This is a genomic window from Arthrobacter sp. NPDC057259, assembly GCF_042668995.1.
In the GTDB taxonomy this organism is placed as follows: domain Bacteria; phylum Actinomycetota; class Actinomycetes; order Actinomycetales; family Micrococcaceae; genus Arthrobacter.
In genome coordinates, this window is record NZ_JBHUYA010000008.1 from 111110 (window position 1) to 167775 (window position 56666).

At 69.0% G+C, this 56666-nt stretch carries 49 protein-coding genes (2 of these 49 running past the window's edge); 29 read left to right on the forward strand and 20 right to left on the reverse strand.

The window, feature by feature from the left end; translation table 11 throughout:
• Positions 1 to 367, forward strand: partial view of a hypothetical protein gene (locus ACFUCU_RS13805; RefSeq protein ID WP_290258683.1) — the 3' portion only. Its footprint begins 44 nt before the window's first position; only the last 367 of its 411 coding nucleotides appear in the window; the start codon falls outside the window, past its left edge; its stop codon occupies positions 365 to 367.
• Entirely contained in the window at positions 364 to 1896 is a 1533-nt protein-coding gene (locus tag ACFUCU_RS13810; protein WP_377973107.1) for a putative bifunctional diguanylate cyclase/phosphodiesterase, read from the forward strand. Before ACFUCU_RS13805 ends, ACFUCU_RS13810 begins: the two co-directional genes overlap by 4 nt.
• 100 nt (positions 1897 to 1996) lie before the next feature.
• Here ACFUCU_RS13810 and ACFUCU_RS13815 read toward each other — a convergent pair whose 3' ends face one another.
• Positions 1997 to 2140, reverse strand: coding sequence for a hypothetical protein (locus tag ACFUCU_RS13815; protein ID WP_290258680.1), 144 nt, complete (start codon positions 2138 to 2140; stop codon positions 1997 to 1999).
• 196 nt (positions 2141 to 2336) lie between these two features.
• Between ACFUCU_RS13815 and ACFUCU_RS13820 the strand changes: the two genes are divergently transcribed.
• Positions 2337 to 3404: a tol-pal system YbgF family protein gene (locus ACFUCU_RS13820; RefSeq protein WP_290258679.1), complete on the forward strand. Its 1068-nt coding sequence runs from the start codon at positions 2337 to 2339 to the stop codon at positions 3402 to 3404.
• On the opposite strand, the gene ACFUCU_RS13825 is transcribed toward ACFUCU_RS13820, so the two are convergent.
• The gene (locus ACFUCU_RS13825) at positions 3401 to 4042 is read right to left on the reverse strand and encodes a hypothetical protein (RefSeq protein WP_377973108.1); all 642 of its coding nucleotides are present in this window, start codon (positions 4040 to 4042) and stop codon (positions 3401 to 3403) included. The two genes, ACFUCU_RS13820 and ACFUCU_RS13825, sit on opposite strands and share 4 nt — an antisense overlap.
• A 57-nt stretch (positions 4043 to 4099) precedes the next feature.
• Here ACFUCU_RS13825 and ACFUCU_RS13830 point away from each other — a divergent pair, with 57 nt between their 5' ends.
• The 5 genes from ACFUCU_RS13830 to sucD all read left to right on the forward strand — a co-directional run bounded on the left by ACFUCU_RS13830 (position 4100) and on the right by sucD (position 10607).
• The gene (locus tag ACFUCU_RS13830) at positions 4100 to 4984 is read left to right on the forward strand and encodes an inositol monophosphatase family protein (protein WP_377973109.1); all 885 of its coding nucleotides are present in this window, start codon (positions 4100 to 4102) and stop codon (positions 4982 to 4984) included.
• 45 nt (positions 4985 to 5029) lie between these two features.
• Positions 5030 to 7537, forward strand: a complete 2508-nt coding sequence (gene pcrA / locus ACFUCU_RS13835) for a DNA helicase PcrA (protein ID WP_377973110.1) — start codon at positions 5030 to 5032, stop codon at positions 7535 to 7537.
• Between the two features lie 55 nt (positions 7538 to 7592).
• The gene (locus ACFUCU_RS13840; RefSeq protein ID WP_377973111.1) at positions 7593 to 8300 is read left to right on the forward strand and encodes a hypothetical protein; all 708 of its coding nucleotides are present in this window, start codon (positions 7593 to 7595) and stop codon (positions 8298 to 8300) included.
• Between the two features lie 224 nt (positions 8301 to 8524).
• Positions 8525 to 9694, forward strand: a complete 1170-nt coding sequence (gene sucC, locus ACFUCU_RS13845) for an ADP-forming succinate--CoA ligase subunit beta (RefSeq protein WP_290258673.1) — start codon at positions 8525 to 8527, stop codon at positions 9692 to 9694.
• Between the two features lie 10 nt (positions 9695 to 9704).
• Entirely contained in the window at positions 9705 to 10607 is a 903-nt protein-coding gene (gene sucD / locus ACFUCU_RS13850; RefSeq protein ID WP_377973112.1) for a succinate--CoA ligase subunit alpha, read from the forward strand.
• Positions 10608 to 10727: 120 nt separating this feature from the next.
• Here the strand turns inward: sucD and ACFUCU_RS13855 are convergent, their stop codons facing one another.
• From ACFUCU_RS13855 to ACFUCU_RS13865, 3 genes are all read right to left on the reverse strand, one after another.
• On the reverse strand, positions 10728 to 11210 hold the full coding sequence (locus ACFUCU_RS13855) for an SRPBCC family protein (RefSeq protein WP_377973113.1): 483 nt from the start codon (positions 11208 to 11210) through the stop codon (positions 10728 to 10730).
• Positions 11207 to 11566: an ArsR/SmtB family transcription factor gene (locus ACFUCU_RS13860; RefSeq protein ID WP_377973114.1), complete on the reverse strand. Its 360-nt coding sequence runs from the start codon at positions 11564 to 11566 to the stop codon at positions 11207 to 11209. Before ACFUCU_RS13860 ends, ACFUCU_RS13855 begins: the two co-directional genes overlap by 4 nt.
• Positions 11567 to 11762: 196 nt before the next feature.
• Positions 11763 to 12212, reverse strand: a complete 450-nt coding sequence (locus ACFUCU_RS13865; RefSeq protein WP_290258669.1) for a MarR family winged helix-turn-helix transcriptional regulator — start codon at positions 12210 to 12212, stop codon at positions 11763 to 11765.
• Between the two features lie 168 nt (positions 12213 to 12380).
• On the opposite strand from ACFUCU_RS13865, the gene ACFUCU_RS13870 reads away from it, so the two are divergent.
• Positions 12381 to 13667 carry an MFS transporter gene (locus ACFUCU_RS13870; protein ID WP_377973115.1) on the forward strand — a complete coding sequence of 429 codons (1287 nt, stop codon included), beginning with the start codon at positions 12381 to 12383 and terminating at the stop codon, positions 13665 to 13667.
• On the opposite strand, the gene ACFUCU_RS13875 is transcribed toward ACFUCU_RS13870, so the two are convergent.
• A complete protein-coding gene (locus ACFUCU_RS13875) occupies positions 13664 to 14440 on the reverse strand; it encodes a gamma-glutamyl-gamma-aminobutyrate hydrolase family protein (protein WP_377973116.1) in 777 nt (258 codons plus the stop codon). The genes ACFUCU_RS13870 and ACFUCU_RS13875 overlap by 4 nt on opposite strands.
• 74 nt (positions 14441 to 14514) lie before the next feature.
• Between ACFUCU_RS13875 and ACFUCU_RS13880 the strand changes: the two genes are divergently transcribed.
• A complete protein-coding gene (locus tag ACFUCU_RS13880) occupies positions 14515 to 15033 on the forward strand; it encodes an SRPBCC family protein (RefSeq protein ID WP_377973117.1) in 519 nt (172 codons plus the stop codon).
• A 6-nt stretch (positions 15034 to 15039) separates the two neighbouring features.
• Positions 15040 to 16173: an LOG family protein gene (locus ACFUCU_RS13885; protein ID WP_377973118.1), complete on the forward strand. Its 1134-nt coding sequence runs from the start codon at positions 15040 to 15042 to the stop codon at positions 16171 to 16173.
• 3 nt (positions 16174 to 16176) lie between these two features.
• On the opposite strand, the gene ACFUCU_RS13890 is transcribed toward ACFUCU_RS13885, so the two are convergent.
• The 8 genes from ACFUCU_RS13890 to ACFUCU_RS13925 all read right to left on the reverse strand — a co-directional run bounded on the left by ACFUCU_RS13890 (position 16177) and on the right by ACFUCU_RS13925 (position 24939).
• The gene (locus ACFUCU_RS13890) at positions 16177 to 17136 is read right to left on the reverse strand and encodes a matrixin family metalloprotease (RefSeq protein ID WP_377973119.1); all 960 of its coding nucleotides are present in this window, start codon (positions 17134 to 17136) and stop codon (positions 16177 to 16179) included.
• Positions 17136 to 18221, reverse strand: a complete 1086-nt coding sequence (locus tag ACFUCU_RS13895; RefSeq protein ID WP_377973180.1) for a VIT1/CCC1 transporter family protein — start codon at positions 18219 to 18221, stop codon at positions 17136 to 17138. The genes ACFUCU_RS13890 and ACFUCU_RS13895 overlap by 1 nt, the downstream gene beginning before the upstream one ends.
• Positions 18222 to 18454: 233 nt before the next feature.
• Positions 18455 to 19306: an HpcH/HpaI aldolase/citrate lyase family protein gene (locus tag ACFUCU_RS13900; RefSeq protein WP_377973120.1), complete on the reverse strand. Its 852-nt coding sequence runs from the start codon at positions 19304 to 19306 to the stop codon at positions 18455 to 18457.
• Positions 19291 to 20076, reverse strand: coding sequence for a 2-oxo-hept-4-ene-1,7-dioate hydratase (hpaH, locus tag ACFUCU_RS13905; RefSeq protein ID WP_377973121.1), 786 nt, complete (start codon positions 20074 to 20076; stop codon positions 19291 to 19293). Before hpaH ends, ACFUCU_RS13900 begins: the two co-directional genes overlap by 16 nt.
• A 2-nt stretch (positions 20077 to 20078) precedes the next feature.
• Positions 20079 to 21164, reverse strand: a complete 1086-nt coding sequence (gene hpaD / locus ACFUCU_RS13910; protein ID WP_377973122.1) for a 3,4-dihydroxyphenylacetate 2,3-dioxygenase — start codon at positions 21162 to 21164, stop codon at positions 20079 to 20081.
• Positions 21165 to 21216: 52 nt separating this feature from the next.
• On the reverse strand, positions 21217 to 22743 hold the full coding sequence (gene hpaE, locus ACFUCU_RS13915) for a 5-carboxymethyl-2-hydroxymuconate semialdehyde dehydrogenase (protein ID WP_377973123.1): 1527 nt from the start codon (positions 22741 to 22743) through the stop codon (positions 21217 to 21219).
• Between the two features lie 44 nt (positions 22744 to 22787).
• Complete coding sequence (locus tag ACFUCU_RS13920; protein ID WP_377973124.1) at positions 22788 to 23468, reverse strand: GntR family transcriptional regulator; 681 nt, start codon at positions 23466 to 23468, stop codon at positions 22788 to 22790.
• A complete protein-coding gene (locus ACFUCU_RS13925; protein WP_377973125.1) occupies positions 23461 to 24939 on the reverse strand; it encodes a fumarylacetoacetate hydrolase family protein in 1479 nt (492 codons plus the stop codon). The genes ACFUCU_RS13920 and ACFUCU_RS13925 overlap by 8 nt, the downstream gene beginning before the upstream one ends.
• A gap of 251 nt (positions 24940 to 25190) precedes the next feature.
• Here ACFUCU_RS13925 and ACFUCU_RS13930 point away from each other — a divergent pair, with 251 nt between their 5' ends.
• A complete protein-coding gene (locus tag ACFUCU_RS13930) occupies positions 25191 to 27092 on the forward strand; it encodes an FAD-binding monooxygenase (protein WP_364138657.1) in 1902 nt (633 codons plus the stop codon).
• Positions 27093 to 27290: 198 nt separating this feature from the next.
• On the forward strand, positions 27291 to 27524 hold the full coding sequence (locus ACFUCU_RS13935; RefSeq protein ID WP_364138655.1) for a hypothetical protein: 234 nt from the start codon (positions 27291 to 27293) through the stop codon (positions 27522 to 27524).
• Between the two features lie 86 nt (positions 27525 to 27610).
• Here ACFUCU_RS13935 and ACFUCU_RS13940 read toward each other — a convergent pair whose 3' ends face one another.
• On the reverse strand, positions 27611 to 29137 hold the full coding sequence (locus ACFUCU_RS13940) for a sodium:solute symporter (protein WP_377973126.1): 1527 nt from the start codon (positions 29135 to 29137) through the stop codon (positions 27611 to 27613).
• Between the two features lie 270 nt (positions 29138 to 29407).
• Between ACFUCU_RS13940 and ACFUCU_RS13945 the strand changes: the two genes are divergently transcribed.
• Complete coding sequence (locus tag ACFUCU_RS13945) at positions 29408 to 29983, forward strand: helix-turn-helix domain-containing protein (RefSeq protein WP_377973127.1); 576 nt, start codon at positions 29408 to 29410, stop codon at positions 29981 to 29983.
• A gap of 127 nt (positions 29984 to 30110) precedes the next feature.
• On the opposite strand, the gene ACFUCU_RS13950 is transcribed toward ACFUCU_RS13945, so the two are convergent.
• Entirely contained in the window at positions 30111 to 30923 is an 813-nt protein-coding gene (locus ACFUCU_RS13950) for a DUF559 domain-containing protein (protein ID WP_377973128.1), read from the reverse strand.
• A 329-nt stretch (positions 30924 to 31252) separates the two neighbouring features.
• Between ACFUCU_RS13950 and speB the strand changes: the two genes are divergently transcribed.
• The 10 genes from speB (at position 31253) to ACFUCU_RS14000 (ending at position 45362) form a co-directional block, all read left to right on the forward strand.
• Positions 31253 to 32344, forward strand: a complete 1092-nt coding sequence (gene speB, locus ACFUCU_RS13955; protein ID WP_377973129.1) for an agmatinase — start codon at positions 31253 to 31255, stop codon at positions 32342 to 32344.
• A complete protein-coding gene (locus ACFUCU_RS13960; protein WP_364138645.1) occupies positions 32341 to 34005 on the forward strand; it encodes a thiamine pyrophosphate-binding protein in 1665 nt (554 codons plus the stop codon). Before speB ends, ACFUCU_RS13960 begins: the two co-directional genes overlap by 4 nt.
• Positions 34006 to 34183: 178 nt before the next feature.
• On the forward strand, positions 34184 to 34669 hold the full coding sequence (locus tag ACFUCU_RS13965) for a MarR family winged helix-turn-helix transcriptional regulator (RefSeq protein ID WP_377973130.1): 486 nt from the start codon (positions 34184 to 34186) through the stop codon (positions 34667 to 34669).
• Between the two features lie 4 nt (positions 34670 to 34673).
• Positions 34674 to 36824, forward strand: coding sequence for an MFS transporter (locus tag ACFUCU_RS13970; RefSeq protein WP_377973131.1), 2151 nt, complete (start codon positions 34674 to 34676; stop codon positions 36822 to 36824).
• A 209-nt stretch (positions 36825 to 37033) separates the two neighbouring features.
• Positions 37034 to 38767, forward strand: coding sequence for an ABC transporter ATP-binding protein (locus ACFUCU_RS13975; protein ID WP_377973132.1), 1734 nt, complete (start codon positions 37034 to 37036; stop codon positions 38765 to 38767).
• A gap of 134 nt (positions 38768 to 38901) precedes the next feature.
• The gene (locus tag ACFUCU_RS13980) at positions 38902 to 40842 is read left to right on the forward strand and encodes an ABC transporter ATP-binding protein (RefSeq protein ID WP_377973181.1); all 1941 of its coding nucleotides are present in this window, start codon (positions 38902 to 38904) and stop codon (positions 40840 to 40842) included.
• Between the two features lie 53 nt (positions 40843 to 40895).
• Positions 40896 to 41315 carry an acyl-CoA thioesterase gene (locus tag ACFUCU_RS13985; protein WP_377973182.1) on the forward strand — a complete coding sequence of 140 codons (420 nt, stop codon included), beginning with the start codon at positions 40896 to 40898 and terminating at the stop codon, positions 41313 to 41315.
• Between the two features lie 186 nt (positions 41316 to 41501).
• A complete protein-coding gene (locus ACFUCU_RS13990; RefSeq protein WP_290258646.1) occupies positions 41502 to 41756 on the forward strand; it encodes a hypothetical protein in 255 nt (84 codons plus the stop codon).
• A gap of 92 nt (positions 41757 to 41848) precedes the next feature.
• Positions 41849 to 44080 carry an McrB family protein gene (locus ACFUCU_RS13995; RefSeq protein ID WP_377973133.1) on the forward strand — a complete coding sequence of 744 codons (2232 nt, stop codon included), beginning with the start codon at positions 41849 to 41851 and terminating at the stop codon, positions 44078 to 44080.
• 85 nt (positions 44081 to 44165) lie between these two features.
• On the forward strand, positions 44166 to 45362 hold the full coding sequence (locus tag ACFUCU_RS14000; protein WP_364138847.1) for a restriction endonuclease: 1197 nt from the start codon (positions 44166 to 44168) through the stop codon (positions 45360 to 45362).
• A 15-nt stretch (positions 45363 to 45377) separates the two neighbouring features.
• Here ACFUCU_RS14000 and ACFUCU_RS14005 read toward each other — a convergent pair whose 3' ends face one another.
• The 3 genes from ACFUCU_RS14005 to ACFUCU_RS14015 all read right to left on the reverse strand — a co-directional run bounded on the left by ACFUCU_RS14005 (position 45378) and on the right by ACFUCU_RS14015 (position 46898).
• Positions 45378 to 45635 (reverse strand): hypothetical protein, encoded by a 258-nt coding sequence (locus tag ACFUCU_RS14005; RefSeq protein WP_290258644.1) that lies wholly within the window; start codon positions 45633 to 45635, stop codon positions 45378 to 45380.
• Positions 45636 to 45876: 241 nt separating this feature from the next.
• The gene (locus tag ACFUCU_RS14010; RefSeq protein WP_377973134.1) at positions 45877 to 46389 is read right to left on the reverse strand and encodes a very short patch repair endonuclease; all 513 of its coding nucleotides are present in this window, start codon (positions 46387 to 46389) and stop codon (positions 45877 to 45879) included.
• Between the two features lie 74 nt (positions 46390 to 46463).
• Positions 46464 to 46898: a pyridoxamine 5'-phosphate oxidase family protein gene (locus tag ACFUCU_RS14015; RefSeq protein WP_377973135.1), complete on the reverse strand. Its 435-nt coding sequence runs from the start codon at positions 46896 to 46898 to the stop codon at positions 46464 to 46466.
• A 305-nt stretch (positions 46899 to 47203) separates the two neighbouring features.
• On the opposite strand from ACFUCU_RS14015, the gene ACFUCU_RS14020 reads away from it, so the two are divergent.
• The 3 genes from ACFUCU_RS14020 to ACFUCU_RS14030 all read left to right on the forward strand — a co-directional run bounded on the left by ACFUCU_RS14020 (position 47204) and on the right by ACFUCU_RS14030 (position 49873).
• Positions 47204 to 47737, forward strand: a complete 534-nt coding sequence (locus ACFUCU_RS14020) for a DUF6318 family protein (RefSeq protein WP_377973136.1) — start codon at positions 47204 to 47206, stop codon at positions 47735 to 47737.
• Between the two features lie 460 nt (positions 47738 to 48197).
• Positions 48198 to 48674 carry a hypothetical protein gene (locus ACFUCU_RS14025; RefSeq protein ID WP_377973137.1) on the forward strand — a complete coding sequence of 159 codons (477 nt, stop codon included), beginning with the start codon at positions 48198 to 48200 and terminating at the stop codon, positions 48672 to 48674.
• 128 nt (positions 48675 to 48802) lie between these two features.
• Entirely contained in the window at positions 48803 to 49873 is a 1071-nt protein-coding gene (locus ACFUCU_RS14030) for an alkene reductase (RefSeq protein WP_377973138.1), read from the forward strand.
• A 76-nt stretch (positions 49874 to 49949) separates the two neighbouring features.
• Here ACFUCU_RS14030 and ACFUCU_RS14035 read toward each other — a convergent pair whose 3' ends face one another.
• Positions 49950 to 53603: a TM0106 family RecB-like putative nuclease gene (locus tag ACFUCU_RS14035; RefSeq protein ID WP_377973139.1), complete on the reverse strand. Its 3654-nt coding sequence runs from the start codon at positions 53601 to 53603 to the stop codon at positions 49950 to 49952.
• A gap of 138 nt (positions 53604 to 53741) precedes the next feature.
• Here ACFUCU_RS14035 and ACFUCU_RS14040 point away from each other — a divergent pair, with 138 nt between their 5' ends.
• Both ACFUCU_RS14040 and ACFUCU_RS14045 read left to right on the forward strand, forming a co-directional pair.
• Positions 53742 to 54323 (forward strand): heme-binding protein, encoded by a 582-nt coding sequence (locus ACFUCU_RS14040; protein ID WP_290258636.1) that lies wholly within the window; start codon positions 53742 to 53744, stop codon positions 54321 to 54323.
• 14 nt (positions 54324 to 54337) lie between these two features.
• A protein-coding gene (locus ACFUCU_RS14045; protein ID WP_377973140.1) for a Tex family protein crosses the window boundary here: on the forward strand, positions 54338 to 56666 show its 5' portion. 80 nt of this gene lie beyond the right edge of the window; only the first 2329 of its 2409 coding nucleotides appear in the window; its start codon is at positions 54338 to 54340; its stop codon lies off the right edge, out of view.

A 56666-nucleotide genomic window follows, 5' to 3' on the forward strand; every position in this document is an offset into this window, starting at 1 on the left:
CGAAAGGACGACGTCGGAGATCACCGTCACGCTGGTCACTCCGTCGCTCGTTGAACTGGAAATGCCGCGCGACGTCGAAATCGGCGGCTCCGAGGCGCGGCGGGCTGCCGCCGCCGTCCAGACGATCGCTGGCCGCAACCGCGTCGGCGTCATGCTCAACATCTCCGGTGTCATCGGCGTCAGCCCCGAGGCCCGGCACGCCTACTCCGAGTCGATCGCCGCCCGCGCCGTCGCCATCGTGGGGGAGGGTCCCGTGGACCGGGTGATCGCGCACTACCTGCTGCGCTCCCGCAGCGAGAGCATCCCGGCGCAATTCTTTCTTTCCCGTCCAGCGGCCCTCGAATGGTTAAGGCAGTACACCGAGTGAAAAGTGAACCGGATCCCAGGCTCCATAACCTGGTCGAGGGCATTGTCCGGATCGCCAGCGGCGATCTGAGCACCCGCATTCCCCACTCGGGTGCGCGGGACGACGTCGCCGCCGTCATCGCCGGCATCAACCTGATGGCCGATGACCTGCAGACCATTTACCAGGAGCTTGAGGAGCGGGTCGACAGCCGGACCGCCATGCTCCGCGAAGCCCAAGTGGAACTCGAGCGGATGGCCCTGACGGACCCGCTCACCCAGCTGGCGAACCGCACCGCGTTGAACTCCGTCCTGAGCCACGCCCTGGCCGAGACCTCCCGCGGCGAGGCCCCGCCCGCGTTGCTGATCCTTGACCTGGACTCCTTCAAAGGCATCAACGACACGCTGGGCCACAGCGCCGGCGACGACGTCCTGCGGGTCATCGCCCGACGCCTCCAGGATGCCGTGCGCGTCACGGACACCGTCGCCCGGCTGGGCGGCGACGAGTTCGCCGTCATGCTGCCCAAATCGAACCTGGTCCGCGCCCGCCGGGTCGCGAACCGGATCCTGAAGGCATTGAACGAAAGCCTGGAGATCGGCGACCTGCGGATTACCTGCGGCACCAGCATCGGCGTGCGGGTGGCCGAACCCGGCCAGTCCGTGGACGACCTGGTGATGGAGGCGGACACCGCGATGTACGCGGCCAAGGCCCAGCCGCACAGCGGGATCAAGGTCTTCGAACCGGCCCTGCTCTACGCCCGCCGGCTGCAGAGCCTGATGGTGACCGAGATGCGCGCGGCCATCCTCGAGGACCAGCTGGTGCTGCACTACCAGCCCGTCGTGGAGCTCGCGACCGGCCGAATGGAGGGCGTCGAGGCGCTCGTGCGGTGGAACCACCCCGAGCGCGGACTGCTGATGCCCGACCAGTTCATCCCGCTGGCCGAAGAAACCGGGATGATCGTGGATCTGGGCCACTGGGTGCTGAAGACCGCGGTGCGGCAGCTGCGCACCTGGCAGGAGGAGCTCCCGTTGGATGAGGACTTCTCCATGCGGGTCAACATCTCCACCACCGAGCTGCAGAACCTGGAGCTGATTGAGCACGTCCAGGACATTCTCCGCGAGACCGGCGTGGATGCCGCCAACCTCATCATCGAGCTGACCGAATCCATGGCGGTGACCGGCGGCGACGTGGACAAGTACTCGCTCAGCGGCCTGCGTCAGCTGGGTGTCCAGCTCGAAATCGACGACTTCGGCACCGGCTACTCCTCCATCAGCTACCTGCGGCGGCTGCCGGTGAACGTCGTCAAGATTGATCGGAGCCTCATCGATGGGCTGGGTACCGACGAGGAGCAGGGTCGGTTTGTCGAGGCCGTGCTGCACCTGATCCACGCCTGCGGGCTGCGGGCCGTGGCGGAGGGAATCGAGACCGCGGAGCAGGCCGAGGAACTGGTGCGGCTGGGCTGCTCCAGCGGACAGGGTTACTACTTCAGCAGGCCAGCGCCGGCCGAGACTGTCGCGGAGAACATTCTTTCCTGGAGTGCGGCCGCGGAGTAATGCGATCTTTTCATCTTCTGAACCGCAGAACAGAAGCGCAAAGCAAAGGGCGGGTGCTGGATCGGAATCCGGCACCCGCCCCCGGCGGCTAACCCCAGTGTTAGTTCTTCGGGGTGGAGTTAGGCCAGTAGTAGACGGCCTCTACAGAGCCCTGGTTGCCATTGGCCGAAACAGCGGATGCAGCGGAGACGCCCGCAGCAGCCAGGGCGCCGGCGACGAGGAGTGTTGCGATGGTTTTCTTCATGGAGGGCTCCTGTTACGTAAGTGGCTGAAGTGACTCAAGTAATGCAGGTTTAGTATATGGGTAGTGGACACGCCGTACAGCAAGAATTCGCGGATCTTTTAAAAAACTGTGCTAATCGTGTGCTGGCGTGGTCACGAGACGGCATAGATTGCGCGCGGCGTTCACTTTTTCTTCAAATGCACTCGATACTTGTCTCATGCACTCCGTATCGCCGCTGTATGCCGCCGCCGAGCTCAAGGCGCACGAGCAGCGGAGCCACCACGCGTTCGCCGAAGCGGCCGGGAGTGCGGAACAAGCCGCCGAAATCGCCCTAGGGGCGGGCGATGCGGCTGCCTGGTGGAACATGAGCTTCCTCCGGGCCGAGAACCTTCTGGACGCTGAAGAGTTCGATGCCTGCGTGGAGCTGGGCACAGCGCTGCTCCGGGAATCCCCAACACCCGTGAGTGAGCGGGATCAGGCCCGAACTCACATCCTCATCGCCAAGGCTCGCCAAGGGGCCGGACTCCTCGACAAGGCGGCCGATTGCGCCCGGCGCGCGGCGGACTTAACCCCCGGCGATTCCGACCAAGAAATTAATGTGCAGGCCAGGCAGGCTCTTATCGCCGCGCTCGCCGATGGCGGCCAGTTCGACGAGGCATGGGCGGAGAGTAAGAAGCTTGCTCAGGCCGTTTCGGATGAGCTTGATGACCAGTTGGCAGGCAAAGCCTTCTGGGTAGTGGGCAATGTCGCATTCCTCTGCGGCAGAATTCAAGACGGATTGCACTACCACGAACTCGCGGCTGCGACTTTTTCCCCGACCAAAAACCTGGACGTCTGGGCCAAATTCAATAAGGCGTCCGCCGCCATGCGCTTAGCGGCAGACGTTGCGGATGCTGACACTCTCCGGTGCATCGAGCGGGCCGAACTGGCAACCGACATCATTGGCGGCACACAAAGTGACATCCTGCTTCTCCGACGCAACCGGGCTCATTGGAATTTCCTGGCCGGCGACGCTGCTGGTGCGGCCGAGATCCTGGAAGACATCTGCACAGAGGCGGTTGCCCCCCAACTCCTTGGCGACGCGTGGTTCCTTCTCGGACGATCGTATCTGGCCATGGGTAACGAGTCCGCTGCCCGGACAGCCCTGACAGAGGCCGTCATGCACTTCGAAAACGCAGGGGCTCCTCACCGCGCCGAGCAGACCCGGGAATTCATCGCCGTCGAACTGGGCCCCGTGTCCCTGTGGTCACGGCTGTGGCGTGCGGCCGGCTTCGGCCGGCACTAGTCGGCAGCAGCTCCGCGCGCCGGGGCCGACTTCCGGTTCAGGAACACGGCCGCGCCGCCGGCCAGCAGGTTGAGCAGCAGCAGGACCCAGCCGGCCACCGTGAGCGCCGAAGCGAGCGCCACCTGGCCGCCGTCGAGGGTGCCGGCCGACATCATGCCGTCGATGGCGGCGTTCCCCCAGAGCCGCACCACGGCAAACAGCAGCGGCAGTGCCCAGAAAGCCCAGCGCAGCGGCTTCCTGGCCACGTTGACCCCGATCAACAGCAGCCAGGTGAAGCCGAAGATCAGCGGGAAGAGCGTCCCGGCGGTCTTATGCACATAGTTCAACTGTCCGCGGGCGTCGTTATCCATGGCCGTGCGAAGCTGGTCAACGAACCCCTGGTCAAAGCCGCCGATCAGCGAATCGGGCATGGGCAGCCCGCCGCTGAGCTGTGTCAGCTGGTTCAGGGTGAGGAGGTGCAGGTACCAAAACAGGAAGAGGCTCGCCACCACGCCGGCGATCAGGACCAGGTTGCCGTTGCTCTGCGCCTTCTGCGGCGTCCGGGAGGTGCTGGGGTTGATCACCGGAGACAGCTGATGCTGGGGGAGGGCAGCGTTGGCGCCGTGTTTTTTGAGCCGCTGGGCGGGTGTTTTGGCCATGGACCCATTATCGCCCCTGCACCCCGCCCCTATGCCCGGCGCCGGTAGGCTGAACGAATGAGCGAAACAGGCAGCAACGACTTCGGCCACAGCGACCTCGGCAGGCACCGGCTCGGACGGCACAGCGCCGCGGACCTCAGCCCAGACCTCGACGACGCCGAGTTGGCCGCGGCCCTGGTCCGGGAGGCCGGAAATCTGGCCCTGCTGATGCGCCACGCCGGGCTGGAAGGCCACCAGAAGACCTCCGTGTCCGACGTCGTTACCGCCGCCGACCACGCCGCGGAAGCCTACGTCCTCGAACAGCTCCAGCGGTGCCGGCCCGAGGACGGCATCCTCGGCGAGGAGGGCGCCGCCAAGACCGGCACCAGCGGACGGACCTGGGTGATCGACCCGGTGGACGGCACCTACAACTTCCTGCACGGCTCCAGCTACTGGTGCTCCGCGCTGGCACTCAAGGACGCTACCGGGCCGATTCTCGGCGCTATCTTCCAGCCCGAGGCGGACAAGCTCTGGCTCGGCGGCACCGACCACCCCGCCACCCTGAACGGGGAACGGCTGACCGGCTTCGCCCCCGAGGGAGCCGCGCCGGCGCGGGACCAGGCGCCCCTCGCGGAGCAGGGCGCAGCCACCTACATCCACCCCACCTGGCTCGCGGACCCGATGTGCGCCATGCCCTGGCACGCGGCCGCCGTCTCCGCGGCGTCGCTGCGGATGTTCGGTTCCGGCTCCTGCGACCTGGCCCGCGTGGCCGACGGCGAACTCGACTGCTGGTTCCAGCACAGCTGCCCGGAATGGGACTGGCTGCCCGGCCAGGCGATCGTGCGGGCGGCCGGCGGCAGCACCGACGTCGTCCGCGTCAACGGCCTCGAGTGGTTCATCGCCGGGGGAGCGACGGCGGTGCGGGAGCTCCGCGCCGCGCTCCAGCGGGGATCCGTGCAGTAGCCCCGAACCTCACCGTCGGTGGCACCACCTAGACTTGTTAACACCATGGATATGTTGTTTGACCCCTACGCCGACGGACCCTTCCAAGCAGCTGCGACCCCGGGCGCGCCCGCGAAAGCGGCGGCTCACGCAGGCGCCGGCACCGGGATGCCCGCCCTGGCGCACGACCACGGGGGCGACGGCGGACAGGGCCACGCCGACGGCGAACGGCACCGGCTGCCCAGTGCCGAGGACCTCCTCCAGGGCCTGAACCCGCAGCAGGAAGAGGCCGTCAAGCACGCCGGCGGCGCCCTGCTGATCGTGGCCGGAGCGGGGTCCGGAAAGACCCGGGTGCTCAGCCACCGCATCGCCTACCTGATCGCCACCCGGCGTGCGCACCACGGCGAGATCCTGGCCATCACCTTCACCAACAAGGCCGCCGCCGAGATGCGCGAGCGGATCGAGGCACTCGTCGGCGGCCGGGCAAAAACCATGTGGATTTCCACGTTCCACTCCTCCTGCGTCCGCATCCTGCGCCGCGAGGCCGCCAACGTAGGCCTGAACTCCAACTTCTCCATCTACGACTCGGCCGACTCGCTCCGCCTGATCACCCTGGTGGCCAAGAACCTGGACCTGGACCCCAAGAAGTTCGCGCCCAAGGCCATCCAGCACAAGATCTCCGCGCTCAAGAACGAACTGATCGACGCGGACAGCTACTCCTCCAGCGCCAACCACAACGACCCGTTCGAACAGGCCGTGGCGGAGGTTTTCAAGGGCTACACCCAGCGCCTGCGCCAGGCCAACGCCATGGACTTCGACGACCTGATCGCCGAGACCGTCTACATGTTCCGGGCCTTCCCGGCGCTCGCGGATTCCTACCGGCGCCGCTTCCGGCACGTGCTGGTGGACGAGTACCAGGACACCAACCACGCCCAGTACGCCCTGGTCCGCGAGATCGTCGGCGAGGGCGACGGCGCGGCGGAACTGACGGTGGTGGGCGACTCGGACCAGTCCATCTACGCCTTCCGCGGGGCGGACATCCGCAACATTGTGGAGTTCGAAAAGGACTACCCGGACGCGCGCACCATCAAGCTGGAGCAGAACTACCGCTCCACCCAGACCATCCTCAGCGCCGCCAACGCGGTCATCTCCCGCAACCCCAACCGGCCGGAGAAGCGGCTCTGGACGGCCGAGGGCGACGGCGAGAAGATCGTCGGCTACGTGGGTGAGAACGAGCACGATGAGGCCCAGTTCATCGCCAAGGAGATCGACCGGCTGCAGGACGAGGGCAACCTCCGCCCCGGCGACGTCGCGATCTTCTACCGCACCAACGCCCAGTCCCGGTCCATCGAGGACGTCCTGGTCCGCGTCGGCCTGCCCTACAAGGTGGTCGGCGGCACCCGCTTCTACGAGCGCAAGGAAATCAAGGACGCCCTGGCCTACCTGCGCGTCCTGGTGAACCCCGACGACGACGTCAACCTGCGCCGCATCCTCAACGAGCCCAAGCGCGGCATCGGCGACCGGGCCGAGGGTGCCATCGCCTCGCTGGCCCAGCGCGACCGCACCTCCTTCATGGCCGCCGCCCGCCGGGCCGACGAGGCGCCCGGCATGGCCACCCGCTCCGTGAATGCGGTCCTCGGCTTCGTGAAGATGCTGGATGACCTGGCAGAGGTGGCCGCCGGCTCCGGTGCGGCCGCGGCGCTCGAGGCGGTGCTGGAACAGACCGGATACCTCGCCACCCTGCGCTCCAGCACAGACCCACAGGACGAATCCCGGGTCGAAAACCTCGCCGAACTGGTCGCCGTCGTCCGTGAATACGAACGCGACAACCCGGAAGGTTCGCTCGGTGCCTTCCTGGAGCAGGTCTCTTTGGTGGCGGACGCCGACCAGATCCCGGACGCCCCCGGGGCGGACATTGACGCCGCGGTCGCCGAGGCCAAGCGGCTCGGCGTTGTCACCCTGATGACGCTGCACACCGCCAAGGGCCTGGAATTCCCGGTGGTGTTCCTGACCGGCATGGAACACGGGCTGTTCCCGCACCAGCGTTCGGCCACGGACCCCAAGGAACTGGCGGAGGAACGCCGGCTCGCCTACGTGGGCCTGACCCGGGCCCGGAAGCGGCTCTACCTCACCCGCTCCGAGGTCCGGAACATGTGGGGGCAGAGCCAGTACAACCCCGCCAGCCAGTTCATCGAGGAGATCCCGGCCGAGCTGGTCGAGTGGAAACGCGAGGGCACCAGCCGCCAGGCGGCCAGCTGGGGCGGCGGGTCCATCGGCTCCAGCCGCTACAGCGGATCCTTCTGGGGCGCGGGCACAGCCCGCGGTACCGGGGCCGACTCCGCTGCCGGTTTTAATGCGGATGTCCCGGCGGCGATCGCCCGGAACCGGGTCCAGCCGCAGAAGGAGATCGTGGCCGTCAGCGTGGGGGACCGGGTCAATCACACGAGTTTCGGCGACGGCACCGTGCTGGCCGTCGAGGGCGCCGGGGACAAGACCGTCGCGAAGGTGACCTTCGCGGTGGGGGAGAAGCGCCTCCTGCTCCGCTACGCGCCGCTGACCAAGATCACGGCCTGACCGGCGCCACAGTCCGGCGGGGCTTCGCCCGGCGCCGGATCCCGTGATTGGCATAATGAAGCCCATGCGTCGAACCAAGCAGGCCGCCCTCGCCGCCCTGGTGCTGCTCGCGGCCAGCGGCTGCAGCGTCACCCGGCAGGACCCGGACTACGTCCCGCCGGCGCCGTTGCCGGTCCTCGAGCAGCTCCGCCAGGCGCCGCTGACGGATCCGGCCACCCTCGGGGCGGGCACGGACGCCGTCAGCTTCGTGACCGCGGACCACACGGTCGCCTGCAGCCTCACCTCGGCCCGGGGCACCAGCATCAACCTCCCCTACGAACCCAACACCTTCACCCCGCCGGCCAACGCCAAGCTGGCCACCGTCCCCGTTGCGCACTGCGAACTATCCGCCTACCCCCGCCCCGCCGCCCAGGACATCGCGGATGACTGCGCCGGCACCGGGCTGGGCTACCTCGGCGGCACGGCGCTGCTCACCCCGGACAAGGCCGTCTACGGTGAATGCCGCTCCGGCGTCACCGCCCAGGAAGCCGAATACGGGCCAAAGGGGAGCCCCACCGGGCCGATCTCCCAGCTGGCGGTCCTGCCGGAGGGCGGCAACGTGGAGCGGAACGGCCTGCGCTGCTCCGCCTACGACGGTGGCGTGGCCTGCGGAAACGTCTCCGCGCAGGTCGCTTTCTTCGTTTCCCGCGACCGTTACGAGCTCATTAAGGGACCCGGCGCGACGCCCTCCGCGGCGGCTCCGAAGGCCTCAAAATCCCCGTAATGTAGGGGTTTTTCTACGCTCAATAGAATAGTGTCGTTACTCACATAACCTGTACTGTGGGTCGGGCTGCCCGCTCCAAAGGACTAGAGTTCCACAAGGAGCATTGCGTCGTGCGGCTCGTCTCCGGACCTGTCGCAGGGTGCCTTTAATCCGCAGCCCGGTCACCGCGAATCCGCGGCGAGCGGCTGTACAGAAACTACTTCGACGTAGAAGGACACTAAACCGTGGACCTGTTTGAATATCAGGCGCGCGATATGTTCGAGGCGCACGGTGTACCCGTGCTTGCTGGCATCGTGGCGCACACCCCTGAAGAAGCAAAGGCAGCTGCCGAGAAGATCGGCGGCGTAACTGTCGTCAAGGCACAGGTTAAGGTCGGTGGCCGCGGAAAGGCCGGCGGCGTTAAGGTCGCCAAGACCGCCGACGAGGCTCTGGAACACGCCACCAACATCCTCGGCATGGACATCAAGGGCCACACCGTCAACACGGTGATGATCGCCCAGGGTGCCGACATCGCCGAGGAATTCTACTTCTCCGTCCTGCTGGACCGAGCCAACCGCAACTACCTGGCCATGTGCTCGGTTGAGGGCGGCATGGAAATCGAGCAGCTCGCCGTCGAACGCCCGGAAGCGCTGGCCAAGGTTGCCATCGACCCGGCCGTCGGCATCGACCAGGCCAAGGCCGACGAAATCGTCAACGCCGCCGGCTTCGCCGAGGAACTGCGCGGCAAGGTCGCCGCCGTGATCCTCAAGCTTTGGGACGTCTTCAAGAAGGAAGACGCCACCCTGGTCGAGGTCAACCCGCTGGTCAAGACCGGCGCCGGCGACATCGTCGCCCTGGACGGCAAGGTCTCGCTGGACGAGAACGCCGACTTCCGCCACCCGAAGCACTCCGCCCTGGAGGACAAGGACGCAGCGGACCCGCTGGAGGCCAAGGCCAAGGCGCAGGACCTGAACTACGTCAAGCTCGACGGCGAGGTGGGCATCATCGGTAACGGTGCCGGCCTGGTCATGTCCACGCTCGACGTCGTCGCCTACGCCGGCGAGAAGCACGGCAACGTCAAGCCCGCCAACTTCCTGGACATCGGCGGTGGAGCCTCCGCCGAGGTCATGGCCGCCGGCCTGGACGTCATCCTCGGTGACGAGCAGGTCAAGGCCGTGTTCGTGAACGTCTTCGGCGGCATCACCGCCTGCGACGCCGTCGCCAAGGGCATTGTCGGCGCTCTCGCCGAACTGGGCTCCTCCGCGAACAAGCCGCTGGTCGTCCGCCTCGACGGCAACAACGTCGAGGAAGGCCGCCGCATCCTGGCCGAGGCCAACCACCCGCTGGTTACCCTGGCCGCCACCATGGACGAGGGCGCCGACAAGGCCGCCGAGCTCGCCAACGCAGCGAAGTAAGGGACGCGACATGTCTATCTACCTCAACAAGGACTCCAAGGTCATCGTCCAGGGCATCACCGGCGGCGAAGGCACCAAGCACACCGCCCTGATGCTCAAGGCCGGCACCAACGTCGTCGGCGGCGTCAACGCCCGCAAGGCCGGCACCACCGTCGTCCACGGCGACAAGGAAATCAACGTCTACGGCACCGTCAAGGAAGCCATGGCGGAGACCGGCGCCGACGTCTCCATCGTCTTCGTGCCGCCGGCCTTCACCAAGGACGCCGTCGTCGAGGCCATCGAGGCCGGCATCGGCCTGGTCGTCGTCATCACCGAGGGCGTTCCGGTTCAGGATTCCGCCGAATTCTGGGCCCTGGCCCAGTCCAAGGTGGACGCCAGCGGCAAGCAGGTCACCCGCATCATCGGACCGAACTGCCCCGGCATCATCACCCCGGGCGAGGCCCTGGTCGGCATCACCCCGGCCAACATCACCGGCAAGGGCCCGATCGGCTTGGTCTCCAAGTCCGGGACCCTGACCTACCAGATGATGTACGAACTGCGTGACCTGGGCTTCTCCACCGCCATCGGCATCGGCGGCGACCCGGTCATCGGCACCACCCACATCGACGCTCTCGAGGCCTTCGAGGCCGACCCCGAGACCAAGGCGATCGTCATGATCGGCGAAATCGGCGGCGACGCCGAGGAGCGTGCGGCCGACTACATCAAGGCCCACGTCACCAAGCCGGTTGTCGGCTACGTGGCTGGCTTCACCGCCCCCGAGGGCAAGACCATGGGCCACGCAGGCGCCATCGTCTCCGGCTCCGCGGGTACCGCGCAGGCCAAGAAGGAAGCCCTCGAGGCTGCCGGCGTGAAGGTCGGCAAGACGCCGTCCGAGACCGCCAAGCTGCTGCGCGAAGTGTTCGCCGCGCTCTAGGCCACAGCACCACAACGCGGGGCCACCCCGCCCGTCCGGTTTCGCCGGGCGGGCCGGGGTGGCCCCGCGTTTGTGATTTAAGCGGCGGGTCCTAAATCCGGGGCGGGTTCGTCCGGCCCGTCAGACCGTGGCGCCGGCCAGCAGTTCCTCGAGCCGCTCGTAGCCCTCGCTGACGCCGCCTTCCATCCCGGACTGGGCCATGCCGTCCCGGGCCTCCATGCTGGGGTAGACCGCATGGGCGCTGAGCCGGGTGCGGCCGTCGCCGAGGTCCGTGAAGGTCATGAATTCGATGCTGACCACATCCGGGTAACCGTCGAATTCGAAGGTCTGGATGGCGAACTCGTTCTCCCGGACCGTGTGGAAGACGCCGCTGAAAACGTGCGGGACGCCGTCGTGCCCGGTGTGGGTGTAGCTGTAGCTGCCGCCGGTGTGGAAGTCGTAGTGGTCCACCTCCATGCTCATCCTGCGCGGGCCAAGCCACTGCACGATCAGGGCGGGGTCTTTGTGGGCGCGGAACACGTCCGCCACGGGGAAGTCGAAGTCCCGTTCGAAGTCGATGAAGGGAAACCCTTCCGGGACGCTGAGTTTCAGGGCGTTGCTCATGATGAGTCCTTTGCCTGGGTGCCGCGTGCTGCGGCCTGGGTGTGGAGCGCGGCGTCGAGGCTGCGGAACTGCTCCTCGCGGACCAGCCGGTACTGGCCGATCCATGCGGTGAGTGCCTCCAGCCGCGCGGGGTCCAGGTGGACGGGCCGGCGCTGGGCGTCGCGTGTGCGCGTGACGAGCCCCGCCTGTTCGAGGACCTGGATGTGCTTCGAGACCGCCTGCTTGGTGATCGCGAAGGGTTCCGCCAGTTCGTTCACCGTGGCCGGCCCCCGGCTGAGCCGGGCGATGATCCTGCGGCGGACGGGATCGGCCAGCGCCAGGAAGGCGGAGTCGAGCTGGTCGTCGTCGTGGACCATGAAGTGCCCCCTCAAAGACGGAGGTGCAGCCGCGGTGCGTGGCATGCCATCGAGTGATCAGCGAGAAGTAGTCAACTCATCGTTTGATCAACCAGGTGGTTGTTTAAAGGTACCGCTGCGGGCGCGCATGCGCCAGACCCGGAGTGGCGGATACCTCGCGCGGGACCGGCTCTCCGGGCCGCTTCCCTCCCCGGACTCAGGCGACGGCGTGCAGCCGGGGGAGGGCATCCACAAGCGGGGCAAGTTCCGGGATGTCCTGTGCCGCGGCCAGGGCGCGCTCCAGTGTGCCGTCGTGGACCGGCCGGGCCTGCTCCAGGAGCGCGATGCCGCTGGCCGTGAGTTCGGTATAGATGCCGCGGCGGTCGTCGTCGCAGAGGATCCGGGTCAGCAAGGCCCGGTCCTCGAGCCGGTTTACCAGCCGGGTGGTGGCGCTCGCGCTCAGTGCTGTCGCGCGGGCGAGCTGCTGCATCCGCATGTGCCAGCCGTCCTGGCGGCTGAGTGCGTCCAGAACGGTGTACTCGACCACCGAGAGTTTTGCCTCGGCCTGCAGGGCCCGTTCCAGCTCCGTCTCGATCAGTCCATGTAGGGCCGCGAGGGTGCGCCAGCCTTGTGCGCGGACCTCCACGGCGTCGTCCTTGATGCCCATTCGTGTGCTTCCTTTCCCGATCGGACCGCCCGCGGCGCCATCCCGTGCCCGGCTGACCAAAGTAGTTGCTTGCGCGCTATAGTTGCGTGTGCAACAATAAATAACGCGTCTGCAACTAATAGCTTACGCGTCCCCCCACTTTCAGTACAGTTTTCGAAGGAGTCATCCATGCCTATCGGCCTGATAGCACTCGCCCTCGGCGGGTTCGGAATCGGACTCACCGAGTTCGTCATCATGGGCCTGCTGCCGCAGGTCGCCGCGGATTTCCACGTCACCGAGGCGGTCGCCGGCTGGCTCATCTCCGGGTACGCGCTCGCCGTCGTCGTGGGGGCGCTGGCCCTGACCGCCGCCGTGACCCGGTTCGAGCGCAAGCCCGTGCTGGCCGCCCTGATGGTCTTGTTCATCGCCGGCAACCTCATCTCCGCCCTCGCCCCCGGCTACACCCTCATGATGGTGGGCCGGATCATCGCCGCACTCGCGCACGGTGCCTTCTTCGGCATCGGCGCGGTGGTCGCCGCCAGCATGGTCGCGCCCACCAAGAAGGCCGGCGCCATCGCCATCATGTTCACCGGCCTGACCGCCGCGAACGTCCTGGGCGTCCCCTTCGGCACCATGCTGGGCCAGGCGGCCGGGTGGCGCTCCACCTTCTGGGCCATCACCGTCATCGGTGTCCTGGCACTGGCCGGCATCCTGGCCTTGGTCCCGCGGACCGGCGCCGGCGACACGGGCTCTGGTTCTACCGCAGGCGGTTTGCGCGGTGAGCTCCGTGCCTTCCGGTCCGGGCAGGTCTGGCTGTCCATCCTGGTCACCATCCTGGGTTACGGCGGCATGTTCGGCGCCTTCACCTACATCGCCTTCACCCTGACCGAGGTCACCGGCTTCTCCGCCGCGACCGTCCCGTGGCTGCTGATCCTCTTCGGCGTGGGACTGTTCATCGGCAACACCATCGGCGGCAAGGCCGCCGACCGGAACGTGGACCGCACCCTGCTGGTGGTGCTCGCTGCCCTCGTCGTGGTGCTCGTGGTCTTCGCTCTCACTGCCGCCAACCAGCCGATGACCATCGCCTCCATGGTGCTGCTGGGCGGCTTCGGCTTCGCCACCGTCCCCGGCCTGCAGATGCGCGTTATGAAGTACGCGGATAGCGCCCCCACGCTGGCCTCGGGCGCCAACATCGGCGCGTTCAACGTCGGCAACGCCCTGGGCGCCTGGCTGGGCGGCGTCACCATCACCGCCGGCCTGGGCTACACCTCCCCGATCTGGGCGGGTGCGGCCACCACGCTGGCCGGGCTCGTGGTGATGGCCGTCGCCGCCGCCGGCGCCGCGAAGCGGGCACGGAACGCCCCCGCCCGGACCGCGGGCAATAGCGACGGCGGCACGAACGACGGCGCCATGAACGACGGCGACGCCGCCGCCCGCGCGGAAACCGCCGAACCCGTGGCCGCGGGCCGGGCCTAGGCTCGCGCCCGGTGTGCCGGCACCCGCTGCCGGCACACCGCCACGAACGCCGCGAACGGCGCCAGCCGCTCGCCCGCGGGAAGTTCTGCGGCTTCGGGGTGCCACTGCACCGAGGCCACCCAGCGCGCCGGATCCTCCAGCGCCTCCACGGTCCCGTCATCGGCGAGTGCCGTGACCACCAGGCCGTTGCCCACCCGGGCGACGGCCTGATGGTGTCCGGAGGCGATCCGGACCCGCTCCGGATTCCAGCCCGCGTACAGGGCGGCGACCTTCGATCCGGCCACGATGTCCACGTCGTGCCAGGCCCACGACCCGGCGTCGTGGGCCGGATCGTCGGACGGGACGGCCTCCCGGTGCGGCACCGCGCCCGGGTCCATATCCTGGACCAGGGTGCCGCCGTAGAGCACGTTCAGCAGCTGGTGCCCCCGGCAGATGCCCAGCATCGGAACGCCACCGTCCATCGCCTCCCGCGCCACCGCGAGGTCCAGCTCGTCCTGGGCCGCGTTCACGTCGTAACAGGTGCCGCCGTCGGTCTCCCCGTAGAGCGCCGGGTCCAGGTCTCCGCCGCCGGGCAGGATGACGCCGTCGAGCCCGCGAACGCCCGTCGCATCCGTTAGGAGCACCGGCTCTCCGCCGGCCCCGCGCAGGAGCGCCACGATGTAGTCGAAGAGGTCGTTCGCCTCGCCCACCCTGGGGTCCGGGTCGGAGGAACTGCTGAGCCGGACGGGCACCCCGATGCGGGGTCCTCCGGCGGATGAGGTCGGAATCTGCATGCCTCATTCTGCACCACGTTCCCGGCCCCGCCGCGGCGCCCCTCCCGCCGCGCGCCGGAGGCTACGATGGCCGGATGAACAACCGCTACATGGTCTCCCGCAGCCGTTTCATCGCAGCCTCCCCGGACGAGATCTTCGAGGTGCTGGCCACTCCCGCCCTGCACAGCGAGATCGACGGCTCCGGCACCGTGAAGGGCGCCCAGCCGCGCGGCCCTGCACGGCTGGGACCCGGCGTCCGGTTCGGCATGGAGATGAAGATCGGCGTGGACTACAAAATCCTCAATACCGTCTGTGAGTTTGAGGAGGGCCGGCGCATCGCATGGCGGCACTTCTACGGCCACATCTGGCGGTACCTGCTGGAACCGGCCACCGAGTCCGGGGTCGCGGGCACCCTGGTCACCGAACAGTGGGACGCCCGCGCGGTCCGGGGACGGTTCCTGCTGCGCCTGGCCGGCTACCTGCGCCGGCACCCCGCCAACCTGGAGCAGACCCTGGCCCGGCTGGACCGGTACCTGGCCGGGCGACCCGCCCGGGACCGGCGCGCCCAGGGCGTACCTGCCCGGGACGTACCCGCCCCGGACGCCCGGGCGTAGCGCCGGATGAGCGCCGCCCGCAGCCTGCACCCCAGCCCCCGCACCCTCGAGGTAGAGAGCCTGGAGAGCTTTGACCGGCTGGTGTCCGGCGGCGCCCGGTCCCTGCACGGCTGGCACCTGCAGTCCCTGGACCTCCGCGGCCGGCGCGCGGCGCTGGAAGCCGCCGACGTCCAGGGCGCCGTCTTCCTGGGCTGCACCTTTGACGATGGGGTCGAGGCCATGCTCCGGGCCGGCGGCGCGCTGATCTTCCCCAGGCTGGAAAAGGTGCCTTTCAACCCGTACCGCGGGACGCTGTACACCCCGGAGGAGCTCTACGCCGGCATCGCGGAGACCCGCTACGAGGACACCCCGGACGCCCGGATCTACCACTGGAGCATCCACTCCGGGCAGCGCCGCCGGCTCGATGCCACCCTCGCCGCCGCCCTCCACGACCACGCGATCGGGGATGCCCTGGAGGAATTCACCCGCTCCGACGCGGCCCGGGGCAAGACCCTGGTTGGGGTGATGGGCGGCCACGCCGCCACCCGGGGATCGGCCGGCTTCACGGAGGCCGCGCTGCTCGGGCGGCTTCTCGCCGGGGCGGGGCGGCTGGTGGCCACCGGCGGCGGCCCGGGCGCCATGGAGGCCGCCAACCTGGGCGCCTACCTCAGCGGGGCGGCCGAACCCGACTTCCGGCAGGCGCTGGCGGACCTGGCCGCGGTGCCGGGTTTCCGGCCCTCCGTGTCGGCCTGGGCCCGGGCGGCCGCCGCCGTCGTCGAACGCCACCCGGACGGGACGCCGTCGCTGGGCATTCCCACCTGGTTCTACGGGCACGAACCGCCCAACTACTTCGCCACCCACATCGCCAAGTACTTCGCGAACTCCATCCGCGAGGCGGTCCTGCTGGAGCTGTGCAACGGCGGGATCGTGTTCCTGCCCGGTTCCGGCGGCACCATCCAGGAGATCTTCCAGGACGCCTGCGAAAACTACTACGGGGCGCCGGAAACCATTACGCCCATGGTCCTGGTGGGGCGGGAGCACTGGCTGCGCCGCTACCCGGCATGGCCGTTGCTGCAGAGCATCGCCTCGGGCCGGCAGATGGAACGGCGGATCTTCCTGGTGGACTCCGTCGAAGAGGCGCTGGCCGTCCTGGACTCCTGAGCCCTAGAGGTCCTTGCGGCAGGGGACGCGGCCGAGTTCGTACAGGCCGTTCAGGTCGCCGGCGGCGAGTCCGTCCGGGGCGCCGATCTCCGGATACATCAGCTGGTCCGGGTCGGTGACGTGCTCCAGGCCCATGACGTGGCCCAGTTCGTGCAGGATGACGGCGGTGGCGTAGGCGGACCCGTCGCCGCGCTGCAGTTCCTCGGTGATCTGCGGGGCGTCCAGTTCCAGGCTGCCGGTGACGTAGGTCTTGGGGCCGCCCCCAAAACTGAAGTGGGTGCTGCCGCCGGTGCCGATCACGGGGCCCTCCAGCTGCGGCGCCTGCTCCGGCGTCGTCCAGGTGATCAGCAGGGGCGCCCAGCGGTCGCCGTAAGCGTCCTTCTGGTAGGGGGCACGGGTCTGGGACGGCAGTTCGGTGGTGGCGCCGTCGCTGACGAACCTGATCCCGGTCGCGGCGGCGACGGCGCCGATGGCATCCTCCACCAAACGTTCCGCCCCGGCCGGGGCCAGGGCGGCGTTGACCACGTAGTGCAGCGGCCGGCACGGCGAATAGCCCACGGGGCCGCCGTCGGCGTTAGTGGCCAGGAACTTGTAGGAGTTACTGGCGGCGGCGGGTTTGCGGGCCCGGCCGACGGGCTGGTCCTGTTCCTCGTAGCCGGGCGGCGGGACCGCCATGGCCGTGCCGTCGGCCGGGATCCCGGCCTGCCGGGCGGCGCCGCTGGCCGTGGCGTGCCCGACGGCGCCGGGCCCGGTGCCCAGCTCTGTTCCCGGCACGCGGCGGGCGGTGGCATCGTGGGGGAGGCCCAGCAGCTCCGTCAGCCGGGGATCGTTGTAGACCAGCCCGGCAGTGGCGAAAGCGGCCACCGCGATGAAGGCGACGGCCGCCAGGTTCCGGGCCGCCCGGAAGCCGCCGGCGGCACGGCTGTGCCGCGGCGGACGGTACCGGGAGCCCGGGTCTTCCACTAGCCGACCACCGCGCCGAAGACCAGGCCCAGCAGGTAGGTGACGGCGGCGGCGCCCAGGCCGATCGCCAGCTGGCGCAGCCCGCGGGTGACCGGGGAGGTGCCGGAGAGCAGGCCCACGACGCCGCCGGTCAGCAGCAGGGCGATGCCCACCAGGCCGGCGGAGACCACCAGGGCGGCGACGCCGGTCATGCCCAGGACGAACGGGATGATCGGGATGATCGCGCCGGAGGCGAAGAAGCAGAAGCTCGAGGCCGCCGCGCCCCAGGCCGTGCCGACGGCCTCGTGCTGGTCCTCGGCCTCGGGCAGTTCCGGCTGGAGCGAGAGGCTCGGATCGCAGTCGCAGTCCAGCAGGCCCATCCGCTCGGCGACGCGGTGCTCGGCGGCCTCCCGGGACATGCCGCGGGCCAGGTAGACGAGGACGAGTTCGTTGTGCTCGATGTCCAGGGATGGCGCAGCGGCGAGGGTGATCTGGGTGGGCCGGGTGGCGGCCAGCAGCTCACGCTGGGAGCGGACGGAAATGAACTCGCCGGCGCCCATGGACAGCGCACCGGCCAGGAGGCCCGCGACGCCGCTGAGCAGCACCACGGAGCTGCCGACGCCGGACGCCGCCATGCCCATGACCAGGGAGAGGTTGCTGACCAGTCCGTCGTTGGCGCCGAACACGGCGGCGCGGAAGCTGCCGGCGAGCCGGTTGCGGCCGCGGGTTGCCAGGCCCCGGACCACCTCCTCGTGGATCTGTTCGTCCGCGACCATGGCCGGGGTTGCGGACGGGTCGTTGGCGTAGGGGGAGCGGCTCTCGGCCCGCTGTGCCAGGGCCAGGACGAACACCGAGCCGAAGTGCCGGGCCAGGAAGCCCAGCAGCTGGCTGCGCAGCGACGCCGGACGCGGCCGGCCGGCGTGCTCGCCGAGCAGCTGCAGCCAGTGTGCTTCGTGCCGGCCCTCGGCCTCGGCCAGGGCCAGCAGGATGGCGCGTTCCTCGCCGCTGCGGTTCTGGGCCAGTTCCCGGTAGACGCGGGCCTCGGCGCGTTCGTCGGCCAGGTACTGGCGCCAGCGCCGGATGTCGGCGGGCTTGTGCTCCGTCATCGACGCTGCCGGGGTGTGGCCGGAGCCGGCCGGCCGGGCGTCGCCGTGGGCGTGGTTTTGGTTGGATGGTGCGTGCTGGGACACGGAAAAACTCCTGGCTGGATGTGGCCTCGTCGGGCCCGGATCAGCTCCCAGCGTACCCCGGTATTCCGCGGATTTTCGGCCGGTATTCCTCACCGAAAAGTTTAGGGCCGCCGTAAAATTTGCGGGCTCCGGCGGCCCCTCCGGCGGCCTCAGTAGCTGGCCGTCCCGCCGCGCGCCGCGGCGCCGTCGTCCGCCCCCGTGTGTTCTCCAGGAGGGCCGTCCACGCAGAACCGGGCGGCGAGCGCCTCGGAACCCCGGGCCAGGAGCGCGACGTCGGCGCCCACCAGGATGAAGGCAGCTCCGGCCGCCCGGTAGCGGTCCGCCGTCGCCGGGGTGAAGGCGTTGACGCCCGCGGGTTTCCCGGTCTCCCGCGCCGCGGCGAGGCAGCGTTCGACGGCGGCGACGACGTCGGGGTGCTCCTGCTGTCCCAGCAGCCCCATCGAGGCGGCGAGGTCCGAGGGGCCCAGGAAGATGGCGTCCACACCGTCGACGGCGAGGATGTCCGCCACCGCGTCCACGGCGGCCGTGGACTCGATCTGGACCGTGACGCTGATGGTCTCCCCGGCCCGGGCGAGGTAGTCCGGGACCCGGTTCCAGCGCGCGGCGCGGGCAAGGGCGGAGCCCACCCCGCGGACTCCCTGCGGCGGGTAGCGTGTGGCGGCCACCGCAGCTTCGGCCTCCGCGGCGGAGTTGACCATGGGAATCAGCAGGTTCTGCACTCCCAAGTCCAGGTACTGCTTGATCAGGACGGTGTCGTTGACCGGCGGCCGGACCATGGTGCGGACCGGGTAGCCGTGGACGGCCTGGAGCTGGGCCAGGATGGATTCCAGCCCGTTGGGGCTGTGCTCGGCGTCCACCAGCAGCCAGTCCAGGCCGGAGCCGGCGCAGAGTTCGGCGATCAGCGGGCTGCCGGAGCAGACCCACATGCCCGCCAGGGGCCGGACCCCTTCGGCCCGGCGGTGGAGGGCGTCGCGGAAGGTTTCTTCTAGTCGAAACGGCATGTCACGGCTCCCAGCGGCCCGTAGTCGGCGTGGACGGTGTCGCCCCGGTAGACCCAGAGCGGGCGGGTAAAGGATCCGGCCAGGATGATGTCCCCGGCTTCCAGGGCGTCCCCGTGGGCGGCGATCTTGTTCGCCAGCCAGTGCACCCCGTTGGCCGGGTGGTCCAGGACGCCGGCGGCGACGCCAGTTTCCTCGACGGTCTGGTTTTTGTAGAGGATGGCGGAGACCCAACGGAGGTCGACGTCGCCCGGCTTTACCGGGTTGCCGCCCACCACCATGGCGCCCATCGCGGCGTTGTCCGCGATGGTGTCCACGATGGTCCGTCCCTCCATCTCGATCCGTGAGTCCAGGATCTCCAGTGCCGGCACCACGTATTCGGTGGCCCGCAGCACGTCGAAGAGCGTCACGCCGGGGCCCTTGAGCCCGTCCTTGAGCACGAACGCGAGCTCCACCTCCACCCGCGGGTGGGTGTACCGGTCCCACGGCACGGAGCAGCCGGTCTCCAGCACCATGTCATCGAAGATCGCACCGTAGTCCGGTTCGGTGATGCCTGTGGCCGCCTGCATCGCCTTGGAGGTCAGGCCGATCTTCCGGCCCACCAGGGTCCTGCCGGCGTCCTCGTTGCGGCGCCGCCAGTGCCGCTGCACGGCGTAGGAGTCCTCCACCGTCATCTCCGGGTACCGCGCCGTCAGCCGGGGCACCGGGGTGCGGGTCCGGCCCGCGTCGACCAGTTCGTCTGCGATCGCCTCGATCGCCGCCTGCTCCATCATGGTCAGAGCTGCGCGCCGAGCTTGAACCCGGTCCGGTCGCCCTCGGGGGAGCCGTCCTTGCGGGTGTAGGAGAAGCCATCGGCGCCGACCGTGACGGCCATTTCCGAGGCGTCGGTGCGCTCGATGACCGGCTGAGGGTTGCCGTCCAGGTCCAGGACCAGGGACGCCTCGGTGTACCAGGACGGGACCACCGGGTTGCCCCACCAGTCGCGGCGCTGGTTGTCGTGCACGTCCCAGGTGATGGTGGGGTTGTCCGGGTCGCCGGTGTAGTAGTCCTGGGTGTAGATCTCGATCCGGTGCCCGTCCGGGTCCAGGATGTAGAGGTAGAAGGCATTCGAGACGCCGTGCCGGCCGGGGCCGCGCTCGATCCGGTCGCTGATCCGCAGGGCGCCCATCTTGTCGCAGATCTGGATGATGTTGTGCTTCTCGTGCGTGGCGAACGCGACGTGGTGCATGCGCGGGCCGTTCCCGCCGGTCAGGGCGGTGTCGTGCACGGTCTGCTTGCGGTGCATCCAGGCGGCGTAGGTGACGCCGTCGGAGTCCTTGATGTCCTCTGAGACCCGGAAGCCCAGGTCCTCCAGGTACTTGCGGCCGCGGGGAACGTCCGGGGTGACCTGGTTGAAGTGGTCCAGGCGCACCAGTTCGCCGGCGGAGTACAGGTCGTAGCGCTGCGTGAGGCGCTCGACGTGCTCCACCTCGTAGAAGAACTCGTAGGGGAAGCCCAGCGGGTCCTCGACCCGGACGGCGTCGCCGATGCCCTTGGTGAAGCCCTCCTTGCGGCGCTCCACCCGGCAGCCGAGCTCCCGGTAGTAGGCCTCGGCGGCGTCCACCTCGGCGGGGGATTTCACCCGGTAGGCGAAGGCGGCGACGGCGGCCACCGGTCCCTTGCGCAGCACCAGATTGTGGTGGATGAACTCCTCGAGGGAGCGCAGGTAGATGGCGTTCTCGTCCTCCTCGGTCACGTGCAGGCCGAGCAGATCCACGTAGAACTCTCGGGAGCGGGCGAGGTCGGTGACCACGATTTCCATGTAGGCGCAGCGGACGATGTCCGGCGCCGGGACGGTGGGGGTGGGGATGAAATCGGTCATGGGGGTCTCTCTTCGTTGAAAGGGGGGGGCAGGTGAGCGCTGGCTGGAAGACTCAGGCGCCGAACTTGGGCGTGTGGACCTTGCCGAGGGTGATGTGGACGGCCTGCTGGTCGGTGTAGAAGTCGATCGAGCGGTAGCCGCCCTCGTGGCCCAGCCCGGAGGCCTTGACGCCGCCGAACGGGGTGCGCAGGTCGCGGACGTTGTGGCTGTTGAGCCACACCATGCCGGCCTCGACGTTCTGTGAGAAGGTGTGCGCGCGGGTCAGGTTCTGGGTCCAGATGTAGGCGGCGAGCCCGTACTTGGTGTTGTTGGCCAGGGCGAGGGCCTCCTCGTCCGTGTCGAACGGGCTGATGGCGACGACGGGGCCGAAGATCTCCTCCTGGAAGATCCGGGCGTCGGGGGCGACGTCGGCGAAGACGGTCGGGGCGATGTAGTTGCTGTTGTCCAGGCCCTCGGGAAGGTTCTCCGGGCGGCCGCCGCCGGCCAGCAGGCGGCCCTCGGTCTTACCGATCTCGACGTAGGAGGCCACCTTCGCGTAGTGCTCGGGATGGACCAGCGCGCCGACCTCGGTCCGGGGGTCCTGCGGGTCGCCGACGACGATGTTCTTCGCCCGGGCGGCGTACTTCTCGCAGAACTCCTCGTAGATGGGGCGTTCGACCAGGATCCGGGACCCGGCGGTGCAGCGCTCGCCGTTGAGCGAGAAGACGCCGAACAGGGCGGAGTCGATCGCGGCGTCCAGGTCCGCGTCGGCGAAGACGACGCAGGGGGACTTGCCGCCGAGCTCCATCGAGAGGCCCTTGAGGTTCTCAGCGGCGTTGCGGAAGATCGTCTGGCCGGTGGTGGTCTCGCCGGTGAAGGAGATCAGCGGGACGTCCGGGTGCTTGACCAGCGCGTCGCCGGCCTCCTCGCCCAGGCCGTTGACCAGGTTGAAGACGCCGTCCGGGAGGCCTGCGTCCTTGAAGATCGTTGCCCACAGGGAGGCCGAGAGCGGGGTGAACTCGGCCGGCTTGAGCACCACCGTGTTGCCGGTGGCCAGGGCCGGGGCGAGCTTCCAGGACTCGAGCATGAACGGGGTGTTCCACGGGGTGATCAGGCCCGCGACGCCGATCGGCTTGCGGTTGACGTAGTTGATCTGCGCGCCCGGGACCTTCATGGCGTCGTCGAACTGGGCGACGATCAGGTCCGCGAAGAAGCGGAAATTCTCGGCCGCACGGAGGGCCTGGCCCTTGGCCTGGGTGATCGGCAGGCCGGTGTCGAAGGTTTCCAGCTCGGCGAGACGGGCCTCCTGGGCCTCGACGGCGTCGGCGATCCTGTTCAGTACCCGGGCGCGCTCGCGGGGCTTCATCGTCGGCCAGGGTCCGTTGGTGAAGGCCTCGCGGGCGGCGGCGACGGCGAGGTCGATGTCCTCCTTCTGGCCGGCGGCCGCGGTGGCGTAGGTCTGGTTGGAGGCCGGGTCCAGGACGTCGAAGGTCTTCCCGGACACGGAGTCAACGAACCGGCCGTTGATGTAGTGCTGGATGGTGGTGGGGAGGTCCTCCGGAACGTGCCGGGTGACGGTGGTTTCTGCAGGAGTCGTCATCGTTGAAGTCCTATCTGGTGATCGGTGGTCAGTCAGTGAGTCAGTCAGTGGTTGGTCTGGGCGAGGTAGGCGTCCAGGGTGGCGCTGCGGTGCCGGCGGGCAGCCTGCTCGATCTCGTCGGCGTCGGCACCGTCCTCGATCAGCCGCAGCAGCGCCTCGTGCTCCTCGACCGATTCGCTGGCCCGGCCCGGGACGAAGCGGAACGTGGAGGACCGCAGCGCGGCGAGGCGGTTCCAGCCCCGGTGCACCAGGTCCAGGATGTGCGGGTTGGGGCAGTGTTCGAACAGGACGCTATGGAAGTCCTGGTTCAGCCGGGTGAACCGGACGGGGTCGAAGTGCTCCAGGCACTCGCGCATCTTGGCGTTGACCGCCCGGGCCCGGGCCACGTCCGCGGCGCCGATCAGGGGAGCGGACAGTGCGGTCGCGGCACCCTCGACGATGCTGAGGGTCTGCATCGTGTAGAGGTACTCGGTGGGGTCGATCCCGGCGACGGTGGCGCCGATGTTCCGCTCGAACGTCACCAGTCCCTCGGCCTCGAGCCGCCGGATCGCCTCCCGGACCGGGACCACGCTGACGCCCAGGTCCTTGGCAATGGCGCCGAGCACCAGCCGGTAGCCGGGGGAGTAGCTGCCGTCCACGATCCTGGCCTTGACCGCGTCGTAGGCCTGCTGGGACTTGCTGGCGGCAGCGGTGGTTCCGGCGCCCGGCGCGGCGGTCTCAGTCACGGGGCTGCTCCGCGTCCCAGGCTTCGTACTTCCCGCGCCAGGCGGCGTCGAGCGGGTAGAGGCCGTCCACGCTGTGCCCCTGGGCCACCATCTCGGCGATGAAGGCCTCCTCGCGTTCCTGGGCGATGGAGTCCTCCGCCAGTTCCGCGGCGAGAGCCGGTGGGATCACCAGGATGCCGTCGGCGTCGGCGACGATGATGTCCCCGGGCTGGACGGTGGTGCCGCCGCAGGCGATGGTGATGTCCGTGTCCCAGGGGACGTGCCGGCGGCCCAGGACGGCGGGATGCGGGTTGGCGAAGTAGGTGGGCATCTCCAGGGCGGCGACGGCGGACAGGTCGCGGACGCCGCCGTCGGTGATGATGGCGGCCGCGCCGCGGACCTGGGCGCGGAGGGCCAGGATGTCCCCGACAGTGCCGGTGCCCTTCTCGCCGCGGGCCTCCATGACCAGGATCTCGCCGTCGTTGACCGTGTCGATGGCGCGCTTCTGGGCGTTGAAGCCGCCGCCGTGGGTCTTGAAGAGGTCCTCCCGGTTGGGCACGTAGCGCAGGGTCCGGGCCAGGCCCACGATCCGCTTTCCGGGGCGGGTGGACTGGAGCCCGTCGATGCTGACGTTGTTCAGGCCGCGCTTGCGCAGTTGCGAGGACAGGGTGGCGGTGCAGACGCTCTCGAGCTTCCCCTTCAGCTCGGGGGACAGGGCAGGTGCGGTGTTTTCGGCGGTACCGGTCTCGGGGAGGCCGGCCGCCGCGCGGGAGCCGTAGGCCTCCTCGCGCTGGGTGTCATCGGCCTTGGGCCCGGCGCCGAAGTCGGCGAACGGCGTCGTTCCCTCGGTCACTGCGGTGCGCAGCCGGCCGGTGCTGTGCGCGCCGCCGCTGACTTCGACCTCGACGACGTCGCCGGGCCGGGCCACGGAGGCTCCGGCCGGGGTGCCGGTGAGGATGATGTCACCCTCCTGCAGCGTGAGCAGCTGGGAGAGGTCCGCGACCAGCCGGGCGAAGGGGAAGAGCAGGTCCGCGGTGGTGTCGTCCTGGACCAGCTCGCCGTTGTGCCAGGTGCGGATCCGCAGCCCGGCCGGGTCGATGGCGTCGGCCGGGATCAGGGCCGGGCCCACCGGGGTGAACCCGTCGCCGCCCTTGGAACGGACGTTGGAGCCCTTGTCCGCGTAGCGCAGATCGTAGACGCCGAGGTCGTTGCTGGCGGTCACCGCGGCGACGTAGCTCCAGGCGTCCTCGATGCCGATGCGGCGGGCGTCCTTGCCGATGACCAGGGCCACCTCGCCCTCGAAGCCGAGCAGTTCGCAGCCTGCCGGACGTTCGACGCTTGAGCCGGAGAGGGCCAGGGAGGACGATGGCTTCAGGAAATACGAGGGCTGCTCCGGCGTGCGGCCGCGCTGGGCGGCCCGGCTGGGGTAATTGAGGTGGACCGCAATGACCTTCCGTGCCGCGGCCAGGGTGTGGTCGGTGACCTGTTCCAAGAGCTACTCCTCATCGAGTACGAAATCGTATATGATCACTGTCCCCCTGGGAGCGGGGCTCTGTCAACCCCGTCACCGCGGGATATTTCGGGCCACTTGTAAGCTGCGTCATACCTGCCGTACAGTCGACGAGTAGACATAAGCGTTCTATTATCGAACGCAAAATTCTATTATCGAACACCCTGGGGTGGGGAGCCGGTGCACCTCCGGCGCCCGAAGCCCAACGCCACACAACGAAGTGAGGACAGCCCGTGCATTTCCACCACCACGGATACGTTTCCGGTGACCCGCGGGTCCAGCCCGCCGCCGGCGTCGGCCTCGACCGCCCCGACGAGCTGCCCGACCGGATGGACGTGCTGATCGTCGGTACCGGCCCCGCCGGCATGCTGGCCGCCGCGCAGCTTGCCCAGTTCCCCGGCGTCAGTACCCGCATCATCGAACGCCGTCCGGGCCGCCTCGCCATCGGCCAGGCCGACGGCATCCAGGCCCGCAGCGTCGAGACGTTCCAGGCCTTCGGCTTCGCCGAGCGGATCATCGCCGAGGCGTACCGGATCACCGAGATGGCGTTCTGGAAGCCGGACCCGGCCGACGCCACCCGGATCGTCCGCTCCGCCCGCGCCCTGGACGACCCCGCCGGCATCAGCGAATTCCCGCACCTGATCGTCAACCAGGCCCGCGTCCTGGACTACTTCGCCGAGTTCATGGCTAACTCCCCGGCCCGGATGCGGCCCGACTACGGCTGGGATTTCGTCCGCCTCGAGGTGGGGGAGGGCGACTACCCCGTCACCGTCACCCTCACCCGCACCGCCGGGCCCGACGCCGGCACCGAGCGCACCGTCCGGGCCAAATACGTCGTCGGTGCCGACGGCGCCCGCAGCCGCGTCCGCGACTCGATCGGCTGCACCATGGCCGGGGACAAGGCCAACCACGCCTGGGGCGTCATGGACGTGCTGGCCAACACCGACTTTCCGGACATCCGCACCAAGTGCGCCATCACCTCCGGCTCCGGCGGCAGCATCCTGTTGATTCCGCGCGAGGGAGGACACCTGTTCCGCATGTATGTGGACCTGGGTGTGGTCCCCGAGGGCGACGCCGGCGCCGTCCGGCAGACCAGCATCGAGCAGATCATCGCCAAGGCCAACGCCATCATCCACCCCTACACGCTGGACGTCCGCAACGTCGCCTGGCACAGCGTCTACGAGGTGGGCCACCGGCTCACCGACCGGTTCGACGACGTCGTTCCCGCGGACCGCGGGACCCGCACCCCGCGGGTGTTCATCACCGGCGACGCCTGCCACACCCACAGCGCCAAGGCCGGCCAGGGCATGAACGTCTCCATGCAGGACGGCTTCAACATCGGCTGGAAGTTGGGCCACGTGCTCGAGGGACGCAGCCCGGAGGAGCTGCTGGCGACCTACTCAGCTGAGCGCCAGGTGGTGGCGAAGAACCTCATCGACTTCGACAAGGAATGGTCCACCCTGATGGCCAAGAAGCCGGAGGAGTTCAACAGCCCCTCCGAGCTGGAGGACTTCTACGTCAGCACCGCCGAATTCCCGGCCGGCTTCATGACCCAGTACGCCCCGTCCATCCTGATCGGCGAGCCGGTGCACCAGGACCTCGCCGCCGGGTTCCCGATCGGCAAGCGCTTCAAATCCGCGCCCGTCGTCCGGGTCTGCGACACCAACCCCCTGCACCTGGGCCACCAGGCCACGGCGGACGGCCGCTGGCGGATCTACGTCTTCGCAGATCCCGCTGTGGCCGGCGCCCCCTCGCCCACCACGGACCTGGCGGCCTGGCTGGCCGGGGCCCCGGAATCGCCCGTGGCCGCGACGCCCGAAGGCCTGGACCGGGATGCCTGGTTCGACGTCAAGGTCATCTACCAGCAGCCCCACACGGAGGTGGACATCACCGCCGTCCCGGACGTATTCAAGCCACAGGTGGGCCCCTTCGCGCTGACCTACCTGGAGAAGGTCTACGGCACGGACCCGTCCGCGGACATCTTCGACCTGCGCGGCATCAGCCGGGACGGCGCCGTCGTCGTGGTCCGGCCGGACCAGTACGTCGCCACGGTGCTGCCGCTGACGGCGACGGCGGAACTCGCCGCCTTCTTCGCCCCGCTCCTTCCCCGGCAGTCGGCCCTCCCGGTCTCCTGAGGGCGGCGCCAGCCGCGCAGTCCCGCGAATCGCCGCCGGCGCCCCTACGGAACCGGCGGCGTTTCCTTGACCGGAAGCGCGGCCGGTGTTCGAATGAAAACGCCAGGCGGGATTCCCGGCAGGCCCGCCAGCCGCTCCCGGAAACGTGAGCGGAGCAACCGCACACCGCTGCCAGCCCGAGCGCACGGAGGTCGCACCATGGACAACACCGGATCACAGGCCGCCCGGCCGTCGAGGGACTCCGTTGAGTCCGACCCCGACTACGACTTCGCCGACGACGCACCGGTCGAGGACTCGGAGACCGTCGAGGAGGAGCTGCTGGAGGAGGCCGACCAGCGCCTCCCGCTGGACACGGAGGACTTCCTGGGTGAGGACCAGCCCGTCGGGTCGCCGGACGCGGACGAGTTCCGCGGCCCGGAGGACGGCGGGTAGCCCCGGCCCCACACAGCACGACGGCGGCGCCCCCATGGGAGGCGCCGCCGTCGTTCTTAATCCGTCGTTTTAATGCACGCGGATCCTTAGTGCGTGAGAACCGGGACCTCGTCCGACTCCTCCGCCGAACCGCCGGCGACCCGCTGCTGCCACGAGCGCATCACGGCGGCGTCGGTCGGCTTGGTCAGCAGCGAGACCGCCACGTAGACCAGCGCCGAGGCGATCAGGCCGTAGTAGATCGGTTCGTTGGCGTAGATGCCGTCCAGCGGGACCTCTGCGTTGATCTCGAGGATGATCATGGTGCCAAGGGTGATGACCGATCCCACGGCCATGGACGCGGCGGCGGCGATCCCGGTGCCGCGCTTCCAGACCAGGCCGCCCAGGATTGCCACCAGCAGGCCGCCGACCAGGATGTCGTAGGCGATGGTGAGCGCGGCGACGACGTCCTTGGTGATGATCGCGATGACGATCGCCACGACGCCCAGGCCCAGGACCCAGACGCGGTTGGCCTTGACGTCGTGCTCCGGGTTGTCCGTGTCGTCGGTGTTGACGGTTTTGCCGAACCAGCCGGCGACGAAGGGCACGACGTCGGCGCGGGCCACCGTGGCCGCGGCGATCAGGGCGCCGGAAGCGGTGGACATCATGGCGGCGACGGCGGCGGCGAGCACCAGGCCGCCGATGCCGATCGGTAGCAGGTTGGTGGCGACCTCCGCGTAGACCACGTCCTTGCCGAGGGCCTTCACGTCGATGGCGGGCAGGGCCACGCGGGCGCCCAGGCCGATCAGGGCACCGGCGGCACCATAGAGGATGCAGTAGATGCCTGCGGTGGCGCCGCCCCAGCGGGCGACGGAGGGGGTCTTGGCGGTGAACACGCGCTGCCAGATATCCTGGCCGATCAGCAGGCCCAGGGTGTAGACGACGAAGTAGGTGATGATCGTCTGAGCGCCGATGCCGTCGATCTGGAAGAAGCTGGCGTCCACGCGGCTGCGGATCCCCTCCAGGCCGCCCGCGGCGTTGAGGGTGAACGGGAGCATGAGCAGGAAGATACCGACCGTCTTGATCAGGAACTGGACCTGGTCCGCCAGGGTGATGGACCACATGCCGCCGATCGTGGAGTAGACCAGCACGATTGCGCCGCCGACGGCGATCGCGAGCGCCCGGTCCCAGCCGAAGAGCACCACGAAGATGGTGGCGTAAGCGCCGGTGGAGGTGGCGCAGAGCATCAGGGTGTAGGCCAGCATGACGATGCCCGAGGCCTGGGTGGCGCGGCTGCCGTAGCGCAGGGTCAGCATCTGGGAGACGGTGTAGATCTTCAGCTTCTGGATGGTCCCGGCGAAAAGGAGGCTCAGCAGCAGGACGCCCGCGCCGATCGCCACCACCAGCCACATGCCGGAGATGCCGAACTTGTAGCCCAGGCCCACGCCGCCGACGGTGGAGGCGCCGCCCAGGACGACGGCGGCCATGGTGCCGGTGTAGAGGAAGGGTCCGAGCCGGCGGCCGGCCACGAGGAAGTCGCTGTTGTTCTTGGTGCGGGACTTGCCCCACCAGCCGAACGCCAGCATTGCGATCAGATACACCACCACGATGGCGATGTTGAGGAATTGTGCATCCATAGAGGCTCCTTGGAGCGGTTGTGGCAGCCCGCGGGCCGGCCGCGGCACTGCGAAGCGGCCGCCGGATCTGCTGGACGGAAGAACATGCGGAGGGTGCGAGGTGTAACGTTCATTGCCAAATAGGCAACACCTGTTGCCAAACGCTAGATTGTGATGGTGCTTACAGTCAACCTGTGAACGCCGTGTGTCCCAGCGGGGAACGGCCTCGGGGCAACGGCTAGGATTGGCACCAATGCTGGGGCCGCGCGGCCGGCCGTGAAAGGTTCCCATATGAAGGCTCTCCCTGTTGAACCGAGCAACGTTCCGGTTGCCATCGGCTCCAGAATCCGCGCCGCGCGGCAGTCCCAGCGGCTCACCATCGAACAGGTTGCGGACGCCACCGGCCTGACCAAGGGCTTCCTGAGCCGGGTGGAGCGGGACCTGACCTCCCCGTCGGTGAGCTCCCTCGTGACGCTATGCCAGGTCCTCTCCATCTCCATCGGCGACCTCTTCGCCGCCCCGGAGACGCACCTGACCCGACGAGGCGAGGGTCCGCGGATCTCCCTCGGCGGCGAGGGAATCGTTGAGCGGCTGCTCACGGCCCGCTCCGAGCGGCGGCTGCAGATCATCCAGGCCGTGATCGAACCCCGGGGCCGCGGTGAGTCCGAGTTGTACGCCGTGGACTGCGACGTCGACGTCCTGCACGTGGTCAAGGGCAGCATCCGGCTGGTCCTGACCAATGAGGCCTTCGACCTGGCGGCCGGCGACACCGTCACCTTCCCTGGCCGCGAGCCCCACACCTGGATCAACCCCACCGACGAGCCCGTCGAGGTGCTCTGGGTTCTGGTCCCCGCCGCCAGCCAGTAGCTCCCCTCCCCGTACGTTCCTCCCCGGTTGCCTCCGCCCGGCCGGTGTGAGATCGCGGATGGGGCCCGCCGTTCCGCGGGTGGTCTCTGGTGTCGGAGCGGGTAACCGGGCGGGAGCGTACGCCGCCCTAACGTCCGCCCCGGCGGTTCACTGCCAGCGTTGCGCGGATCTCGGCCACGACCCGCTCCGGCTCGAACCATAGGTGTTCGGGCATGTAGCGCAACACGGCGAACCCGTTCAGCGTCGAGGCGTTGTTCCGGCCCAGGTCGCGCCGCAGCGCCTCCCGCCCCGAGTGGAACGCGAAGCCGTCCACCTCGACGATCAGGAATCCCGCCAGAAGGAAGTCCACCCGGCCGATCCCCGCCAGGAAGACCTGCGCCTCGTAGGAGATGCCGTTAGTGCGGAACAGGTGGATGGCGTCCACCTCCACGATCGACTCGGCCCGCAGGTCCAGTTCCCGCAGCACCGTCCGCGCCGTGCCGGAGCGGTCGGCCCGTAGCTGGTCTGCCAGCAACTCCCGCGGCACGCCGAGCAGCCGCATGGCGGAGGTGGCAATCGCGGTGGAGGCCGGCGGGGCGAGGCATCCCAGGGCGTGCAGGACCACATCCTCGACGGCGGCCACCGGCGGTCCCGCAGGTGCCCCGAAGCGGATGGTCCGGTGCCGGATAAAGCCCCCGCCGTGGCCGTGGTTGCAGGCCAGATGGTGGCTGTCCGGGGCGCCGCGGAGCCAGAGCCCGTAGTGGGTGGCGGCGCTCGCGCAGGTCACCCGGGCGTCGTTGAGGACCGCGGCGAGGAACTCGGGGCGGCAGTCGGGGAGGGTAAAGATGCCCCGCCGCGGCTGCCGGACGAGTGCGGCCAGCCGCGCGATATCCCGCCGGGAGTAGCCCGCGGCCAGCAGTTGACCGGTCCGGGCGACGCCGCCGAGCTGTGAGAGGTGCATGAGTGGATCCATGGGACCCAGTCCAGGCCCGGACGGGGCCGCCCGGAACGGGGGAGCGGGTCTATCTGGACAACTCCGGGACCTCCTCCGCCCGGTCCGGCGTGCGATCCTCCCCGGTTACCTCCGCGGCTACCCGATCCCGTCCGGTCCGATCCGCGGAACGACGGGGGTTCGGCCGGCTGGACCGGTATGCGGGTTGGAGTAACTGGGGAGGAACGCACGGGGCCGCCCGGACCAGGCGCTAGAGGTAAACAACAGGTGCGCAGCAGGCAACTCCGAGTGTATGATGACAGTCACATCCACCCCCGTATCCAGAAGGAGACGCCCGCTTGGAAGAGTTGCGCATCGAGGCCAACGGAAACCTTGGCCCCATCGATTCCGCCCGCATCCCCCGGTACGCCGGCGCGGCCACCTTTGCCCGCCTGCCCCGCCTCGACCAGGTGGCCAAGGCGGACGTCACGGTGGTGGGCGTGCCCTTCGACTCCGGGGTGTCCTACCGGCCCGGCGCCCGCTTCGGCGCCAACCACGTCCGCGAGGCCAGCCGCCTGCTACGGCCCTACAACCCGGCCTGGGACGTCAGCCCGTTCGAGAACCTGCAGGTGGCCGACGCCGGCGACATGGCCGTCAACCCGTTCAACATCAACGAGGCCATCGAGTCCATCCAGCAGAACGCGCTGGACCTGACCGCCGCCGGCAGCAAGCTGTTGACCCTCGGCGGGGACCACACCATCGCCCTGCCGCTGCTGCGCGCCGCCGCCGAACGCACCGGCCAGCCCGTGGCCATGCTGCACTTCGACGCCCATCTGGACACCTGGGACACCTACTTCGGCGCCGAGTACACCCACGGCACCCCCTTCCGCCGCGCCGTCGAAGAGGGCATCCTCGACACCGAGGCGATCAGCCACATCGGCACCCGCGGCCCGCTCTACGGCAAGAAGGACCTCGACGACGACCACCGCTTCGGCTTCGGCATCGTCACCTCCGCCGACGTCTACTACCAGGGCGTGCTGGAAACCGTCGCCAAGGTCCGCGACCGGATCGGCAACCGCCCGCTCTACATCTCCGTCGACATCGACGTCCTCGATCCGGCCCACGCTCCCGGCACCGGCACCCCGGAGGCCGGCGGCCTCACCAGCCGCGAACTGATCGAGATCATCCGCGGCTTCCGCGGCATGAACCTCGTGGGCGCCGACGTCGTCGAGGTCGCCCCGGCCTACGACCACGCGGACATCACCGGCGTCGCCGGCAGCCACGTCGCCTACGAACTGGTGACCCTTATGGCGGATAACGCGGACGAAGGCGGTCCGACGTCGGGCAACGGCTACGCGGCGCAGGCGCTGGGCCGCGAAAACCGCCGCCCGGCCGGCTTTGCTGCCGCTCCCGCCCAGGCCCCGGCCGCATCCGCGGAGGCGGCCCGATGAGCGGCGTCCGCAACGGCGGCGACCTCGTCGTCGAAACCCTGGAAGCGCTCGGCGCCAAAACCGTCTTCGGCATCCCCGGCCAGCACGCCCTGGGCCTGTTCGACGCCATGGGCCGCGGCAACCTCCAGTTCGTCTCCTCCCGGGTGGAAAACAACTCCGCCTTCGCCGCGGACGGCTACTCCCGCGCCACCGGCGAGGTCGGCGTGCTCTTCCTCTCCACCGGCCCGGGCGCCCTGACCTCCCTGGCCGGCCTGCAGGAGGCCTACGCCACCGGCGTGCCCATGGTCGTGGTCGCGAGCCAGATCCCGTTGGAGGGACTCGGTGCCCGGCGCAAGGGCATGCTTCACCAGCTCGATGACCAGAAGGCCTCCGCCGCCAACGTCACCAAGAGTCAGCGGCTGATCCAGCACGCCTCCGGCATTCCTTCCGCCATCCAGGACGCCTGGACCGAGGCCATCTCCTCCCCGCAGGGCCCGGTTTGGATCGAAATCCCGCAGAACGTGCTGCTGGACCCGATCATGGTGCCCCCGGTGGAGGACGCCCTCGCCGAGGCCGCCGATAACCCGCCCCGGGTGGAGTTGGTCCGCGAGGCCGTGAAGTGGCTCGAGGACGCCAAGCGCCCGGCCATCATCGCCGGCGGCGGCACCCGCCGCGGCCACGCGGAGAAGTCCCTGCTGTCGCTGGCCGAGAAGCTCCGCGCTCCGGTGATCTGCACCCCCGGCGGCAACGGTGCCTTCCCCTGGACCCATGAACTCTCGCTGCAGTCCTGGATCGAAGACCAGCACATGACCGAGCTGCTCGAGGACGCCGACGTGCTGATCGTCATCGGCTCCTCGCTGGGCGAGGTCACCTCCAACTACTTCACCTTCGAGCCGCGCGGCCGGATCATCCAGATCGACGCCGAACCCCGCGTGCTCGAGTCGAACCGGCCGGGCCTGGGCATCCGGGCCGACGCCGGGCAGGCCCTCGCCGCCCTGGACGAGGCTTTGACCGAACCCCACGGGGAACGCGCCGACTGGCACGGCACCCCGCCGGAAACCCTGGTCAAGGACACCCTCGCCAAGGTCCGCGCCCGGCTGGAGTCCCAGGACCTCGGCAAGGAACTGCAGTTCATGGCGGAGATCCGCGAGGCGGTCCCCGCCACCATGCAGACCTTCTGGGACATGACCATCTCCGCCTACTGGGCCTGGAGCTGCTGGGACGCCCGCGAGGGCCAGTTCCACTCCGCGCAGGGCGCCGGCGGCCTGGGCTTCGGCTTCCCCGCCGCGATCGGCGGGGCGGTGGGCCTCGAGACGACAGGGCGGTCCGGCGCCTCGGCAAGGGTCCTGGCGGTCTCCGGCGACGGCTCGGCAATGTACTCCATCTCCGAGCTCGCCACGGCCAAGCAGCACAACGTCCCGGTCACCTGGCTGATCGTCGACGACGGCGGGTATGGCATCCTGCGCGAGTACATGGTGGGCGCCTTCGGCAAGGCCACCGCCACCGAACTCGCGCGGCCGGACTTCGTCAAGCTCGCCGAGGCGTTCGGCGTTCCCGCGGTGCGGGTGGCCCCCGAGAACGTGGGGGAGGCGCTCAAGGCCGGCTTCGCCGCGGACGGCCCCAACGTCGTCGTCGTCGAGACCCTGCTCAAGATGTTCGCCCCTACCCACTTGGACGTCTAAAACCAGCAGAACGAAAGGCCCCGATCCACCCGGATCGGGGCCTTTCGCCGTCTCCGGAGGACCCTCATGGCAGCCCCATGGCAGGTCCGCGAAGCCCATCACGAACGCCCTTAGTTTCCCAAAGCAATCATTTTCATGTATTGTTGCTTCGGGCAAGCAAATAAGGGGGCATCCTCACATGTCAGTCGCATCGACCACTGCAGCCAAGTTGGTCCACCACATTTTTGATCTTCAGCGCGCCGTCCGGTGCGTTGCCGCCGCGAGCCTGCGCGGCGACGATACCGGCGTCGCGCTTCAGGGCGTCCTCCGCTTCGTGGGGGAGGGCGAGACCCGCGCCACCCACCTGGCGGAACGGCTCGGCGTCAGCGCCCCGGTCCTCAGCCGGCACCTCTCGGAGCTGGTCGACCACGGCTACGTCGTGCGCCGGCCCGATCCCGAGGACGGCCGCGCCCAGCTCGTGGCGCTGTCCCCGGCGGGCGTGGAGAAGCTCCGCGTCATCGAGGAACACCGGGCGGCCAGCCTGCAGTCCCTGTTGCAGGACTGGAGCGAGGACGACGTTGAAGAGACCGCCCGCTCACTGAAAAAACTTGCCGAGTCCCTTCGGAACTCGGCCCGGGCAATGACGGCCGGATCCACCGATACCACCACCTTTGTTGAGGAGTAAAGATATGGCCAGTCACGCAGCGGCCGCCGGGCCATCCCCGACAGCCACGCAGAATCCCCAGCCCGCACCCCAGGTGGTGATGTCGCACCGCCAGATCATGGAGGCCCTCACGGGCCTGCTGGCAGCGTTCTTCACCGCGATCATCAGCAGCACCATCGTCGCCAACGCCCTGCCGACCATCATGTCGGAGCTCAAGGGCACCCAGACCGACTTCGCGTGGGTGATCACGGCCGCGCTGCTGGCCAACGCGGCCACCACCCCCATCTGGGGCAAGCTCGCGGACCTCTTCGACAAGAAGTTCCTGGTCCAGCTGAGCATCGTCGTCTTCGTCGCCGGCTCCGTGATGGCGGGTTTCTCACAGACCATCCCGTTCCTGCTCACGGCCCGCGTCATCCAGGGCATCGCGATGGGTGGCCTCACCGCGCTCGCCCAGGCCATCATCGGCTCGATGATCCCGCCGCGTGACCGCGGCAAGTACTCCGGCTACATGGGCGCCGTCATGGCCGTCGGCACCGCGGGCGGCCCGCTCCTGGGCGGCTTCATCGTGGACAGCCCGCTGGGCTGGCGCTGGACCTTCTTCGTCTGCGTCCCGCTCGCCATCATCGCCCTGATCCTGCTGCAGATCACGCTGAAGCTCCCGCACGTCAAGCGTCCCGCCAAGATCGACTGGCTGGGCTCGATCCTGCTCACCTCCGGCGTCAGCCTGCTGCTGATCTGGGTTTCCTTCGCCGGCAACCCGGACTACTACGACTGGTGGTCCTGGCAGACGGTCGCCATGGTCGGTGGCGGCATCGCCCTCCTGGCCCTGCTGGTCTTCGTCGAAGGCCGCGTCGCGCAGCCGGTCATCCCGCTCAAGATCATCTCCGAGCGCACCACGGCCCTGGCCATCCTGGCCTCCGTCGCCGTCGGCGTCGCGATGTTCGGTTCCTCCGCGTTCCTGGGCCAGTACTACCAGGTGGCCCGCGGCGCCAGCCCCACCGAGGCCGGCCTGCTGACCCTGCCGATGATCGCCGGCAACCTGATCGGCTCGGTCCTCTCCGGCCAGCTGATCAGCCGCACCGGCAAGTGGAAGCGCTACCTGATCGCCGGTTCCATCCTGCTGATCGGCGGCCTGGGCCTCGCCGGCACCATCGACCACACCACCGAACTCTGGATCACCGGCCTCTACACCGCGGTCCTGGGCCTGGGCCTCGGCCTGCTGATGCAGAACCTCGTCCTCGCCGTGCAGAACACCGTCCGGGCCACGGACATCGGCACCGCCAGCGCCTCGGTCGCGTTCTTCCGCTCCGTCGGCGGCGCGATCGGCGTGTCCGTCCTCGGCGCCGTCCTGGGCAACCGGGTCAAGGAACTCGCCACCCAGGGCCTGGCCGCGGCCGGGATCCCCGTCCAGGGCGGTTCCTCCGGTGGCAGCCTGGACCTCAAGGACCTGCCCCCGCAGATCCGCGACATCATGCGCGCCGCCTACGGTGACGCCACGGCGGAAATCTTCATGATCTCGGCGATCGTGGGCATCCTGGCGCTGGTTTCGGTCCTGTTCATCAAGGAGAAGCCGCTGCGCCGCACCGTGGACGTCCAGCCCGAAACCGCCGCCCAGACCGCGGCGTCCGGAGCCATCACCGGATCCGGTGCGGACATCGACGCCGGGGCTGCCGCCCACGCCGTCGCCGCGCACGGTCCTGCCGGCGAGGGTTCCGCCCAGGGTCCCGGCGAGCCGTCCACGGACACCACCCCCACCGGGATCGTGGACCTGGACCGCGAGTTCATCGAGGTCCTGAGCCGGCAGCGGAACGGCGGAACCCGGTTCCCCGCCGCGGCCGGAGAGCAGGGCCCGGCCGACGACGCCGACGCCCGCGCCGAGCGTGAGGGTGCCCGCCTCCGGTCCCGGACCATGGTGGCGGACGCGAAGGCCGACGACGCCGACGTGCTCCAGCTGCTCCTGCAGACCCAGCGGCTGCTCGCCGAGCAGCAGGTCCAGCTCGCGGACGCCCTCCGCGCGGTTCACGACCAGGCCGCCGAGCAACGCGCCATCGCCGCAGAACAGGCCCGCGTCGCCGAGCAGCTCACCACGCTCCGCCGCCAGCTGGCCAAGGAACGGAAGCTGCAGCGCGCCGCCGCGGACTACATCGCCACGCACGGCCGGCACCGCGGCGAATAGCCCCGCGCACCGACCGGCGTCGCACCCGGATCCAACGGCCCCGTACCTTCCCGCGAGGGGAGGTGCGGGGCCGTTGGTCTCCCTTTCCGGACGCTGTTCCGCCGGGGCTCAAGACCTCGTAGAGTTGGACGGCTAAGGCTGTCGGCCCCTGCTGCTTTACTTTTGTCATGTATTTGGATTAACCGCTTCTTCCAGAAGGACCAGTGGGCATGCTTCTCACCCTCATCCGGCGCTACTCGAGGCCGTACCTGCCGTTCATCGCGGCCGTCGTCGTCTTCCAGTTGGCCTCCACCATCGCCGCGCTGTACCTGCCGAGCCTCAATGCGCAGATCATCGATGAGGGCGTCTCGCGCGGCGACACCGACTACATCTGGCGCACCGGCGCCCTGATGCTCGGTGTCGCCCTGGTCCAGGTGGTCACGGCCATCGCCGGCGTTTACTTCGGCTCCCGCGCGGCTATGGCCTTCGGCCGCGACCTGCGCCGCGGGGTCTTCCGCAAGGTCAGCAGCTTCTCCGCCCGCGACGTCAACATCTTCGGGGCGCCGTCGCTGATCACCCGCGGCACCAATGACGTGCAGCAGGTGCAGATGCTGATGCTGATGGCGCTCAACTTCATGGTGGCCACCCCCATCATGTGCATCGGCGGCATCGTGATGGCCCTCCGCGAGGACCTGAACCTCTCCTGGCTGGTGTGGGTCGCCGTCCCGCTGCTGGTGGTGGTGGTCGGCTACCTGGTGGTCCGGCTGATGCCGCTGTTCCGCTCCATGCAGGCCAAGATCGACCGGCTCAACGCCGTCCTGCGGGAGCAGATCATCGGCATCCGCGTGGTCCGCGCCTTCGTCCGCGAACCGCACGAGGAGCAGCGCTTCGGCGCCGCCAACCAGGACCTGACCAACGTCTCGCTCAAGATCGGCTCGCTGTTCGTCCTGATGTTCCCGGCAATCGGCATGATCCTGCACATCTCCACCGCGGCCGTGCTCTGGTTCGGCGGCCAGCGGGTGGACGCGGGGGAGATGCAGGTCGGGTCGCTGACCGCGTTCCTGCAGTACCTGCTCCAGATCCTGATGGCGGTCATGATGGGCACCTTCATGGCCATGATGATCCCGCGCGCCTCCGTCTGCGCGGACCGCATCGGCGAGGTGCTCGACGTCGAACCCTCCATCCACGAGCCCGGCACCCCCGTGGCTCCCGCCGGCCGGGCCGGCCGGGTGGAATTCCGGAACGTCTCCTTCGCCTACCCCGGCGCCGAGGCCCCCGTGCTCAGCGACATCAGCTTCACCGCCGAACCCGGCCAGACTGTGGCCATCATCGGGTCCACCGGCGCCGGCAAGAGCACCCTGCTGGCCCTGCTGCCCCGCCTGTTCGACGCCGCCTCGGGCGAGGTCCTGCTGGACGGCGTCCCCGTCACCAACCTGGACCGGGCCGAGATCACCAGCCGCGTCGCCATGGTCCCGCAACGGCCCTACCTGTTCTCCGGAACCATCGGGCACAACCTGCGGTTCGGCAAGTCCGAAGCCACCGACGCCGAGCTCTGGGACGCCCTCACCGTGGCGCAGGCAGCCAACTTCGTCCGCGAGAAGAAGAACGGCCTCGACGCCCGGATCGCCCAGGGCGGCACCAACGTCTCCGGCGGCCAGCGCCAGCGGCTCTGCATCGCCCGGGCCTTGGTCACCGAACCCAAGGTCTTCCTCTTCGACGACTCGTTCTCCGCGCTCGACGTCGCCACCGACGCCCGGCTACGCAAGGCCCTCAAGGCCAAGACCGCTGACGCCACAGTCATCATCGTCGGTCAGCGGGTCTCCACCATCGCCGACGCGGACCAGATCCTGGTGCTGGACAAGGGCCGGATCGTGGACCGCGGCACCCACGAGGAGCTCCTCCAGAGCTCCAGCACCTACCAGGAAATTGTCGAATCCCAGCTAACCGCGGAGGCCATCGCGTGAGCACCAACGAAAAGCTCGGCCGCACAGCGCCGGACGAAACGGCCGGCGCCGTGACCGGCCCGCAGGACGCACCGGATAGCGTCGACGAGGACTTCGTCGAGGAGGAATTCACCCCCGGCGAGGCCGACGGCGGCATGTTCGGCGCGGTCCCGGCAAAGAAGGCCCAGCACTTCTGGCCCTCGGCGAAGCGCCTGATGGGCCTGCTGAAACCCGAACGTGCCGGCATCATCGCCGTCCTGGCCATGGTGACGGTCGCCGTCGTCCTCAACGTCGTCGCACCCCGGATCCTCGGCCAGGCCATGGACGTGATCTTCGGCGGGGTCGTCGGCAAGCAACTGCCGGCCGGGGCCACCAAGGACCAGTTCATCGCCGGGCTCCGCGCCCAGGGCCAGGACAACTTCGCGGACATGCTCTCCCGGATGGACGTGGTCCCCGGCGTCGGCATCGACTTCCAGAAGCTGGCGTTCCTCATCAGCGTGGTGCTGGTGATGTACTTCGTCGCCAACATCTTCCTCTGGCTGCAGGGCTACGTCCTCAACGTCCTGGTCATGCGGGTGGTGCGCCGGCTGCGGGATGACACCGAGAAGAAACTCAACGCGCTGCCGCTGAACTACTTCGACACCCGCCAGCGCGGCGACGTCCTCTCCCGCGTCACCAACGACGTCGACAACATCCAGCAGGCCCTGCAGCAGGCGTTCGCGCAGCTGGTGAACTCGGCGCTGACCGTGATCGGCATCGTCATCATGATGTTCATCGTGTCCTGGCAGCTGGCCCTGATCGCCCTCATCGCGCTGCCTCTCTCCGGGGTGGCCGCCGGTGTCATCGGCGCGCGCAGCCAGAAGCTCTTTGCCGCGCAGTGGAAGAACACCGGCGAACTCAACGGCCAGATCGAGGAGTCCTTCTCCGGGCACGACCTGGTTCGGGTTTTCGGCCGCGACGCGGACATGCTGGCCCGCTTCGACGAACGGAACGAGGAACTCTACAAGGCCAGCTTCGGCGCCCAGTTCGTCTCCGGCATGATCATGCCGGTCATGCAGTTCGTCTCCTACCTCAGCTACGTGGGCATCGCCGTCGTCGGCGGCCTGCGCGTGGCCTCCGGCGGGATGAGCCTGGGCGACGCCACCGCGTTCATCCAGTACTCCCGCGAGTTCACTCAGCCGCTGGGGCAGATGGCAGGCATGGCCAACATGCTGCAGTCCGGCGTCGCCTCCGCCGAGCGCGTGTTCGAGTTCCTCGACGCCGACGAGCAGGATGCGGAGACCGCCACGGACCGGCTGCCGGCCAGGACCGACGGTCACGTGGAGTTCAACCACGTCACCTTCAGCTACACCCCGGAGAAACCGCTGATCGAGGACCTGTCCTTCACCGCCGAACCCGGCCACACGGTCGCGATCGTCGGACCCACCGGCGCGGGCAAGACCACGCTGGTGAACCTGGTGATGCGCTTCTACGAGCTCAACGCCGGCACCATCACCCTGGACGGCGTGGACATCACCCGGCTCAGCCGCGCCGAGCTCCGCTCCAAGGTGGGCATGGTGCTGCAGGACGCCTGGCTGTTCGGCGGCACCATCTACGAGAACATCCGCTACGGCAAGCTGGACGCCACCGAGGACCAGATCATGGCCGCCGCGAAGGCCACCTTCGTGGACCGCTTCGTCCGCGCCCTGCCGGACGGGTACGACACGGTCATCGACGAGGAAGGCAACAACGTCAGCGCCGGCGAGAAGCAGCTGATCACCATCGCCCGCGCCTTCGTGGCCGATCCGTCGCTGCTGATCCTGGACGAGGCCACCAGCTCGGTGGACACCCGCACCGAGGCCCTGGTCCAGAAGGCCATGGCCGCGCTGCGGACCGAACGGACCAGCTTCGTGATCGCGCACCGGCTCTCCACCATTCGGGACGCGGACACCATCCTGGTGATGGAGGCAGGCCGGATCGTGGAGCAGGGCCGGCACGCCGAGCTGCTCGAGAGCCAGGGCGCCTACTACCGGCTGTACATGTCCCAGTTCGCCGGTGAGGACGCGGAGGCGGCACTGGCCGACGCCGCGGGCGGCCCGACGCCGGTGCGCAGCTGAGCGCCGCGGCGGCCCGGGGAGCGGAGCCGCGCCGGCTGGAGGTGCGGGTGCCGATGCGCTGGGGCGACATGGACGCTTACGGCCATATCAACAACGTCCAGCTGGTCCGGATCCTGGAGGAGGCGCGCATCGCCGCCTTCGGGCCGCCCGGCGGCACCGGGCTGCCCGGCCTGGAGCCGGTGGTCCCGCTCTTCAGCGAGGTCCCCGCCGGCATCCTGGCGCTGGTGGTCGAACACCGCATCCGCTACGTCCGGACTCTGGAGTACCGCAACATCCCGGCCCTCGTGCAGCTCTGGATCGGCGCGGTCAAGGGTGCCAGCTTCGACATCCATTACCTGGTCCAGGACCCCGTCACCGGCGAGGACTGCGTTAAGGCCAGCAGTCATTTGGCCTTCGTGGACGAGGCCACCGGCCGGGCGGTGCGGCTGACCCCGGAGCAGAAGGCCAAGCTGGAGCAGTTCACCGCCCACTGACCGCGCGGACCCCCAACTGACTCGCACCTCAGGTCGTTTTGAGACCCCGGAACGGCCCCGGCTGCGAGTCAGTTGACCAAGAGGGATGGGGCGGGAGGCCCTTACCCCGGCCGCCCGCCCCGCCCTAGACTGGACGCGCCCCACGGGCATCGGCACCAGAACCGACCAGAGCGAGGAGCACGAACCATGGCCAAACGCAGCAAGGCGGCGGGCAAAAAGAAGACGTGGAAGGAACTCTCGCCGATGGCGAAGTTTGGCACCGTCACGGCGGCCCTCGTCCAGCTTTCCCTCCTGGTCGCGGCGCAGCGGGACATCTCCCGCCGGCCGGCCGAGGAAATCCGCGGCAGCAAGGCGCTCTGGCGGGTCGCCACGCTGGTGAACTTCGTCGGACCCGGCAGCTATTTCACCTTCGGCGTGAAGCGCAGGGCCGGCGGCAAGTAGCCCGCCCGGGCGCCTGGAGGACGCCCCGGACGGCCCGGCGGTGGGCCGGCCCGTGATGCGGGCGTTCAGCTTAAGCCTGTAAATTGGAGGGCATGACCCCCCACAAAAAGCCTGCCATGCACCGCGCCCTCGGCATCTCCAAGGAAATCGAAGACGCGGCGTGGTTTGTGCTCGGCCCGGGTCTGCTCGGCAAGGCCTCCCCGCTGGACGGCCGCACCCGGACCTGGTCCGTGGCCGCCGCCTCGGAGCTGCTGGAGCGGCTGGAACGGGGCATCCCGGACCCCAAGGCACCCATGATGACCAACCTGCGGGAAAACCTGGAGGGGGCCACCCGCGGCGCGAAGCAGCTCGCCGTTGAACTGCTCTTCCTTCAGTCCCTCCCGCTGGCCCACGAGGTGAAGTCCCTCAAGGTCAAGCGTGCCCGCGTGGCCGAGGCCGCGTCCTGGCTCGAGCCTCCGCTGGACCTGCCGGAGGAGCTCTACGCCGGCATGACGGACCACGGCGTGATCCGGGACCGCACCGCCGAGTTCAACTGGACCATCTGGGACCACCTGAAGTGGCTCTGCCGCTTCGTCCGCCACGTCGCGCAGCGTCCCGCCGGCGTCGTGCAGGCCGCCATCAAGGACCCGCTGGCGTTCCACGAGCTGACCATGGGCACCCCGGATGACCAGCCGGCGATCCGCCGCAGCATCGAATTCCTGGTCTGGCCGGCCTACTTCGAACCGATCGTGGCCGACGTCGAACGCCAGGAGATCCGCGACGCGTTCGCCTCTCTGGTCGGCGGCGCGAAGGGCGATACGGATGAGGAGATCTCCGCCGACATCCACCGGATCCGCCTGCACCTGGACGAACAGGCCGGCCAGCGGATCGACTGGTACTCCCGGCAGCTGGTCAGCCAGTGGCGCAAGGTGGGGGACCCCGGCCGCCGCGCCTGGTTGCTGCGCAGCCACCACGACAACGCCGAGCTGCTCGCCGCGTGGCAGGACGAGGAAGCGGTGACGCTCGACGTCGAACACCTCCGCCAGCTCGACCCGGGCGTCACCGCGGGCCTGGTCCAGCACGCCGTCGACGAGGACTACAAGCACCTGAGCTACGTCGAGCGCGAGGACACCAAGACCGCCGTCTTCGCCTTCCTGACCGTCATGAAGCCGGGCGACCTCACCCTCTACCAGAGCGCCGGCGCCGTCCGCGTGGGCGTGGTGCTGGGCGAGCCCGAACAGAACGAGGACAACCGCCGGCTGCGCCGCAAGGTCCGCTGGTTCGACGGCGACCACCAGCTCGCCGAGCTGCCCCGGCACGTGCAGCGGCAGCTGGCCAGCTCCGGCGTCGTCGTGGACGTTACCCGCGTGATCCAGGCGCTTGAGGCGCTGCTCCCGGCCGAGGCGGAGGGCGATGCATCAGACGGCGACGAGCCGGCGGCCGTCGTCGAACCCCCGTGCGAGGGCTTCCGGCCCCTGACCCCGGAGTTCGCCGCGACCCTGCACATGGACCTGGAGCCGCTGCAGGAAATCGCCGAAATGCTAGAGGAGAACCGGCAGCTGGTGCTGTACGGCCCGCCCGGCACCGGCAAGACCTACCTGGCCAAGCACCTCGCCGCCGAACTCGCCGGCGACACCGGGGACGAGCGGGTCAAGCTGGTGCAGTTCCACCCCTCCTACGCCTACGAGGACTTCTTCGAGGGCTACCGGCCGGATAAGACCGACGAGGGCCAGGTGTCCTTCAAGCTGGTGGCCGGGCCGCTGCGCCGGCTGGCCGAGGAAGCCGCCAAGCCGGGCAACGAGAAGAAGCCCTACTTCCTGATCATCGATGAGATGAACCGCGCCAACCTGGCGAAGGTCTTCGGCGAGTTGTACTTCCTGCTGGAGTACCGCGACGACCGGATCTACCTGCAGTACAGCCCCACCGAGCCATTCTCGCTGCCGGACAATCTCTACATCATCGGCACCATGAACACGGCAGACCGCTCCATCGCCATGATGGACGCCGCGATCCGGCGCCGGTTCTCCTTCATCGAGCTGCACCCCAGCACCGAACCGGTCAAGGGGACGCTGCTGCGGTTCCTGCAGGCCCGCGGCCTCGACACGACGCCGGCGCTGCTGCTCGATGAGCTGAACAACGCGATCGACGAGTGGGACCGGGACCTGATGATCGGACCGTCCTACTTCATGAAGAAGGCTGCCCAGACCCCCGCCGGGCTGCGGCGGATCTGGAAGTACGAACTGATGCCGCTGCTCGAGGAGCACTACCACGGTCAGCTGAACCGCGCCCAGCTGCAGGAGCGGTTCGGGCTCGAGCAGTTGATGGGTCGCCTTGCCCGCGTCTAGCGCCCTCCGGGACGGGTACGCCCAGCCGGGCGCCGGGCAGGCCGCCGGGCAGGGCGCCGGGCATCCGGCCGTCCGGCACATCGCCATGGACGAGCTGTCCCAGGGCGTGGTGGAGCGCCTCGATCCCGGCAGCGCCGCGTACATCAACGGCAGCGGCCTGGCCAAGGCGTCGCCGCTGGGCATGGGCCTGTTCCGGATCGAACCGGTCGGGAAGGTCGGCTCGGTCCGCACCCCCACCGTCCAGCTGGAGGTCCGGCCCAAGGAGCGCCTCGGCCTGGCCCGGCTGCTGTTCCTGCTCGGCTACACCGAGAACCAGGGCTTCCGCGATGACGCCGTCGCCGCCGTGGAGGACGCCGAACTCTGGAGCGCCCTGGCCGAGTCCCTTGCCCAGCTCGCCGACCGGGCGTTGAGCCGCGGCGTCCTGCAGGGGTACCTGAACGTGGATGAATCGCTGCGGACGGTCAAGGGCAGGATCCGGATCTCGGACCAGATTTCCCGCCGGCCCGGCATGCTGGTGCCCCTGGAGGTCTCCTACGATGAATTCACCGAGGACATCCCGGAAAACCGGATCCTGCGCGCGGCCTTGGAGCGGATGTCGCAGGTGCCGGGGGTCCGGGCGGACGTATTGAGCCGGCTGCGGCGGTTGAAGGGCAAGCTCGACGCGGTCACCCGGCTGCAGTCCGGGGCGCCGCTGCCGCCGTGGCGGGCCAGCCGGATGAATGTCCGTTACCACCCGGCGCTGCGCCTGGCCGAACTCATCCTGCGCAACGCCTCGGCCGAGGCCGGCGACGGCAAGCAGCAGGCGGCGTCGTTCGTCGTCGACATGTCCAAGGTGTTTTCCGACTTCGTGGGCGTCGCCCTGCGCGAGGCGATGGGTGCATTCCCGGGGGAGATGCGGCTGCGGTACAACGCCATGCTGAACGAGGCGGTGGACGACGCGGACCGGATCATGGTCCAGCCGGGCGCCGTGCACCTGCTCGGCGGCCGCCCCGTGATGGTGTACGACGCCAAGTACCAGGCTGCTTCCGACGTTGGCGCGTCCCTCTCGGGGGACCACTACCGGATGCTGGCCTACTGCACGTCCCTGCGAGTTCCCACCGCGTGGCTGATCTACCCCGGGTCGGGGGAGATCAAGCTGCGCCGGATCCTGAACACGGACATCGACGTGGTGGAGTTCCCGCTTGACCTGTCCCAGCCGCCCGCGCAGATCCTCGCCTCGGTGGCGGACCTGGCCCAACAGTCCTGGGGCGAAGTCGTACGTCAGGCAACCATCAGCCGCTAGGCCGGTGGCCTGTGGTTAGGCCGTGCCGTCCTGCACGGTGGTGGACACCGAGAGCAGGTGGTTCAGCAGGGCCTTCTCGGGCTGGCCCGGATTGTCCGCCACGTGCTGGCGGAGACGTTCGCGGACGAGTGCCTCGTCGGGGTTCTCGTCGGAAAGAATGGCGTCGATGATGTCGGTCACCTGCCTGCGGAGGGGATCGAGCTCCGACGCGGCCTCCGGACTGCGAACCGCGTGCAGCGGGCGGGCCTCGGTGGACAACAATAGGTGTGGCATCGTGCTTCTCCTGAGGAGTGAGTAGTACCCCCACGTACTGACCGATAGAGTCCTAGTTCCCCGAATGCCGAGTTTAGCCCAGGTGCGCAAGACTGTCTCTGGGCATAGCCCAGATATTTCCGTCGCGAGCATACCGGCACAGATCAGTTCCCCCGAAATCGTCACGAGTCCACGACGGCGGGTTGCAGCAAACCGGCGCAGGGGCAGTGCCGGCGAAGCCGAGATTACCGGCCGGTAGGGCCTAGGACGCGGAGGCGGTGCGCGAAGGGTTCGACGGCGTGTCGTGCGTCACGTTGGCGCCGGGGGCGCGGTGCTTTGTGGTTCCGGCCGTTTCCGGGCCGAGGAAGGATTCCAGCTCGGCTTCCAGCGCGGGGAGATCTTTGATGCCGCACTCCCAGAGGGTGAGGACCTCCCAGCCCAGGTCTTCGAGGCGCTGGCGCTGTTCGGCGTCGCGGGCCTTCGTGCGGCTGCGTTTAGTGTCCCAGAATTCGGCGTTGCTCTTGGGTGCGTGCTGGCCCACGCGGCAGTCGTGGAAATGCCAGAAGCAGCCGTTGACGAAGATGACCTTGCGCCGGCCGGCGAATACGAGGTCCGGGTTGCCAGGGAGCTTGCCGCCCCGGGCGGTGCCGTGGAGGCGGTAGCGGTAGCCTTTGGCGTGCAGCAGCCTGCGGACCAGGAGCTCTGGTTTGGTGTTCTTGCCCCGGATGCGGGACATGTTCCAGCTGCGCCGCTCCGGGGTCAGACTGTCCGCCATGCGTTAAGTCTAGGCAGGGCTGCCGGCTGCGGCCGGCCCTGCCTCTGGTGGGTGGTTCTTCCTGCGGCTCTGCCTTAGATGTCCCGTTCCGGATGTTCGCCGAACTGGAAGTGGCGTCCACTGACGGCGGTGGGGGCGATCTCGACGTAGAAGTCCTTGAGGGTGGGGACCCAGGGCTTGAGCTCCAAGGCCTCTGCGGCGGCGATCTCGGCGGAGTGTTCCAGGGTGCGGGCCGTGCCGCGCACCACCACCGACCACGCTTCTTCGGAGAGGATGCCGTCTGTTTCGAAGAGGACCTTGGCGTTGATGGTCAGCTCGGCGAGTTTATTGCCGGGGGCGGTGCGGAGATAAAGCTTTCGGTCTGCGACGGCGTAATTCACCGGGAAGATGTCCGGCTCGCCGCCGACGGTGACGACCAGACGCCCGTGCTTGGTGCCCTCGACGAGTTTCCAACATTGATCCTCGGTCAGAGTCAGGATCGGTTGACCTTCAGCGTGTTCGTACATCATGGGCCCATTCTTCTATCCGGTGTAGAGGGACGCCAGAGGCCGAAAGGAACTGTTTGGCCGGGAAGTCGGCGGTCCGAATGATCTGTGGATAACTCTTACCGGGGGCCTGCGGTTCAGTTACCCTTAGGCATTGTTTGGATTTCAGGCGTCATGATTTTCTATTGGGGGATCAGCTGAACATGCCATTTCATAGTCCAATGCCCCGCCGGCTCAGCGCCGCAGTCGCCCTCTTTCTTGCCGCCCTGGTCGGTACGACGGCCTGCTCGGGCGGACAGTCCCCGCCGGCGCCGACGACGGCGGCCCCCGTGGAGTCGACCGCGTCCGCATCGCCGGGAACGACGTCGGCCACGCCCACTGCTGCTCCCGCCTACAAGCCGGCCGATGCCTCTGGCCGCGCCCAGAATGTCCCCGTCCCGGTCTTGCCCGAGGCCGCCAAAGCCGAGACCAAGGAAGGACTCGAGGCCTTCGCGAAGTACTGGTTCGAGGTGCTCAGCTACGGCTACGAGACCGGAGATGTGAGCCGGCTGGATGCGATGACAGCCGCCGACTGCCAGGCGTGCAGTAGTGCCAAGCAGGTCATCTCCGGCTGGCATAGCGATGGCCGCTGGCTGGCGGGAGGGCGGATTAAGACGCCCTCGGTTTCCACGACCTTCAAAGTGGCCAAGGACGGTAACTACCAAGTGGCTGTTCAGGCTTCTCAAGAGAGCATGGCCTACTACAACGCCGATGGTTCCTTGAGTAGCAAAGATCCCAAGCCTGACGACACCGGCAACCTCATGCTTGTGACTTTCACCAACGGGTCCTGGTACGTCCATAATGTGCAGCCCATAGTTGGCTAATATGCGGCGGTTAGCAGGCGTTTTTCTGGTCCTCATATTGATGGGGCTTTCGGGCGCAATCACAGCATCGGCTGGGGAAGGTGGCGGTGAGCCGCCGATCAAGGGAAGCTGGGGTCCAGGGGCGGTCCATGTGGGAGGGGCTTGGTCCCTGGACGAATTATCGGGAGAGTTCGTATGGGTCGGTCCCAACGAAATCATCTCTGACCCCTACCAATACAAATACGAACTCCAATGTCATCTTGGCGGTGGAGAGTTCGATACCGTCTGCCTTGGCGACCTGGTCGACTGCAAATCCGGGCCCGACGGCAAACCGGGAATTCCCGTGGTGTGGCTCAAAGCGCCGGCGGGCGTGCCCAACCCGACGTGGAGCTTCCACTCCGGGCCAACCTGCCTCTTCGATCCAAAACCGGCGGATCTACTGCCGCGCATCGCCGCGATGATTCAAACCGAGTTCCAAAAGTTGCCGATCAATCCCGGGCAGGCCACCGCACAACCCAGCCCGCATACGCTCCGCGGAGCCGAAACCAATTTCTTCGCCCAGTCGGCGGCTCAACAATTCGACATCACCATCCTGAACCAGGCCGTCCATGTCACTGCAACCCCCGTCCAGTACATCTGGACGTACGGCGACGGCACCTCGCTGGGACCCACCCCGGCGGCCGGCGGCCCGCTGCCGCAGGAACGCTGGGGAGAGAAGACCTCCACCAGTCACGCGTACGCCGAGACCGGTGACTTCGGCGTCGTCCTCACTACCCACTTCCAGGGAACGTACTCCGTCAACGGCGGCCCGCCGCTTCCCATCCCCGGGCAGGGGCAGTTCAGCGGCCCCTCGCAGACCGTCAGCGTGTGGCGGTCCATCACCCGGAACTTTGCCGACGACTGCCTCCGCAACCCGCAAGGCCAAGGCTGCCCCGCCGGAACCCCGCCGTCCCCCTGACAGGCCGCCGTCGCCCTGATCGCCCTGTGACCCAGCCCTACGAAAGTGATTCGAGTCTCAGCCGGAATAGTTGCATGCGCCTCCTTGCTGTTCTAAGTAGACATCATCCACAGCGAAAGGAACCGCGCATGCTGTTTTCCACTTTGACCGTCGGCCAAATGGAGCTCCCGAACCGACTCGTCATGGCGCCGCTGACCCGCCTGCGCTCCGGCAAGGAAGGCGTCCCGGGCCCGCTGGTGGCTGAGCACTACCGGCAGCGCGCATCGCTCGGCCTGATCGTTAGCGAGGGCACGTACCCCAGCGAAGCCGGCCGTGGATTCCCGGGCCAGCCCGGCCTGGTCACCGAGGAACAGCTCAAGGGCTGGGCCGACGTCACCGCCGCCGTCCACGCCGAGGGCGGCCGCATCTTCGCCCAGGTCATGCACGCAGGCCGTGTCACCCACGAGGCCACCACCGGCGGCCACGAGGTCGTCGCCCCCAGCGCCATCGCGATCGACGGCGTCACTCGCACCTACGAAGGCAAGCAGTCCTTCCCGGTACCGCGCGCCCTCACCACCGACGAACTGCCGTCTATCCGCGACGAATTCGTCCGCGCATCCCGCAACGCCATCGAGGCCGGATTCGACGGCGTCGAACTGCACTCCGCCAACGGCTACCTGCTGCACGAGTTCCTGACCCCCGCCGCCAATCAGCGCGATGACATCTACGGCGGTTCCCCGGAGAACCGCGCACGCTTCGTCATCGAGGTGGCCCAGGCCGTAGTCGACGCCGTGGGCGCGGACCGCGTGGGCATCCGCATCTCCCCGGAGCACAACGTCCAGGGTGCCACCGAGACCGATGCAGCCGACGTCCGCGAAACGTACGGCATCCTGGTGGACTCCCTTTCGCCGCTGAAGCTGGCTTACCTGAGCGTCCTGCACAAGGACGCCGACAGCGAGCTGGTCAAGGAACTGCGCGCCCGCTTCGACGGCCCGTTCCTGCTGAACACGGGCTTCGGCGTCATCACCACCCGTGACGAGGCCGTCTCGCTGGTCGCCGACGGCCACGCCGACGCCGTCGTCGTGGGCCGCCCGGCCATCGCGAACCCGGACCTGGCCCGCCGCTGGCGTGAAGGGCTGCCGGTCAACGAGCCGGACCAGTCCACGTTCTACGCCGACGGCGCCGAGGGTTACACGGACTACCCGTTCTACCAGAACTAAATCCCGGCGGCCCCGAATGCAACGGGGCGCCAGCAGGCGGCGGAGAGGAAGTGCCTTCCTCCCCGCCGCCTGGCGTTTAACCCCCGGTACCGGTCCCCACCGAGCGCTGGCACAGGGCAATGAAGCTTCCCAGTTGCTCCAGCGACGCCGGCTGCGGCGGCAGATAGTGGGTCAGTTCCGGCGACCGGACGATCACGGCGCGCCACTGCCCCCGGGACACGGCCACGTTGATCCGGTTGCGGGAAAGCAGGAATTCCATGCCGCGCGGTGCGTCGGCCACGGCCGAGCAGGCCATCGACACCAGCACCACCGCCGCCTCCTGGCCCTGGAACTTGTCCACCGTGCCCACCCGGACCCCGCCCAGGCCGGCACGGCTCAGCGCCTCGCGGATGAGGTTGACCTGGGCGTTGTAGGCGGCCACCACCAGGATGTCCTCGGTGCCCAACGGCCGGCTCTCCTTCGGGGAGTGCCACATCAGGCCGAGGTGCCGCCTGACCTGGCGGACGACTTCCGCCGCTTCCTCCGGGGACGAAGTGGTGTTTCCGAAGTGCGGGACCATGACCGTCTCGATTCCGGCCGGGACCCCGTCGAGGTGGCGCTGGTCGGCTGCCGACGCCGACCGCAGCCGGCCGTCGTAGGCGAGCTCTGAGACGGCCCGGCAGAGCGCCGAGTTCATCCGCCAGGAGTCGGCCAGGAAGTAGCCGAGCTCCGGCGGGAGTGTCGCGTGCCCCGCGGAGATCCAGCCGAGCGCCGATTCGTCCACGGGCTCCGGGTGCTGGCCCTGGCTGACCTGAGGCAGTTGCTGCGGGTCGCCTAGCAGCAAGAGTCTGCTGCTGGCCTGCGCCACCGCCAGGGTGTTCGCCAGCGAGAACTGCCCGGCCTCGTCGATCACCAGCAGGTCCAGGGCTCCAGCCGGGACGGTGGCGCCGGTTAGGGTCCAGGCGGTGCCGCCGATCAGAGCCCCACCCCGCGAGGCGAGCAGCGCGGACACGTCCTTGGCGCTCCGGGCCTCCCAGGGTAGCGGCTCGGAGTGCTTTACGTCCTTGGCCACGAGGGCGGGGCTCACGCCGGCCGAAATGGCGGTGCCGAGGAGGTGCTCCACCACGGAGTGGGATTGTCCGACGACGCCGATCCTCCAGCCGCGCTCGACCAGCCGGGCGATGACGCGGGCACCCACGTAGGTCTTTCCCGTCCCGGGCGGGCCCTGCACGGCAAGGTAGGAGCGGTCCAGACCCAGCACGGCGCCGGTGATGGCGTCGATAAACCGGTCCGGCCCCTCCCCGGGCTGCGGCAACGGTGAGCCTCCAGCCAGCCGGGGCGGCAGCCTGCGGACGAGATCGAGGGCCGGGTGCCGCGGTAGGTTTCCCGACTCCAGCCCCGCGGCGACGTCGGCGGCCAACGTTTCAAGCGCCTGCTCCAGGCTCTTGGTGGCGATCGGCTGGTCCTCGGTGAGCGCGATCGGCAGGTCAGCGTAAGGCTCGATGTTTCGGTGCAGCCGGTCCCGGATGATGACCGTGTCGTTGCCGTCCTCGTCGCCCAGTTCCAGGACTTCGGTGCCGAACCAGCCGTTGCGGCCGGTCCCGCTCTTGCCGGTGCTTTCAAGTCCGGCGGGCAGCGGGTGGCCGTACATCCGGAACCACTTGCTGCCCTCGCGCAGGTCCGATCCCGGGCTGATGGTGCCGGTCAACTTCACCCGGCGCTCCGGCAGTTTCCGGCCTTCCTGATGCCAGTCGTCCAGGATCTCCGCGGTTTCGACCAGGAAGACGTTCCGGTCTTCACCATGGGTGTCCGGTCCCAGTTCGCACCGGTCGAAATGAGCCCACCAGAACGATTTCCGTTCCCTCCGGTGGTAACTGACGGCGGCGGCCAGCATGGCGACGGCCTTGCGGTCGTCCTCGGCCAGGCCCGAGTCGGGTGCGGCGAAACGGAGGAGTGCGGCCTCGGCCGGGCCCACCGGCTCCGCGGCACCCGCCTCATCTCCGCCGGCGTCGGCAGCTACCGCTCCGGCGGAGCCGGACCCCGCAGCCGAGCCGTCGCCAGCCGTCGCCGGACCGTCCGTACCGTCCGCCGCGGGGGAGATGCCGCGTTCGGCCGCCCGCCGCAGCAGCCAGTCCCGCAGCTCCAGGGTCGAGAGGCAGTCGTACTCGTTGTAGTCCGAGATTCCGGCCAGGATCGCCGCCGCCTCCTCGTCCCGGCCGGCGTCGCGCGCCTCGCAGTACTGGGCGTAGGCCACCACGGAGGCGCCCGCGTTCTTGACGTCCCCGGTGCGGAGGTTGCTGCCCATGTAGAGCGGCTCGAGCCGCTTGATGCTGTAGGAGTTCTCCGAGATCCGGATGCTGTTGCGGACCGTCTGGTACAGGTCCACCAGCAGCCCGTCGCGCAGCCACTGGTCTACGGTGTCCTCGCCGGCGACGTGCTGCACCGAGAGCTTCCGCAACGCCGTCTTTTCGTACGGCGCGTAGTGGTAGACGTGCATGTCGGGAAACTCGCTGCGGCGCTTCTCGACGTAGTCCAGGAAGTCCAGGAACGCCTGCTTCTCCGCCTCCCGGCGGTGTGCCCAGAACGGCCGGAAGACCCCCGGTACGCCGGGCGAGACGGGCGCCTCGATGACGCCGAAGAGGTATTCCAGCCCCCATATCCCGGTGGCCGCGTCCTGCCAGAGCGGGTCGCCCTCGAAGTCGAAGAAGATGTCCCCGGGGCTGGGCGGCGGCAGTTCCGCCAGCGTGTTCTGACCCAGCACGGCGTAGCGCAGCGTGTGCTCCTCGCCGCCCTTGAGGTAAGTGACCTCCCCGTCTACCGGGCCGCGCCCGCTCTGGATCCGGGCCTGTTCCTGCAGCCGCAGCAGCGTGGAGGAGGCGCCGGTCAGGTTGGCCTCAGCCAGTTGCGCCACCGTGGAAATACCCAGTGCGTGCAGGTTTTTCCGCTGCACCGCGTTCATCCGCGCCACGAGCAGCAGGTCGTCCGTGGCGGCCACCTGCTCCCGGCAGTAGTCGCAGCGTCCGCAGGCGCTGATCCCCTCCGCGCCCCAGGCGACGGTCCCGGGCCGGGCCGCGTGCGCCCCGGTCAGGGTAAGGAACCGTTCGCGCCGTTCCCGGAAGACGGGGAGGATGTCCGCAAGTTTGTGGTGGCTGCGGACGTAGTCGAAGCCGCCGTCGGGCAACGGCACGGTGGCACCGAGGACCAGGGTGACGTTCGGGGCGACGTCGATCCCGGCCTTGAGCAGCTGGTCGCCGTATGCGGCCAGCTGCAGCAGGGCGGTCACCTTGGCGTGGCGGGCCAGCTTGGTGTCGAACACCGCGTAGGCGCCGTCGTCCTGACGGACCAGGAAGTCGGAGCGGCCGTGGAACTGCCCGTCGAAGAAGGCGGCCTGGAAGACGACGTCGGCGCCGGCCCGCAGCGCTGCGATCGACTCCTCGTGCTTGGCCACCAGGGTGGCGCGCTCCATGCCCTCGGCGGCAACGACGTCGTACACCCCGGCCCCGCGGGCAGCATCCCAGGGGCCGAACTCCGCGACGAAGGTGTCCAGCACCTTGTGTTCGTGCACGTCGCCCAGCGCAGCCGCGTGCCGGAGCATCTCGTCCGGGCCGAAGTCGGCCTTCGCCGCCCGGCCGAGCTTCTCGTCCAGCTTGCGCAGCAGCTGATACTCGCACTCTGCGGCCACCACCAGGTCGCTCGCGGAGTAGACCAGGTCCGGGGCCGCGCCGGGTACTTCCGGTTCAAGGAAAAACACTGTGTCCCCGCCTCGTCTCTGTCCGCCGTGCCTCTTTTGCCAAGCTACCAAAGCCCACCGACAACAAAGCCTCCGGGCCCCTGGCGCCGCCGCCAGGTCTGGCCGCGCCGCGAGGACCGGCGTAGGGTCGGTACGACCATGACCGAACAGCAGCCCTTTGACCTCGTGCGGAGCTATCCGCACTTCGAACTCCGCCGCTACCCCGCCCACGTTGTCGCCGAGGTACAGGTCAACGCCCGGTTCGACCGGGCCGGAAACGCGGCATTCCGCTACCTCTTCAATTACATCAGCGGCGCCAACACCGCCGGGCAGAAGGTGGCCATGACCGCCCCGGTACTGCAGGCTTCCGGATCCGGGCAGAAAATCGCCATGACCGCACCCGTGCTGCAGCAGGGTCCCCTGCCGGGCAGCGACGGCCCGGCGGACTTCGCCGTGGCGTTCGTGCTCCCGGCCGGCATGACGGCGGAGACGGCGCCGGTGCCCACCAGCCCCGAGGTGCACATCCGTTCCGTGCCCGGGTCCCTGGCCGCGGCCGTCCGGTTCTCCGGCGCCGGAACCGAGGACGCGTTCCGGCGCCGCCTCGAGGGCCTGCACGCGGCGCTGGGCCTCGCCGGCCTCACCCCCGTGGGACCGCCGCGGTTCGCCCGGTTCGACCCGCCGTTCAAGCCCTGGTTCCTGCGCCACAATGAGGTGGTCCAGGACGTGCGCGAGCCCGGATAGGGCAAAATGGCTGGGTGAACTCCAGCTCCCAGCACCGTCCAGCCACCGCCATCGACACCCTGATTGCCGAGGAGCTGGGCGTCAAGGCCTGGCAGGTAGAGGCGGCGGTGGCCCTGCTCGACGGCGGCTCCACGGTGCCCTTCATCGCCCGGTACCGCAAGGAAGCCACCGGCACCCTGGATGATACGCAGCTGCGCACCCTGGAGGAGCGCCTCCGCTACCTGCGCGAACTCGAGGACCGCCGCCGGACCATCCTCGAAGCGATCGCCGCCCAGGGCGCCCTGACCCCGGAACTGGAGGCATCCGTCGTCGGGGCCGAGACCAAGTCCCGGCTCGAAGACATCTACCTGCCCTTCAAATCCAAGCGCCGCACCAAGGCCCAGGCCGCCCGCGAGGCCGGGCTGGAGCCGCTCGCGGACACGCTGCTCAAGCACCCGGACCGCGACCCGGAGCGGGAAGCGGCCCGCTACCTCAACCCCGAGCACGCCGTTGGGGACGCCGCCGCCGCGCTCGCCGGCGCCCGCTCCATCCTGGTCGAACGCGTCGCCCAGGACGCCGACCTGGCCGAGACGCTGCGCGAGCGGCTCTGGACCCAGGGCCGGATGGTCTCCCGCGTGAAGAAGGGCAAGGAGGCGGAGGGCCAGAAGTTCAAGGACTACTTCGAGTTCGCCCAGGCGCCGGCCGGCATGCCCTCCCACCGGGTCCTCGCGCTGCTGCGCGGCGAGAAGGACGGCGTGCTGGAGCTGGACCTGAGCGAGGCGGCCCCGGACGACCACGCCGCCCTGGCCGCCGCCCGCGCCCGCTACGAGGCCGCCATGGCCAGGTTCCTCGGCGTCGCCGACCGCGGCCGGCCCGCCGACGCCTGGCTGCTGCAGACCGCCCAGCAGGCGTGGCGCTCCCGGGTCCTGACCCGGCTGAGCGGTGACCTGCGCAGCCGGATGTTCTCCGCCGCGGAGGACGAGGCCGTGCGGGTCTTCGCCGCGAACCTCCGCGACGTGCTGCTCGCCGCCCCGGCCGGGAACAAGGCCACCCTGGGCCTGGACCCGGGACTGCGGACCGGCGTGAAGGTCGCCGTCGTGGACGGCACCGGCAAGGTCGTCGCCACGGACACGGTCTACCCGCACGCACCGGCCCGGAAATGGGACGAGGCGCTCCGCACCCTCACCGCCCTGGCCCGCAAACACGATGTACAACTGGTCGCGATCGGCAACGGCACCGCCTCCCGCGAGACGGACAAGCTCGCTGCCGAATTGATCAAGCAGCTCGGGGCCGGGTATGCCGCCCCGCAGAAGCTCGTCGTCTCCGAAGCCGGAGCGTCGGTCTACTCGGCCTCGGCGCTCGCCGCAGCGGAGCTGCCCGGAATGGACGTTTCCCTGCGCGGCGCCGTCTCGATCGCCCGGCGGCTGCAGGACCCGCTCGCGGAGTTGGTGAAGATCGAACCCAAGTCGATCGGCGTCGGCCAGTACCAGCACGACGTGACGGCGTCGAAGCTGGACCGCAGCCTGGACGCCGTCGTCGAAGACTGCGTCAACGCCGTCGGCGTGGACGTCAACACCGCCTCCCCGGCGCTGCTCAGCCGGGTGGCCGGCGTCGGGCCGCTGCTGAGCGAGAACATCGTGGCGTACCGGAACGAGCACGGGCCCTTCGCCAAGCGCAGCGAGCTGAAGAAGGTACCGCGGCTGGGTGCCAAGGCCTTCGAACAGTGCGCCGGCTTCCTCCGGATCAGCGGGGGAGCGGAGCCGCTGGATGCCTCCAGCGTGCACCCGGAGTCCTACCCGCTGGCGCGCCGGATCAAGGCCGCCGCCGGTGCGGGCAGCGTCGCGGCGTTGAACCCGCAGGAGTTCGTGGACGGCAGCTTCGGCCTGCCCACCGTGCGGGACATCATCGCCGAACTGGAAAAGCCGGGCCGCGACCCGCGGCCCGAGTTTGCCGCGGCGAGCTTCCGTGAGGGCGTGGAGAAGATCTCGGACCTGGTGCCGGGCATGGTGCTGGAGGGGACGGTCACCAACGTGGCGGCGTTCGGCGCGTTCGTCGACGTCGGGGTGCATCAGGACGGGCTGGTCCACGTCTCCGCGCTGGCCAACCGGTTCGTCGCCGACCCGCATGAGGTGGTCAAATCCGGCCAGGTGGTCCGGGTCAAGGTGCTCGAGGCCGACCCCGAGCGCAAGCGCATCTCCCTAACGTTGCGGATCGACGACGAACCCGGCGGCGGTGCACCGCGCCAGGGCGGCGGGAGTGAGCGCGGGGGCCAGGCCGGCGGTGCACCGCGCCAGGGCGGCGGCGACCGGCGGGGCGGGGCCGGCGGCGAGCGTCGGGGCCAGCGCGGGCCACGGCCGGCGTCGG

What these genes read in the sequence shown, in the direction of transcription:
- ACFUCU_RS13815 (WP_290258680.1), bottom strand. Translation starts at nt 2,140, where the DNA reads ATGAAGAAAACCATCGCAACACTCCTCGTCGCCGGCGCCCTGGCTGCT.
- ACFUCU_RS13820 (WP_290258679.1), top strand. Translation starts at nt 2,337, where the DNA reads ATGCACTCCGTATCGCCGCTGTATGCCGCCGCCGAGCTCAAGGCGCAC.
- ACFUCU_RS13825 (WP_377973108.1), bottom strand. Translation starts at nt 4,042, where the DNA reads ATGGCCAAAACACCCGCCCAGCGGCTCAAAAAACACGGCGCCAACGCT.
- ACFUCU_RS13830 (WP_377973109.1), top strand. Translation starts at nt 4,100, where the DNA reads ATGAGCGAAACAGGCAGCAACGACTTCGGCCACAGCGACCTCGGCAGG.
- pcrA (WP_377973110.1), top strand. Translation starts at nt 5,030, where the DNA reads ATGGATATGTTGTTTGACCCCTACGCCGACGGACCCTTCCAAGCAGCT.
- ACFUCU_RS13840 (WP_377973111.1), top strand. Translation starts at nt 7,593, where the DNA reads ATGAAGCCCATGCGTCGAACCAAGCAGGCCGCCCTCGCCGCCCTGGTG.
- sucD (WP_377973112.1), top strand. Translation starts at nt 9,705, where the DNA reads ATGTCTATCTACCTCAACAAGGACTCCAAGGTCATCGTCCAGGGCATC.
- ACFUCU_RS13855 (WP_377973113.1), bottom strand. Translation starts at nt 11,210, where the DNA reads ATGAGCAACGCCCTGAAACTCAGCGTCCCGGAAGGGTTTCCCTTCATC.
- ACFUCU_RS13860 (WP_377973114.1), bottom strand. Translation starts at nt 11,566, where the DNA reads ATGGTCCACGACGACGACCAGCTCGACTCCGCCTTCCTGGCGCTGGCC.
- ACFUCU_RS13865 (WP_290258669.1), bottom strand. Translation starts at nt 12,212, where the DNA reads ATGGGCATCAAGGACGACGCCGTGGAGGTCCGCGCACAAGGCTGGCGC.
- ACFUCU_RS13870 (WP_377973115.1), top strand. Translation starts at nt 12,381, where the DNA reads ATGCCTATCGGCCTGATAGCACTCGCCCTCGGCGGGTTCGGAATCGGA.
- ACFUCU_RS13875 (WP_377973116.1), bottom strand. Translation starts at nt 14,440, where the DNA reads ATGCAGATTCCGACCTCATCCGCCGGAGGACCCCGCATCGGGGTGCCC.
- ACFUCU_RS13880 (WP_377973117.1), top strand. Translation starts at nt 14,515, where the DNA reads ATGAACAACCGCTACATGGTCTCCCGCAGCCGTTTCATCGCAGCCTCC.
- ACFUCU_RS13885 (WP_377973118.1), top strand. Translation starts at nt 15,040, where the DNA reads ATGAGCGCCGCCCGCAGCCTGCACCCCAGCCCCCGCACCCTCGAGGTA.
- ACFUCU_RS13895 (WP_377973180.1), bottom strand. Translation starts at nt 18,221, where the DNA reads ATGACGGAGCACAAGCCCGCCGACATCCGGCGCTGGCGCCAGTACCTG.
- ACFUCU_RS13900 (WP_377973120.1), bottom strand. Translation starts at nt 19,306, where the DNA reads ATGCCGTTTCGACTAGAAGAAACCTTCCGCGACGCCCTCCACCGCCGG.
- hpaH (WP_377973121.1), bottom strand. Translation starts at nt 20,076, where the DNA reads ATGATGGAGCAGGCGGCGATCGAGGCGATCGCAGACGAACTGGTCGAC.
- hpaD (WP_377973122.1), bottom strand. Translation starts at nt 21,164, where the DNA reads ATGACCGATTTCATCCCCACCCCCACCGTCCCGGCGCCGGACATCGTC.
- hpaE (WP_377973123.1), bottom strand. Translation starts at nt 22,743, where the DNA reads ATGACGACTCCTGCAGAAACCACCGTCACCCGGCACGTTCCGGAGGAC.
- ACFUCU_RS13935 (WP_364138655.1), top strand. Translation starts at nt 27,291, where the DNA reads ATGGACAACACCGGATCACAGGCCGCCCGGCCGTCGAGGGACTCCGTT.
- ACFUCU_RS13940 (WP_377973126.1), bottom strand. Translation starts at nt 29,137, where the DNA reads ATGGATGCACAATTCCTCAACATCGCCATCGTGGTGGTGTATCTGATC.
- ACFUCU_RS13945 (WP_377973127.1), top strand. Translation starts at nt 29,408, where the DNA reads ATGAAGGCTCTCCCTGTTGAACCGAGCAACGTTCCGGTTGCCATCGGC.
- ACFUCU_RS13950 (WP_377973128.1), bottom strand. Translation starts at nt 30,923, where the DNA reads ATGCACCTCTCACAGCTCGGCGGCGTCGCCCGGACCGGTCAACTGCTG.
- ACFUCU_RS13960 (WP_364138645.1), top strand. Translation starts at nt 32,341, where the DNA reads ATGAGCGGCGTCCGCAACGGCGGCGACCTCGTCGTCGAAACCCTGGAA.
- ACFUCU_RS13965 (WP_377973130.1), top strand. Translation starts at nt 34,184, where the DNA reads ATGTCAGTCGCATCGACCACTGCAGCCAAGTTGGTCCACCACATTTTT.
- ACFUCU_RS13970 (WP_377973131.1), top strand. Translation starts at nt 34,674, where the DNA reads ATGGCCAGTCACGCAGCGGCCGCCGGGCCATCCCCGACAGCCACGCAG.
- ACFUCU_RS13975 (WP_377973132.1), top strand. Translation starts at nt 37,034, where the DNA reads ATGCTTCTCACCCTCATCCGGCGCTACTCGAGGCCGTACCTGCCGTTC.
- ACFUCU_RS13980 (WP_377973181.1), top strand. Translation starts at nt 38,902, where the DNA reads ATGTTCGGCGCGGTCCCGGCAAAGAAGGCCCAGCACTTCTGGCCCTCG.
- ACFUCU_RS13985 (WP_377973182.1), top strand. Translation starts at nt 40,896, where the DNA reads ATGCGCTGGGGCGACATGGACGCTTACGGCCATATCAACAACGTCCAG.
- ACFUCU_RS13990 (WP_290258646.1), top strand. Translation starts at nt 41,502, where the DNA reads ATGGCCAAACGCAGCAAGGCGGCGGGCAAAAAGAAGACGTGGAAGGAA.
- ACFUCU_RS13995 (WP_377973133.1), top strand. Translation starts at nt 41,849, where the DNA reads ATGACCCCCCACAAAAAGCCTGCCATGCACCGCGCCCTCGGCATCTCC.
- ACFUCU_RS14000 (WP_364138847.1), top strand. Translation starts at nt 44,166, where the DNA reads ATGGACGAGCTGTCCCAGGGCGTGGTGGAGCGCCTCGATCCCGGCAGC.
- ACFUCU_RS14005 (WP_290258644.1), bottom strand. Translation starts at nt 45,635, where the DNA reads ATGCCACACCTATTGTTGTCCACCGAGGCCCGCCCGCTGCACGCGGTT.
- ACFUCU_RS14010 (WP_377973134.1), bottom strand. Translation starts at nt 46,389, where the DNA reads ATGGCGGACAGTCTGACCCCGGAGCGGCGCAGCTGGAACATGTCCCGC.
- ACFUCU_RS14015 (WP_377973135.1), bottom strand. Translation starts at nt 46,898, where the DNA reads ATGATGTACGAACACGCTGAAGGTCAACCGATCCTGACTCTGACCGAG.
- ACFUCU_RS14030 (WP_377973138.1), top strand. Translation starts at nt 48,803, where the DNA reads ATGCTGTTTTCCACTTTGACCGTCGGCCAAATGGAGCTCCCGAACCGA.
- ACFUCU_RS14040 (WP_290258636.1), top strand. Translation starts at nt 53,742, where the DNA reads ATGACCGAACAGCAGCCCTTTGACCTCGTGCGGAGCTATCCGCACTTC.